A 54,263-nucleotide genomic window follows, 5' to 3' on the forward strand; every position below is an offset into this window, starting at 1 on the left:
ATCTACAACCACGTGATCCTGGTGCTCAAGGGCGTTTCCCTGACCGTGCCCGAAGGCGGCATCGTGGCGCTGCTGGGCGGCAACGGCGCGGGCAAGACGACCACCCTGCGCGCCGTGTCGAACCTGCTGGCCGGCGAGCGCGGCGCGGTGACCAAGGGCACGATCGAGCTGCGCGGCGAACGCATCGAAGCCCTGTCGCCGGCCGAGCTGGTGCGGCGCGGCCTGATCCAAGTGATGGAAGGCCGCCACTGCTTCGCCCACCTGTCGATCGAGGACAACCTGATGACCGGCGCCTACACGCGGGTGGACGGCAAGGCCGCGGTCGCGCAGACGCTCGAGAAGGTCTACGCCTACTTCCCGCGGCTGAAGACGCGGCGCGCCTCGCAGGCGGCCTACACCTCGGGCGGCGAGCAGCAGATGTGCGCCATCGGCCGCGCGCTGATGGCCAACCCGAACATGGTGCTGCTCGACGAGCCCTCGATGGGGCTGGCGCCGCAGATCGTCGAGGAGGTGTTCGGCATCGTGAAGGACCTCAACGAGAAGGAAGGCGTGACCTTCCTGCTCGCCGAGCAGAACACCAACATGGCGCTGCGCTATGCCGACTACGGCTACATCCTCGAGAACGGCCGCATCGTCATGGACGGCGAGGCGAAGAGCCTGCGCGAGAACGAGGACGTCAAGGAGTTCTACCTCGGCGTCGGCGGCGCGGACCGCAAGAGCTTCCGCGACGTGAAGAGCTACAAGCGCAGAAAGCGGTGGTTGGCATGACGGATTTCTACGATGCGCTCGAAGTGCGCGACCCGGCCGAGCGCGAGCGCGACCTGCTGGCGGCGCTGCCGAAGCAGATCCTGCAGGCGCAGTCCGCGACCGCGGCCTTCGCGAAGATCCTCGACGGCGTGAAGCCGGCCGAGGTGGCGAGCCGCGATGCGCTGGCGAAGCTGCCGGTGACGCGCAAGTCCGAGCTGCTCGCGCTGCAGAAGGAGCGCCGCGCGAGCGACCCCTTCGGCGGCTTCTCGGCGATCCGCTTCGGCTCGCGCATGCCGCGCGTGTTCGCGAGCCCCGGCACCCTCTACGAGCCCGAGGGCGAGGCAGCGGACTATTGGCGCACCGCGCGTGCGCTGTACGCGGCGGGCTTTCGCCGCGGCGAGCTGGTGCACAACTGCTTCAGCTACCACATGACGCCGGCCGGCTCGATCATGGAGAGCGGCGCCCGCGCGCTCGGCTGCACCGTGTTCGCGGGCGGCACCGGGCAGACCGAGCAGCAGGTGGAGGCGATCGCCGAACTGCGGCCGGCGGGCTACGTCGGCACGCCCAGCTTCCTGAAGATCCTGATCGAGAAGGCGGCCGAGAAGAACATCGCACTCGGCACCCTGGACAAGGCGCTGGTGTCGGGCGAGGCCTTTCCGCCCAGCCTGCGCGACTGGATCGCCGAGCGCGGTGTGACCGGCATCCAGTGCTACGCGACCGCCGACCTGGGCCTGGTCGCCTACGAGACCAGCGCCCGCGAGGGCCTGGTGCTCGACGAGGGCGTGATCGTCGAGATCGTGCGGCCCGGCACCGGGGACCCGGTGCCCGAAGGCGAAGTCGGCGAAGTCGTCGTCACCACCCTGAACCCCGACTATCCGCTGGTCCGTTTCGGCACCGGCGACCTGTCGGCGCTGCTGCCAGGGCACTGCCCGACCGGCCGCAGCAACGCGCGCATCCGCGGCTGGCTCGGCCGCGCCGACCAGACCACCAAGGTGCGCGGCATGTTCGTCCATCCCGGCCAGGTGGCCGAGATCGTGCGCCGCTTTCCCGAAGTGCAGCGCGCGCGTCTGGTGGTCGAGGGCGAGATGGCCAACGACCGCATGACGCTGAGGCTCGAGTGCCCGGCGCCGCCGGAAGGCCTGGCCGAACGCATCGCCGAGGCGATCCGCGACGTCACGAAGCTGCGCGGCACGGTCGAATGGGCAGCGCCCGGCAGCCTGCCGAACGACGGCAAGGTGATCGAAGATGCACGCAGCTACCGATAAGAGCGAAGATGTCGGCCGCGAACAGGAAGCTTCGACATGACACTCCTTGACCAATACCAGCAGAAGCGCATGCCGGCCGCGGAGGCGGTGCGCCAGGTGCACGACGGTGACCTGATCATCGTTCCCACGGGCGTCGGCGAGCCGCCCACGCTGCTCACCGCCCTGTCCGAGCAACGGCTGGACTTCCGCGACGTCAAGGTGGCGCAGATCCTGGCGATGCGCAAGTACGCCTACATCGACCGCGAGACCTCGCAGCACGTGCGCCACGTGGCCCTCTTCTTCGGCGGCGCGACCCGCGCCGGCGGGCAGGAAGGGTGGATCGACTTCATCCCGAACTATTTCTCGGAGATCCCGGCGCAGATCGAGCGCGGGCAGATCCCCGCCGACGTGGTGTTCAGCATGGCCTCGCCGATGGATGCCCACGGCTACTTCGCGCTCAGCCTCGGGGCCGACTACACGATGGCGGCCGTGGCCCGGGCCCGCGCGGTGGTGCTCGAGGTCAACCCCAACGTTCCGTTCGCCAACGGCAACTGCCATGTCCACATCTCGCAGGTCGCAGCCCTGGTGGAAAGCAGCGACCCGGTGCTCGAGGTCGGGCTGCCGAAGATCGGGCCGGTGCAGCAGGCCATCGGCAAGCATGTCGCCGACCTGATCGAGGACGGATCGACTTTGCAGATCGGCTACGGTGGCATCCCCGACGCGGTGGTCATGCAGCTCACCCACAAGCACGACCTCGGCATCCACACCGAGATGCTGGGCGACGGCATCCTGACCCTGATCGAGGCCGGCGTGGTCACCAACCGGCGCAAGAACTACCTGCCGGGCAAGACGGTGGCGACCTTCGCGCTGGGCTCGAGCAAGCTGTACCGCTTCATGGACCGCAACCCGTCGGTGGAGATCCATCCGGTCGACTTCACCAACGCCCCGGCGCTGGCGGGCCTCAACGACAACCTGGTCGCCATCAACGCCACGCTGCAGATCGACCTGCTCGGGCAATGCGGCTCGGAAAGCCTGGGCCACGCGCCCTTTTCCGGCACCGGCGGGCAGTCCGACTTCGTGCGTGCCGCCAACCGCTCGCGCGGCGGCAAGGCCTTCATCGTGCTGCCCTCGACCGCCAAGGGCGACACGCTGTCGCGCATCGTCCCGTCGCTCTCGCCCGGCACGCATGTGAGCACGAGCAAGAACGACATCAACTACGTGGTGACGGAATACGGCGTCGCCCAGCTGCGCGGCAAGTCGGTCAAGCAGCGGGCGCAGGAACTGATCGCCATCGCCCACCCGGACTTCCGCGCCGAGCTGGCCGACCAGGCGAGGCACGCGAAGCTGCTTTGACGCTGCGCGGCAATGCGCGGCGGCACGGTTCATGCGAGCGACAGGCGGCCAGCGTCATGGTGACGAGCGCCCTTCTTCTCCTGCGATGACCCACTCCTTCTTCCAGCCCCCCGTCGGCGACCGCTTCGCCCTGCGCAACCTGCGCGCGCCCCGCTGCCTGGTGCAGCCCGAACCGCCCGACCGCGCCGGCGACGCGCTTTGCGCCATCGACCTGCTGGTCGACCGCGGCCGCATCGCCGCCATCGAAGCCGCGAGCACGCTGCCGGCCGAACTCGGCCCCGACCTCGACGCGTCGATGGTGCTGCCGGGCATGGTCGACTGCCACACGCACCTCGACAAGGGCCACATCTGGCCGCGCCAGGCCAATCCGACCGGCGACGGCGCGGGCGCCTCGGCCGCGACGATGCGCGACCGCCAGGCGCACTGGAAGGCCGAGGACGTGCGCCGGCGCATGGAGTTCGGGCTCGCCACCGCCTACGCCAAGGGCGTGGTCGCGATCAGCACCCACCTCGACTCGCTGGCGCCGCAGGCCTCGATCTCGTTCCCGGTGCTGCGCGAGGTGCGCGAGCGCTGGGCCGGGCGGGTCGACCTGCAGGTGTCCTCGATCGCGCCGCTCGACGTCTTCCTGACCGACGAAGGCCGCCAATTGGCCGATATCGTGGCCGACAGCGGCGGCAAGCTGGGCTGCGTGACGCGCTCCGCGGCCCATCCGGGCGAGCCGATGCCGCCGGACCTCGACGAGGCCCTGGTACGCCTGTTCACCCTGGCCGCCGAGCGCGGGCTCGACCTCGACCTGCATGTGGACGAGTCGACCGACCCGCGCTCGCGCGCGCTGATCCGCGTCGCGCGCACTGCGCAGGCCCAGGATTTCAAGGGCCGCATCCTGTGCGGCCACGTCACCTCGCTGGCCCTGCAGACCGACGAATTCATCGAGGAGACGATCGCCGCCTGCCGCGAGGCCGGCATCGACATCGTGAGCCTGCCGACCGTCAACATGTACCTGCAGGACCGCAGCGCCGGGGCGCGCACGCCGCGCTGGCGCGGTGTGACCGTGCTGCACGAGATGAAGGCGCGCGGCCTGCGGGTGGCGGTGGCAGGCGACAACTGCCGCGACCCCTTCTATGCCTACGGCGACCACGACATGCTCGACACCTTCACCCAGGCCGTGAAGATCCTGCACCTGGACCATCCGCTGGGCGACTGGATCCGCGCCGCGACCGAAACGCCGGCGGCCCTCATGGGCATCGACCGCGGCGTGCTGAAGACCGGCGCGCCCGCCGACCTGCTGGTGCTCAAGGCCCGCAACTACTCGGAGATGCTCTCGCGCACCCAGTTCGACCGCACCGTGCTGCGCGCCGGCCGCGCGATCGACACCACCCTGCCCGACTACCGACTGCTCGACGACCTCATGGTCGGCTTGGATCGCCCCCACGCTCCGTCACTGCGTGTACTCGCTGCCCCCCGAGGGGGCCGCAGTCCGCCTTGGGGCGGCCCGGCGCCGGCCTGAGGCCCCGGCGCAAGTTCAGCGACGATCCCCGGAGATGTAGTGCTGCAACTGCTCGATGATGAAGGTCTGCTCGGAGATGATGCTCTTGACCAGGTCTCCGATCGAGATCAGGCCGACCAGCTTGCCGTTGTCGATGACCGGCAGGTGGCGGATGCGGCTCTGGGTCATCAGCGCCATGCAGTCCTCCGTGGTCTGTTCCGGCCGCACGTAGATCACGGCCGACGTCATGACATCGCGCAACGGCGTGTCCCTGGACGATCGGGCCAGCAGCACGACCTTGCGCGCGTAGTCGCGCTCGGTGACCATGCCGACGATCTTGTCGCCCTCCATCACGAGCAGCGCGCCGACATTCTTCTCGGCCATCAGCGCGACCGCCTCGTACACCGTTGCCGAGGGCGCGATCGAATGAACGGTCGCATCGCCCTTGGCCATGAGGATTTCCGCCACAGATTTCATGAGTTGCATTCTGCGCGGGCCGCGCGGCCGCCACAAGCGGCGCGCCAAACTCGACACCCCATGTAACTTATGGACACAAAACGGGCTGCGCGTCATCTTGTCGATAGCGCCGCCCCACACGACCCATGCCGAATCCGTGCGTTCGCTCACATTCCTTGGTCTGGATCAAGGGCTTGATGGGTGGTCAGGCTCCGGTCAGCCGATAAGATTACGGCCTTTTCTACTCGGAGACAGCATGAACAAACTGCTCGCAATCGCCGCGCTGGCCGCGTTCGCGGTGGGCGCACAGGCCCAGGATTTCCCGGGCGGCAAGCCCATCAGCATCGTGGTGCCGTTCGCCGCGGGCGGACCGACCGACCGCGTCGCGCGCGACCTCGCCGAAGCGCTGCGCAAACCGCTGGGCGGCGGCAGCATCGTGATCGACAACGTGCCCGGTGCCGGCAGCTCGATCGGCGCCGCCAAGGTGGCGCGCGCCAACCCGGACGGCTACACCCTGCTGCTGAACCACATCGGCATGTCGACCATCCCCACCCTGGTGCGCAACGTGCCCTTCAAGGTCGAGACCGGCTTCGAGTACCTCGGCATCGTCAACGACGTCCCGATGACGCTGATCGCCAAGCCGCAGATGGCGGCCAGCAACTACAAGGAACTCAGCGCCTGGATCGCCGCCAACAAGGGCAAGATCAACCTCGGCAACGCCGGCGTCGGATCGGCCTCGCACCTGTGCGGCCTGCTGTTCCAGACCGCGACCAAGACCGAGATGACGCCGGTGCCTTACAAGGGCACGGCGCCCGCCATCACCGACCTGATCGGCGGCCAGATCGATCTCTTGTGCGACCAGACCACCAACACCTCGCCGCAGATCGAGGCCAAGAAGGTCAAGGCCTACGCCGTGACCACGTCGAAGCGCCTGACGACGCCGCTGCTGAAGGACCTGCCGACGCTGCAGGAAGAGGGCCTGAAGGGCTTCGAGGTGACGATCTGGCACGGCCTCTACGCGCCCAAGGGCACGCCGCCGGCCATCACCAAGAAGCTCAACGACGCGCTCAAGGTGGCCTTGAAGGACCCCGAGTTCATCAAGAAGCAGGAAGGCCTGGGCGCCGTGGTGGCGACCGATGGCCGCATCGAGCCCGAGGGCCACAAGCAGTTCGTGGCGGCCGAGATCGCCAAGTGGAGCCCGATCATCAAGGCCGCCGGCGTCTACGCCGACTAGCCTTCGCTCGCCCCCAGGTTGCCCCGCACTTCGTGTCGGGGCGCCCACCCCCTGCCGGGGGCGCAGTCAGCGGCCCGGCAAAGCCGGTTCCGCGACTGCCCACGAACAGGCGCGCTACGCGCAGCCGAAGAAATACCACAGCGCCGACATCACCGGCCGGCGCAGCCAGGCCCGTTGGTGAAACACCGTGGAACCGGCTTTGCCGGGCCACTGGTGTTGCCCCCGGCAGGGGGTGGGCGCCCGGACACGAAGTGCCGGGCAACCTGGGGGCGAGCAACTATTTAGGCCGGATGGCGTCGGCGGTGCCCTGGATGAAAGCCTTGATCTTCTCGACGTCTTCCGGCGTCAGCTTGCCGCTGAAGTCCGGCATGCCGCGCTCCGTGGCCGGGCCCTTGAAGACGAACTTGTCGAGGTTCTCGATGAAGGCCGAGTTCATGTAGCCGAGGTTCGGGATGTTGCCGCCGCGGTCGACGCCGGGCACGCCGTGGCAGAACACGCAGTTGCTCACGTACAGGTAGGTCCCTGCCTCCACCTTGGCGGGGTCGTACTTGACGCCCTGCAGCAGCTTGTCCATGCGGTACTGCACGAACTCCGGCTTGGGCGCGTTGCCGCCGACCGCGAAGGTGTAGACCGTGCCGGGCCCCTGCCGCTCGGTGGCGCGCTGGGCCAGCCCGTAGACGCCGCCCCAGCCGACCGCCACCGACACGTACTGCTTGCCGTCGACCATGAAGGTGGCCGGTGCGGCGACCACGCCGGTGCCGGTCGGCGTCTCCCAGAGCTTCTCGCCGGATTTGGCGTTGTAGGCCACCAGCCGACCATCGGCCGTGCCCTGGAACACCAGGTTGCCGGCGGTGGTCAGGGTGCCGCCGTTCCACGGCGACACGTAGTCGACGGCCCAGGCCTCCTTCTGCGCGATCGGGTCCCAGGCGACCAGGCGGCCCATCGGCTTGCTGGTCGGCGGCTCGGCGTTGACCAACTTGGCGGTGTTCCAGCCCAGTGCCGCATGCGGCCGGCCCGGTGCGTTCTCGTTGAACTTCCAGTCCTTGTCGTCCATCAGGTTGAGCGGCACGTGCTGGGCCGGCAGGTAGGCCAGCCCGGTCTGCGGGTTGTAGGACATCGGATGCCAGTTGTGGGCGCCGAAGGGGCCCGGGATGCTGTCGTTGGGCTTGGAGCCATCGCGCGCCGAGGCGACCTCGATCGGGCGCCCGTTCTTGTCGTAGCCGGTGGCCCAGTTCACGTCGACGAAGTTCTTGGCCGAGATGAACTTGCCGTTGGTGCGGTCGATGACGAAGAAGAAGCCGTTCTTGGGCGCATGCAGGATCACCTTGCGCGGCTTGCCGCCGATCTTGATGTCGGCCAGGATCATCGGCTGGGTCGAGGTGTAGTCCCAGTTGTCGCCGGGCGTCTCCTGGTAGTGCCACTTGTACGCCCCGGTGTCGGGATCGAGCGCCACGATCGACGCCAGATAGAGGTTGTCGCCGCCCTTCGGGCTTCGCTGGCTTCGGGCCCATGGGGAGCCGTTGCCGGTGCCCACGTACATCAGGTTCAGCTCGGGGTCGAAGGTGAGCGAATCCCAGGCGGTGCCGCCGCCGCCCGACTCCCAGTACCTGTTGCTCGGGTCCCAGGTCTTGGCCGCCTTGGCCATCGAAGCGTCCTCGAAGGGCTTCGACGGGTCGCCCGGCACCACGAACCAGCGCCACTTCTGCTCGCCCGAGGCGGCGTCGTAGGCCGTGACGTAGCCGCGCACGCCGTACTCGGCGCCACCGTTGCCGATGACCACCTTGCCCTTGAAGACGCGCGGCGCGCCGGTGATGGTGTAGGCGCGGCTGTGGTCGATGATCGTGTCCTTCTCCCACACCACCTGGCCGGTGGCGGCGTCGAGCGCGATCAGCCGGCCGTCGTACGAGGCCACGTAGACCTTGCCCTGGTACAGCGCCRCGCCGCGGTTGACCACGTCGCAGCAGCCCTTGAAGCCCATCGCGCGGTCGACCTTGGGGTCGTAGGTCCAGATCTTCTTGCCGGTGCGCGCATCGACCGCATGCACCACGCTCCAGGAGGCCGTGACGTACATGATGCCGTCGACCACCAAGGGCGTGGCCTCGACGCCGCGCGTCGACTGCAGGTCGTAGGACCAGACCAGGCCCAGGTCCTTGACGTTGCCGGTGTTGACCTGGTCGAGCTTGCTGAAGCGGGTCTCGGCGTAGTCCAGGCCATAGCTGGGCCAGTCGGGCGTCCTGGCGGCGTTGGCCCGGATGAAGGCGCCGTCGACCTTCTGCGTGGCGGCCTTGATGTGCTCGGGCGAGCCCTTGGCGGATTGCGCCGCGGCGCTCGTGGCGCCCAGGCACAGCAACGCGCCGAGCGCCAGCGCGGCGTGAGTCTTGATCATCGTGTCGTCTCCTGTCGTTGTGAGACGAAGGATCGGCCCAGCCGGCACTTTGATCATCCTCGGGATTTCCCTAGACCCGGACTGTTCCATTGCGGAACAAATTCGAGCCTCATTTTTCCTTGCCCTGGAGGCGCCCGTGGCCCTTTCGACGCGTGCCGTGGCCGGCGGCCCACTACAGTTGTTCGCCACCACGCCCGCCGAGCGCGTGGCGCTGGCCCGCATCCAGTTCTTCGAGGAGGGCGTGCGCCCTTCCGGGCTGGTCGGCGAGGCCGTGATCCAGTCCTGGATGCGCTGCGCGCGCACCCATGCCGACACCCGCCGTGCCGTGTCCTTCGACGCCGTGACGCCGAGCCGCCTGCATGCCACGCTGGCGCGCAACCAGGACCTGCTCGAGGCCGCTCGCGGTGAACTGGCGGACATGGAGAGCTCGCTGGCCGGCACCGACTGTCGCGTGCTGCTGACCGACGCGCAGGGCGTGATCGTGCACGTCACGCACCACCCGGCCGCAGCCCAGCAGCCGATCCTGCACCGGACCGCGCGGCTGGGCGTCAACATCGCCGAGAGCGTGGTCGGCACCACCGCGCCCGGCATCGTGGCGCGCACCGGCCAGGCCTGCACGGTCGACGGCGCCGAGCATTACTTCGAATGCCTGCGCGCCATGCAGTGCGCAGCGGCGCCCATCCGCGACGTGCACGGGCAGCTGGCCGGCGTGCTCGACCTGTCGGTCGAATCGCGCCGCTTCGGCTTCGATGCGGCCTCGATGGTCGCGCTCTACGCCACCACGATCGAAAACCGGCTGCTGCTGGCGCAGTCGCGCGACCGTCTGGTGCTGCGCTTCCAGGCCAGCCCGACGCTGCTCGGCACGCCGATGGAAGCGCTGGCGGGCATCGCCGAGGATGGCACCGTGGCCTGGCTCAACAGCGCCGGCGCACGGCTGATCGGCGGCCTGCCCGAGGCCGGCCCCTGCGCCGTGGAAATGCTGTTCGGCCTCGACGTCGATGGGTTGCTGCGCCTGGGCCGGCGGGAAGCCGCGCAGCCCGTGCGGCTCGCGAGCGGGCTCGGCGTCTGGCTGCAGGCCCGCGCAAAAGCGCACGACGGCGTTGATTTTCGCCACGCCGTGAGCGTGCCCGCGACGGCGCCCGTCGCGGAGGCACGGGCGAGCGCTGCCGACGCCCCGCAGCAACCGGTCGAAGCATCGCCAGCCGCGGGGGAGGACGCCGGCGATGGCACGCTGCAAGGCCGCAGCCGCAGGCTGATCGAGGAAACGCTGGCGGCCCACCACGGCAACATCTCGCACGCGGCGCGCCAGCTGCGCGTGTCGCGCGGCACGCTCTACCGGCGGCTCAAACGCTGGCGCGAGGAGGACCGGGCGCCTCGGGAATGAAGCGGCTGCCTTCGAGGGCGGGGCAGCACCGTTACAACTTCGGCTGTCATCCGGCGCATGACCGGAGCGTTGTAGGTTGAGCCCGTCCTTATTTTCAGGGCTGGCCGATCGTCCCCATACCTCACTCTAACTTCGACGCTCCATGAAACGCACTCTGATCGCCCTCACTGCCGCCGCCTTCGCCCTTGCCGCCGGCGCCTCCTTCGCCGCCACGCCTGCCGATGGTGCAGCGCCCGCAGCGCCGGCCGCCACCAAGTCCAAGGCCAAGTCGACGAAGCACTCGACCCACAAGACTTCGCACAAGGTCGCCCACAAGAAGGCGCCCAAGACCGCGGCCTGAACAGCCCGATCTGAACAAGCCCCTTCGGGGGCTTTTTCATTGGCTGGCCGAGATCCGAGGTCCTAGGAAGCGGGGTCGATCGCCGCCGCCCGTTCGCGCCGTGCCTCCGAGGTCGGATGCAGCGGGCGCAGGTATTCGTGCAGGGCCAGCGCGGCGGCGCCGACCGCTGTCGCCCACGGGCCGTAGCGCGCCGCGCGCACCACCGGCGGCGCCAGGCCGGCGCTCTCGGCATAGCCCTGCACGGTCGCGATCGCGCCCGGCAGGAAGCCCGGGTGCGCCTCGCAGGACTTGCCGCCGACCACGATCGCGCGCGGCTCGAAGGTGACCCACAGGTTCTGCAACAGCACGCCGAGGAAGCGGGCCGCGCGCGCCGGACCTTCCGCGTCGCGGTCGAGCACGCGCGAGCCGAGGAACACCTCGGCGCAGCCCCGCCGCCCGCAGGAACAGCGCGGACCGTCGATCTGCAGCACGGTGTGTCCGATCTCGCCGGCCATGCCGCGTGCGCCGGTGAACAGGAGGTCGTTCAGCACCACGCCGGCGCCCACGCCGACATCGCAGCTGACGAAGATCAGCGGGTCCTCGCCCTCGCCGTCCGAGAACTCGAACTCGCCGAGCACACCGGCATCGGCGTCGTTCTGCAATTGCACCGCGATGCCCGCCAGGCCTTCGCGCGCCAGCGCCTCGGCAAGGATCGGCAGCAGGTCCAGGTTGCGCCAGCCCAGGTTGGGCGCAAAGCGCACCATGCCCGTGGCATCGTCGAGCGCCCCCGGCACGCCGACACCGATGCCCGAGAGGCGAAGTCCCGCGGCCTGCATCCGCGCATGCACGGCCGCCACCATGCGCGCCACCTGGGCACTGGCCACCACCGGCGCATGGTCGGCCAGCGGCTCCGAGTCGGAATGCAGCAGCTCGCCCCGCAGCGACACGCAGACCACGCGCACCACCTCGACCGCGATCTCGACGCCCACCAGCGCTCGCACCCCGACGTTGATCGACAACGGGGTCGATGGCCGCCCCAGGCCGTCGGCCACCRGGGCCTCGGCCTCCTCGAGCCAGCCGTCGTCGAGCAGCTCGCGCACCAGCAGGCTGACGGTCGACTTGGTCAGGCCGCTTTCGGCCGCCAGCCGCGCGCGCGACAGGCCGGGCCGGGCTCGCAGCAGCCGCAGCAGCACGCTGCGGTTGATGCGCTTGACCAGCTGCTGGTCGCCCGTGGTCTTCATCCGGCCCCGGTCCTCAGACCGCTCGCCGGGCCGCCCCAAGGGCGGACTGCGCCCCCTTGGAGGGCAGCGACGACACGCAGTGCGCAGCGTGGGGGCTCATGTGAGCTCGCCGGGCCGCCCCAAGGGCGGACTGCGCCCCCTCGGGGGGCAGCGACGACACGCAGTGCGCAGCGTGGGGGCTCCGCCCGCCGCCGGGCCGCCCCCAGGCGGGCGACACCCCCCCGGGGGGCAGCGACGACACGCAGTGCGCAGCGTGGGGGCTCCGCCCGCCGCCGGGCCGCCCCCAGGCGGGCGACACCCCCCGGGGGGGCAGCGACGACACGCAGTGCGGAGCGTGGGGGCTCCGCCCGCCGCCGGGCCGCCCCCAGGCGGGCGACACCCCCTCGGGGGGCAGCGACGACACGCAGTGCGGAGCGTGGGGGCTCATGTGCCCTTCGCGTGCTCGGCCTGCGCCTTGCCCTCGGGCCGCTTGCCGGCAATGATCATCCCGAGCACCTCGTCCTCGGTGACGTCGGCAGTGCGGTAGGTGCCGACCAGCCGGCCGTTCTTCATCACCGCCAGCCGGTCGCTGAGGCCGAACACGTCGGGCATGTCGTGGGTGATCAGGAAGATGCCGACGCCATCGGCCTTGAGCTGCTTGACCAGCGCGCCGACCATCGCGGTCTCTTCGGGGCCGAGGGCGGCGCAAGGCTCGTCCATGATCAGGATCCGGGCGTTGAAATACAGCGCGCGCGAGATCGCCACCACCTGCCGCTGGCCGCCCGACAGGCGCCGCACCGGCACCCGGATGTTGGTGAAGTTCTTGTTCAGGCGATGGAACACACGGCGCGCCTGGCCCTCCATGAAATGGTCGTCGAGCGTGCGCCACGGCGTGAGCTTCTCGCGGCCGAGGAACAGGTTGGCGACCGAGTCGAGGTTGTCGGCCAGCGCCAGCGTCTGGTAGATGGTCTCGATGCCCTGGGCCTGCGCCTCGGAGGGCGTGCGGATGCTCACCTTCTCGCCTGCGATCAGCGTCTCGCCCGAGTCGATCGGATAGGCACCTGCGAGCATCTTCATCAAGGTCGACTTGCCAGCGCCGTTGTGGCCCAGCAGCGCGACCACTTCGCCGGGGTAGAGGTTGACGCTGACGCCGTCGACCGCCTTCACGCCGCCGAAGGCCTTGTGGATCTCGCGCAGCTCGACCAGGGGTGGGTTGGCGCTCATTTCAGTTCTCCCCGAATTTCTTGCGGTAGAGGACGTCGAAGACGACCGCCACGATCAGCACCTGGCCGATGATCACCATCCGCTTGCCGATCGGGACGTCGAGCAGCAGCATGCCGCTGTCGAGCGACTGCATGATCAGCGCGCCCAGCACCGAGCCGAAGATCGAGCCGCTGCCGCCGGCCAGCGCGGTGCCGCCGATCACCGCGGCGGCGATCACGTAGAGCTCCATGCCGGTGCCGAGCGAGTTGGTACCGGCGTTGAGCCGCGCGATCGAGACGATCGCGGCGATCGTCACCAGCACCGCCAGCAGCGCGAACAGCATCAGCGTCACACGCTTGACCGGGATGCCGACCAGCGCCGCCGCATCGGGATTGCCGCCCATCGCGAACACATAGCGCCCGAAGCGGGTGCGATGAACGATGAAGGACAGCACCACCGCAACCACGGCCCAGATCAGCACCGGGATCGGGATGCCCTGGGCCTCGGTCTTCGACGAGATCTGGTAGTTGTTCATGGTGGCGGCGAAGGCGAACACCACCACCACCGGGAGCGCCGTGAGCAGCAGGTCCAGCCACAGCGGCTCGACCGGCATCTCGTGGCGCTGCCGCGCGCGCCGCTTCTGCAGCATCCGCGCAAACAGTACGATGGCCACCAGCGCCGCCAGCACCCAGGACGCCGCGGTGCCGATGCCGCCGTCGTAGCCGCCGCCGAGGCGCTGGAAGAACTCGTCGTTGACCGGCTGCGTCTTGCCGTCCGCCACCAGGAAGGCGGCGCCGCGGAAGGACATCAGACCGCCCAGCGTGACCACGAAGGACGGCACGCCCAGCACCGCCGTCAGCCCGCCCTGGTAGAGGGCCACCAGCAACGCCACCGCCAGCCCCGCGAGGCAGGCGGCGGGCCAGGACCAGCCCGCGCTGTACTGCAGATAGGCGATCAGCACGCCGACGAAACCCATCACCGAGCCGACCGACAGGTCGATGTGGCGGGCCACGATGATCAGCACCATCACGGTCGACACGATGCCCACCACCGCGGTCTGCTGGGCGATGTTGTAGAGGTTCTCGGGCGACAGGAAGACGCCGCCCGACAGCACGTGGAAGACGATCGCCATCACCACCAGCAGCACGCTCATGAGCGCCAGCCGGAGGTCGACGCCGCTGCGGCGCCACAGATTCGGCGACGAGTTCATGGGGATCGCCTCCTTTCAAGAACACCGTGGAACCGGCTTTGCCGGGCCACCGGTGTTGCCCCCGGCAGGGGGTGGGCGGCTACACGCAGTGAGCCAACCTGGGGGCGAGCAACAGTCCCACGGCTTTGCCGGGCCGCTGGTGTTGCCCCCGGAGAGGGGGTGGGCGGCCACACGAAGCGGGCCAACCTGGGGGAGAGCTTCATTTGCAGGCCGCAGGTGCCTTGTCGCCGCTGACGCCCTTGCAGAGCTCGTCTTTCTTGATCCAGCCCGCCTTCACCACCACGTCGAGGTTGTCGCGCGTGATCGGCACCGGCGTCAGGAAGCGCGAGGAGATCGCCACCTTCTTCTCGCCGCCGCTCCAGTCGGTCGCCTTCTCGGCCGGCTTTCCGCTGGCCAGCGCGACCGCGGCGGAAGCCGCCTCGCGGCCGAGCTCGCGCGAGTCCTTCCAGACCGAGACGGTCTGGGTGCCGAGCGCGATGCGGTTCAGCGCGGCGAAGTCGGCGTCCTGGCCCGACACCGGGATCCCGCGGATGCCCTTGGCCGTGAGCGCCGCCACCGCGCCGCCGGCGGTGCCGTCGTTCGAGGCCACCACCGCATCGACCTTGTTCCCGGCCTTGGTCAGGATCTGCTCCATGTTCTTCTGCGCCACCTCGGGCTTCCAGCCTTCGGTGAACTCGTCGCCGACGATCTTGATGTCGCCCTTCTTGACCGCGTCGGCAATCACCTCCTGCTGCCCGGCGCGCAGGAAGTTGGCGTTCGGGTCGGTCGGCGAGCCCTTGATCATCACGTAGTTGCCCTTGGGCTGGATCTTGTAGACCGCGCGCGCCTGCATGCGGCCGACCTCGGTGTTGTCGAAGGTGATGTAGAACACGCCGGGCGTCTCGATCAGCCGGTCGTAGGCCACCACCGGCACCTTCTGCTTCAGCGCCTTGTTGACCGCCGGCAGGATCGCGTCCTTGTCCATCGCGAGCACGATCAGCGCCTTGGCACCCTTGGACATCAGGCCCTCGATGTCGCCGAGCTGCTTCTCGGGCGAGCCGCCGGCGTCGGCGCTGATGTACTTGGCGCCGAGTTTCTCGAGCTGGGCCTTCATCGCGGCCTCGTCGGTCTTCCAGCGCTCCTCCTGGAAATTGGACCAGCTCACGCCGACCACGGTCTGGGCGGCGGCGCCGAGGGCGCTGAGGCCCAGGGCCAGAGTGGCCAGGGCAGGCAGGGTACGGGCGAGCTTCATGAGTGTGTCTCCAGCGTTCTTGGTTAGGTTGCCCTATTAGTTTGAGCAACAAACTAAGTATGTCGGCCGTCCTCGCGCGGCGGCATTGGGACATTCCCTGCGGGTAAATGCGCTGCCGCCCTGTTAGTCACAGCCGATACGATTTTTGGCTGAAAGCACGCTGTGCATAAGCTGGAGACAAGATGAGTCCTGAAATTTCAGCGCCGGAGCGCCTCGCGCTCTATCGCGCGATGGTGCGCATCCGCGCCTTCGAGAACGCCGCCGAGACGGCCAGCCAGGGCGGCGTCAGCGCCTATGGCCAGGAAGCGGCGGGAGCCGCCAAGGTGCGCGGGCCGCTGCACCTGTCGACCGGCCAGGAGGCGGTGCCGGCCGGTGTCTGCGCCCATCTGGTGGCCGCCGACTACCTGACCTCGACCCATCGCGGCCACGGCCACACGCTGGCCAAGGGCGCCGACCTGGGCCGCATGATGGCCGAGTTGTTCGGCAAGGCCAGCGGCTTCAACGGCGGCAAGGGCGGCTCGATGCACATCGCCGACTTCTCGGTCGGCATGCTGGGCGCCAACGGCGTGGTGGCGGCCGGCCTGCCGATCGCGGTCGGTGCCGCGCACGCCCAGAAGCTGCAGAAGAAGGACGCCATCACGGTCTGCTTCTTCGGCGACGGCGCGATCAACCGCGGGCCCTTCCTCGAATCGCTGAACTGGGCCCGCGTCTACCGCTTGCCGGTGCTGTTCGTCTGCGAGGACAACCGCTGGAGCGCCACCACCGCGAGCGGCCCGATGACCGCCGGCGAGGGCGCCTCGGCGCGCGCCGAGGCGCTGGACATCGCAGCCACCCAAGTCGACGGCAACGAAGTGTTCGCGGTCCATGCCGCGGCCCGCAGGCTGGTCGCCGAGGTGCGTGCCGGCAGCGGCCCGTGCCTGCTGCACGCCCTCACCTACCGCGTCAAGGGCCATGTCTCGGTCGACCCGGCCGCCTACCGCGACCCGGCCGAACTGGCCGCTGCGCTCGAGACCGACCCGATCGCGCGGGCCCGCGCGCGGATGATCGCCGGCGGCATCGATGCCGCCGCGCTGGCGGCGATCGAGAACCAGGCCCATGCCGAGGTCGAGGCCGCGCTGGCCGCCGCCGACGCCGCGCCCTGGCCCGAGGCCAGCGCCGCCTTCACCGACGTGCAGACCACCGGAGCCGGCCAATGGACATGACGCACGATTCGGCGGCTGCGGCCGTCCTTCGACTCAGCTACGCCGAAGCCGCCGCGCTGGCGGTGCAACGCGAGATGGAAGCCGACCCGCGCGTGGTGGTGCTCGGCGAAGACGTCGGCCGCGGCGGCATCTTCGGCCAGTACAGGGGCCTGCAGCAGCGCTTCGGCGCCGAGCGCGTGATCGACACGCCGATCTCCGAGGCCGCGATCATGGGCGCCGGCGTCGGCATGGCACTGGCGGGGCTGCGGCCGGTGGTCGAGATGCGGGTGGTCGACTTCGCACTCTGCGGCATGGACGAACTGGTCAACCAGGCGGCCAAGAACCGTTTCATGTTCGGCGGCCAGGGCCGCGTGCCGCTGGTGGCGCGCATGCCCGGCGGCATCTGGGACGCCTCGGCGGCGCAGCATTCGCAGTCGCTCGAAGCCTGGTTCGCGCACCTGCCGGGTGTCGTGGTGGTGTGTCCCTCGACCCCGCAGGACAACCATTCGCTGCTGCGCGCCGCGCTGCAATGCGGCGATCCGGTGGTCTACATCGAGCACAAGACGCTCTGGGGCGCGCGCGGGCCGGTCGACGAAAGCCTGGACCTGCCGCTCGGCAAGGCCGCCCGGCGGCGCCGCGGCGATGCGCTGACGCTGGTCAGCTGGGGCCGGCAGATGCAGGTCTGCGACGCCGCCTGCGAGACGCTGGCGGCCGAGGGCATCGAGGTCGACCTGCTCGACTTGCGCACGCTCTGGCCCTGGGACCGCGAGGCCGTCCTCGAATCCTGCGGCCGCACCGGGCGGCTGCTGGTGGTGCACGAGGCGGTGCAGGCCGCGGGCTTCGGCGCCGAGATCGCGGCCACAGCGGCCGAGGCGACGGGCTGCCGCGTCGCCCGGCGCGGCGCGCCGCGCATTCCGGTCGGCTACGCGCCGGTGCTCGAAGCCCAATCGCGCGTCGGCGCCGAGCGGATCGTCGACGCAGCCCGGACGCTGCGGGGATGATCCCGCACGCCGCCGACGCGGTGGAAGACATGGTCTTCCTCAAGCTGGTGCGGGTCGTCAACCTGACGGCGCGGCCCTTCCAGCAGCGCGTCGGCCGCGAGCACCAGCTCACGCTCAACGAATGGCGCGTGATGGCGCTGCTCGGCGGTTGCCCCGGCCTCACGGCGACGCAACTCGCCGACCTCACGGGGCTCGACAAGATGGCGGTGAGCCGCGCCCTCGCGGGCTTGCAACGCGCCAGGCGCCTGCACCGCCACGAAGATCCGACCGACCAGCGCAAGAGCCGGCTCCACCTGAGCAGTGCCGGCAAGGCCGTCTACGCGGCGGTCGTGGTGCAGGCGCGCCGGCGCGAGGCCGAACTGTTCGCGGGCGTCGCGGCCGAAGAGCTGCAGCAACTCAATGGCACGCTCGACAAATTGATCGCCTCGGTGGCCTGCCACGCGGACGCGCCGGCCTCAGGAACGAGTTCAGGCTGAGAAGCCGCCGTCGATCATGAGGCTGGCGCCGGTCACGAACGCGGCCTCGGGGCTCGCGAGGTAGGCGACCATGCCGGCGATCTCTTCGCCGCGGCCATGCCGCGGCAACGCCATCAGCGCGTGCATCGACTCGGCGTTCGGACCACCGGCCGGGTTCATCTCGGTGTCGACCGGGCCGGGCTGCACGTTGTTGACCGTGATGCCACGCGGCCCGAGATCGCGCGCGAGCCCGCGGGTCAGGCCGCTGAGCGCCGACTTGCTCATCGCGTAGGCGGCGAAGCCCGGCCATGGCATGCGCTCGGCGTTGGTGCTGCCGATGGTGATGACGCGGCCGCCCTCGCCCATGTGGCGCACGGCCGCCTGGGTGGCGACGAAGACCGCCCGCACGTTGACGTCGAGCGTGCGATCGAAGTCTTCCAGCGACATCTGGTCGATGCTGCCGCCGAGAAAGACGCCGGCGTTGTTGACCAGGATGTCGAGCCGGCCGAAGGTCTTCGCCGCCAGCGCGACCGCCGCACCGAGCGCGTCGGCATCCGCGCTGTCGGCCTGGATCGCCAGCGCGTGGCCGCCGGCGGCCTCGATCTCGGCGGCCAGCGCCCGGGCGGCGGCCTCGTTGCTGGCATAGGTGAAGGCGACCGCGGCGCCGTCGCGTGCGAGGCGCCGCACCACGGCCGCACCGATGCCGCGCGAGCCGCCAGTGACGAGGGCGACCTTGCCGGCCTGGGCGGGTTGAACAGGCTGAAGGGATGGGACAGAGGGGACTGTGGACATGGTGTGCTCCTGAAGCGGTGGGTATGCCCCCAGTGTCGAGATTTCATTGCGTTGCCGGTAGCTACCAATCTGATGCATCTGATTCAACCTTCAGTTGAAAATGGCGAGATGCAGCCTCTCAGCCACCTCGAATCCTTCGTCCGCAGCGCGGAAGCCGGGAGCTTTTCAGCCGCCGCCCGCCGACTCGGCCTGACGCCGGCGGCCGTGAGCAAGAACGTGGCGCGGCTGGAAACAGGCCTCGGCGTGCGGCTCTTTCAGCGCAGCACCCGCAAGCTCACGTTGACCGAAAGCGGCGAGCGCCTGTTCCGCCAGATCGGCGGCGCCCTCGGCACGCTGGCCGATGCCGTCGCCGGCATCGCGCAAAACGACGGCGCGCCCGCCGGCATCCTCAAGGTCAGCATGGGCCAGGCGTTCGGTCGCGCCTACATGCTGCCGCTGTTGTCCGAGTTCCTGGCGCGCTATCCCGCCGTGCTGCCCGACTGGCACTTCGACAACCGGCAGGTCGACCTGATCGGCGAAGGTTTCGATGCCGGCGTCGGTGGCGGCATCGAGCTGACGCAGGGTCTGGTGGCGCGCGAGCTGGCGCGCGTGCACATCGTGGCGACCGCCGCCCCGAGCTACCTGGCCGGCAAGCCGCTGCCACGCCGTCCGGCCGACTTGGCCGACCACGACGGCATCGTCCGCCGCTCCTCGCCGACTGGCCGCGTGCGGGCCTGGACGCTGCGCAACAGGGCCGGCGACGAAGGCGTGGCCGAGACGCGGCCACGGCTGATCTTCAGCGACCCCGAGGCGATGCGCGATGCCGCCGTGATGGGCCTGGGCGTGGCGCTGCTGCCGATGGCCTTTGCCCTGCCCGCGCTGCAGAGCGGCGCGCTGCTGCGCCTGCTGCCCGGCTGGTATGCGGACAACGGGCCGATCTCGCTCTACTACCCAAGCAAGAAGCTGCTGCCGGCCAAGACCCTGCTCTTCGTCGATTTCGTGGTCGAGCGGCTTCGCGAGCAGGACTTCGCACGGCGCATGCTGGGCGGTTGAGCCCGGCGGTCGCTTTCGGGTCGCCCGGGGTTTCCACCCGCGACGCCAAGACCGCTTAGCCGGTACAAACAGCCCATGACCTTCTCCCCTTCTCTTCCGCGCCGCGCCGTCCTGGCGCTGGCCACGACCGCCGCCCTCACCCTCCTGGCCGGCTCCGCCGCCGCCCAGGCCACCTGGCCGACCAAACCGGTGCGCATCGTGGTGCCCTTCGCGCCGGGCGGCACCACGGACATCCTCGCGCGCGCCATCGCGCCCGAACTGTCGAAGGCTTTCGGCCAGCAGTTCATCGTCGACAACCGGGCCGGCGCCGGGGGCAATGTCGGCGCCGAGATCGTGKCCAAGGCGCCGAACGACGGCTATACCCTGCTGATGGGCACGGTCGGCACGCACGGCATCAACCGGGCGCTCTATCCCAAGCTGCCCTACGACCCGATCAAGGACTTCGTGCCGATCACGCTGGTGGCGGCGGTGCCCAACGTGATGGAAATGAACGTCGACAAGGCGCGCGCGCTCAACATCAACAACGTCGCCGACTTCATCAAATACGCGAAGGCCAATCCCGGCAAGCTCAACATGGCCTCGAGCGGCAGCGGCACCTCGATCCACCTGGCGGGCGAGCTCTTCAAGAGCATGACCGGCAGCTACATGACCCACATCCCGTATCGCGGCTCGGGCCCGGCGCTGATGGACATGGTGGGCGGCAATGCCGACGTGATGTTCGACAACCTGCCGTCCTCGATGCAGCAGATCAAGGGCGGCAAGCTCAAGGCGCTGGCCGTGACCAGTTCGCAGCGTTCGCCGGCCCTGCCCGACGTGCCGACCGTCGAGGAAGCCGGCGGCCCCGCACTCAAGGGCTACGAGGCCAGCTCGTGGTTCGGCCTGCTGGCCCCGGCCGGCACCTCGCCGGAGATCGTCAACCGCATCCAGCAGGAAGTGGCCAAGGCCCTGGCCACGCCGGCCGTGAAGGAAAAGCTGGTCGCCCAGGGCGCCATTCCCAGCGGGAACTCACCCGCCGACTTCGCCAAGCTGATCGATTCCGAACACGCCAAGTGGGCCAAGGTCGTCAAGGCCTCCGGCGCGAAAGTGGACTGACCCCCAGGTTGCCCGGCACTTCGTGTCCGGGCGCCCACCCCCTTCCAGGGGGCGCAGTCAGCGGCCCGGCGAAGCCGCTGAACTGTTGCTCACCCCCAGGTTGGGCTCACTGCGTGTAGCCCGCCCACCCCCTGCCGGGGGCGCAGCCAGCGGCCCGGCGAAGCCGGTTCCGCGGCTGCCCACGAACAGGCGCGCTACGCGCAGCCATAGAACCAACACAGCGCCGGATTCTGGCCGGCGCAGCCAGGCCCGTTGGTGAAACACCGCGGAACTGGCTTTGCCAGGCCGCTGGTGTTGCCCCCGGTAGGGGGTGGGCGGGCTACACGCAGTGAGCCCAACCTGGGGGCGAGCTCAAGTATTCCAGACGACGTCCTTGCCGTCGGCCAGCGAGTCCTTGAGCATGTGCAGCAAGGGCACGGCACGCTGGTGCAGACCGATGTGCTGTTTTTCGGCTTCGTTGTCGTGCCCCTCGACCGCGTAGTCGTCGGCATTGTGGACGTTGCGGTTCTCGCGCGCCACGGCCGCCTCGAGCGCCGAAATGGCGGCCGGAATCTGTTCTCCCGTGATGACGCCCTGGTGCGCCGGCGCCTTGCCGATGATGTCGAGCAACTGGCGCGCGTGGATTTCAAGCATCACGAAAGGGGGGGTGGCTCGCGATTGGAATCGATACAGCATGGTGCCTCTCTCACTTGTAGATGTAGTCGCGAACGAAAGGGTACTCCGATTGCGCGCCGCGCAGCGGCCGCGCATCGACCTGGCCGTCCGGCCGGGTCGACAGCATCTGGTGCAGCGAAATCCAGCCTTGCTCGAAGCACATCGCCGAGCCGGCGAGGTAGAGCCGGTAGGCGCGCAGGATGCGCTCGGCGTTCTCGCCCTGGCGGCCGCCGCCCCTCTGGAGCACTTCGCGCGCCTCGCCGAGCCGCGCCTCGAGGGCGTCGGACCAGGCCCACAGCGTGCGCGCATAGTGCGGCCGCAGGTTCTCGGTGTCGACCATCTCCAGCCCCGCAGCCGCGGTCTCGCGCAGCACGTGGGTCACGTGCAGCAATTCGCCGCCCGGGAAGATGTACTTCTCGATGAAGTCGCCCATGCCCGCGCCGAGCTGCCGGTAGTCGAGCTGGCCCGAGGTGATGCCGTGGTTCATCACCAGGCCGCCGGGCGCCAGCAGCGAATGGATCTTGCGGAAGTAGGTCCCCATGTTGGCACTGCCGACGTGCTCGAACATGCCGATCGACGAGATCTTGTCGAAGGGCTTGGCGCTGTCGAGTTGGCGGTAGTCGCGCAGCTCGACCCGCACCCGGCCCTGCAGCCCCTTCTCCTCGATCAGGCGCTGCACGTGGGCATGCTGGTTCTTCGACAGCGTGATGCCGGTCGCATCCACGCCGTAGTGTTCGGCCGCCCACATCAGCAGCGCGCCCCAGCCCGAGCCGATGTCCAGGTAGCGCTCGCCCGGTTTCAGCATCAGCTTGCGGCAGATGTGGTCGAGCTTGGCCTCCTGGGCCTGCGACAGCGTCATGTCGGCGCTGCGGAAATAGGCACACGAATAGACCCGCCGCGGATCGAGCCACAAGGCATAGAAATCGTCGGAGACGTCGTAGTGGAACTCGATCTGGGCCGCATCCTTGCCCAGCGAATGCGAGCCGCGTGATTTGGCGCGGCGCTGCAGGCGGCTCCACCAGCCGGTGTTGGTCTCGGCCGGATTGCCGGGCAGCAGGCCGACCGCTGCATCGATCAGGTCGCGCATAGCGCCTTCGATCTGGATGCGGCCCTCGACGTAGGACTCGCCGATCGAGCCGATCTGGCGCCCCGCCAGCTTGGTCAGCTCGGACCAGTCCTTGAAGGCCAGGGTGACGCGGGCCCCGGCCTTGGCCACCTGCCGGCCATCGGGGAGTTGCAGCGCGATGGGAACGGACAGCGAGGAAAGCTGGGACTCGATCTTCGGTATCAGGCTTTGCATACAGGACATTCTTGCCAGCGAAAAGAGGCTCGTCAACCGGGTGGGCCGGGAACCTCGGGCTTTCCATGGTTGACACGAGATCGTTTATGTCTAAACTATTTATCCATGAATAGCTTCACTCCGAATCTTCGCCGCGTGCTGTGCATCGGCGGCGGCCCCGCCGGGCTCTACTTCGCACTGCTGATGAAGGCCCGCAAGCCTTCGCTGCAGGTCACGGTGATCGAGCGAAACCGCCCGTTCGACACCTTCGGCTGGGGGGTGGTGCTGAGCGACCAGACGCTGGCCAACCTCGCCGCCGCCGACGCCCCCACCGCGGCGCTGATCGGCCGCGAGTTCCATCACTGGGACGACATCCAGGTCTTCTTCAAGGGCCGGCAGGTGCGTTCGGGCGGCCACGGCTTCTGCGGCATCGGGCGCAAGCGGCTGCTCAACATCCTGCAGGAGCGCTGCCTCGAGCTCGGCGTCGAGCTGGTGTTCGAGACCGACGCCACCGACGACCAGGCGCTGGCGGCTCAATACAAGGCCGACCTCGTGATCGCCAGCGACGGCCTCAACAGCCGCATCCGCCAGCGCTACGCCGAGGTCTACCAGCCCGACATCGACCTGCGCCAGTGCCGCTTCGTCTGGCTCGGCACCCACCAGACCTTCGACGCCTTCACCTTCGCCTTCGAACAGACCGAGCACGGCTGGTTCCAGGCCCACGCCTATCAGTTCGACGACAAGACCTCGACCTTCATCGTCGAAACGCCCGAGGCCGTATGGCAGGCCCACGGACTCGACAAGATGGAGCAGCCCGAAGCCATCGCCTTCTGCGAGAAGCTGTTCGCCAAGTACCTGGGCGGCCATACGCTGATCAGCAACGCCACGCACCTGCGCGGCTCGGCCAACTGGATCCGCTTCCCGCGCGTGGTCTGCAAGCACTGGACGCACCGCGTCGAGGTCGACGGCAAGACGGTGCCGGTGGTGCTGATGGGCGACGCCGCCCACACGGCGCACTTCTCGATCGGCTCGGGCACCAAGCTGGCGCTCGAGGACGCGATCGACCTGGCGAACGAATTCGAAAGCGGCGGCGACATCGGCCCTGTGCTCGAGGCCTACGAGGCCCGCCGCAGCGTCGAGGTGCTGAAGATCCAGAACGCGGCGCGCAACTCCACCGAGTGGTTCGAGAACGTGCCGCGCTACACCGGCATGGAAATCGAGCAGTTCGCCTACTCGCTGCTCACGCGCTCGCAGCGCATCAGCCACGAGAACCTGCGCCTGCGCGACACGCAATGGCTGGACGGCTACGAGCAGTGGCTGTCGGGCCAGGGAGGGGGTGGGCGCATGCTGGCCGAAGGCAGCGCCGCCAGGCGACTGCCGATGCTGTTGCCGCTCAAGGTCCGCGGGCTCGAGCTCAAGAACCGCATCCTGGTGTCGTCGATGGCGACCTACAGCGCGGTCGACGGCGTGCCGCAGGATTTCCTGCTGGTGCACCTGGGCGCGCGCGCGCTCGGCGGCGCCGCGATGGTGATGGTCGAGATGACCAGCCCGACGCCCGAGGGCCGAATCTCGCCGGCCTGCACCGGGCTCTACAACGACGCCCAGCAGGCGGCCTTCCAGCGCATCGCCGATTTCGTCCACGCGCAGTCGAGCGCCAAGATCGGCATGCAGCTCGGCCACAGCGGCCCCAAGGGGTCGACCCGCATCGGCTGGGAAGGCTCCGACGAGCCGCTCGAGGACGGCAACTGGCCGCTGCTGGCGCCGAGCGCGCTGGCCTATGGCGAGCAGAACCAGCTGCCCGCGGCGATGACCCGCGCGCAGATGGACCTGATGCGCGACCAGTTCGTCGCCTCCACCCGCCGCGCCGTCGAGATCGGCTTCGACTGGCTCGAGCTGCACTGCGCCCACGGCTACCTGCTGTCGGCCTTCCTGAGCCCGCTGACCAACCTGCGCACCGACGACTACGGCGGCAGCATCGAGAACCGCCTGCGCTACCCGCTGGAGGTGTTCCGCGCCATGCGCGCCGCCTGGCCGGCCGAGCGCCCGATGAGCGTGCGGATCTCGGCCCACGACTGGGCGCCGGGCGGCAACACCGACGCCGACGCGGTCGTGATGGCACGCGCCTTCAAGGAGGCCGGCTGCGACTTCATCGACGTCTCCTCGGGCCAGACCACGCGCGCCGCCAGGCCGGTGTACGGCCGCATGTACCAGACGCCCTTCGCCGACCGGATCCGCAACGAGGTCGGCATCTCGACCATCGCGGTGGGCGCCATCACCGACGCCGACCAGGCCAACAGCATCATCGCGGCCGGCCGTGCCGACCTCTGCGCGATCGCCCGGCCGCACCTGGCCGATCCGGCCTGGACGCTGCACGAGGCCGCCAAGCTGCAGAGCCGCGACGTCGACTGGCCCAAGCAGTACCTGAGCGGCCGCGACCAGATGTACCGCGAAATCGCCAAGCAGCAGCTGCTGGCGGCGGCGCTGGCAGCGGCACCGCGCGCCGAGGAAGAACACTGACATGAAATGCCCCCACGCTCATCACTTCGTGTATCGCTGCCCCCCGAGGGGGCGCTCAGTGCCCTTCGGGCGGCCGGGCGGGCACTGACATGGACCTCGAAGCCCGCGCCCACAGCGAACACCCGGACGAGCTCCGGCTCTGGCTGCGCCTGCTGACCTGCACCCAGCTGATCGAGAAGCAGGTGCGCAACGAGCTGCGCGAGCAATTCGCCACCACGCTGCCGCGCTTCGACCTGATGTCGCAGCTCGAGCGCGCGCCCGAAGGTCTCAAGATGAACGAGCTGTCGCGCCGCATGATGGTCACGGGCGGCAACGTCACCGGCATCACCGACCAGCTGGTCACCGAAGGACTGGTCGAGCGCGTCGACGTCGCCGGCGACCGCCGCGCCTGGCGCGTGCGACTCACGGCACGCGGCCGCAAGCTGTTCAACGAGATGGCGCAACAGCACGAAGCCTGGATCTGCGACGCCTTCGCGTCGTTGACCCCGAAGGAAATCAACCAGCTCCACAAGCTGCTCGGCAAGGTCAAGCAGCATTCGCATCAACAAATGGCGGAGGCCCTATGAAGCACTACATCGGCGCGGCGAGTCCCATGCGCGCACAGTTCGAACCCAAGGCCGGCTACCAGGCCGAGCATTTCTCGTGGGCCTTCGAGGCCGGCGTCGGCACCGTGACGCTGAACCGTCCCGAGCGCAAGAACCCGCTGACCTTCGACTCCTACGCCGAGTTGCGCGACCTGTTCCGGGCGCTGAACTTCGCCACCGACGTCAAGGCGATCGTGGTCACCGGCGCGGGCGGTAACTTCTGCTCCGGCGGCGACGTGCACGAGATCATCGGCCCGCTGACGCAGATGAAGATGCCCGAACTGCTCGAATTCACGCGCATGACCGGCGACCTCGTCAAGGCCATCCGCCATTGCCCGCAGCCGATCGTCGGCGCCATCGACGGCGTCTGTGCCGGTGCCGGCGCCATGATCGCGCTGGCCTGCGACCTGCGCTACGGCTCGCCCGCCACCCGCACCGCCTTCCTGTTCACGCGGGTCGGACTGGCCGGCGCCGACATGGGCGCCTGCGCGCTGCTGCCGCGCATGATCGGCCAGGGCCGCGCTTCCGAACTGTTGTTCACCGGCCGCGCCATGACCGCCCAGGAGGGCCATGCGTGGGGCTTCTTCAACGCGCTGCACGAGAGCGACACCCTGCTCGGCGCCGCGACGGCGGTCGCCCGCGACCTGGCCGAAGGCCCGAATTTCGCCCACGGCATGACCAAGACCATGCTGTCGCAGGAGTGGTCGATGACCATCGACCAGGCGATCGAGTCCGAGGCCCAGGCCCAGGCGATCTGCATGCAGACCGGCGACTTCAGACGCGCCTACGAGGCCTTCGCCGCCAAGCGCAAGCCCGCCTTCCAGGGAGACTGACCGCATGGCCGCCTCCGCTGTAGATCCCTCGACGGCGCATCTCGCGCTGCCCTTCTTCGACGAGGCGCACCGCGCCCTCGCGCGCGCGCTGCTGCCCTGGGCCGCGGCGCAATCGGTGGACGAGCGCGACGACCGCGCCGCCTGCCGCGACTGGGTGCGGCGCCTCGGCGACGGCGGCTGGCTGCGCTACTGCGTGCCGGCCAGTTCCGGCGGCGCGCTCGAACGCCTCGACTCGCGCGCCCTGGTGCTGTTGCGCGAAACGCTGGCCTTCCACTCGCCGCTGGCCGATTTCGCCTTTGCGATGCAGGGACTGGGGAGCGGCGCCATCACGCTCGCCGGCACGGGCGCGCAGCACGCCGACTACCTCGCCCCGGTGGGCCGCGGCGACAAGATCGCGGCCTTCGCGCTGAGCGAGCCCGAGGCCGGCTCCGACGTCGGCGCGATGGCGATGCGCGCCGAGCCCACCGCCGACGGCTGGCGCCTCACCGGCGAAAAGACCTGGATCAGCAACGGCGGCATCGCCGATTTCTATTGCGTCTTCGCCAAGACCGATCCGGGCGCCGGCTCGCGGGGCATCACGGCGTTCATCGTCGATGCGAAGACGCCGGGGCTCGACACCTCCGCGCACATCGAGGTCATGGCGCCGCATCCGCTGGCCACCCTGCGCTTCGACGGCTGCACGGTGCCGCGCACGGCCCAGCTCGGCGAGCTCAACGGCGGCTTCAAGCTGGCGATGCGCACGCTCGACATCTTCCGCGCCTCGGTGGCCGGCGCCGCGCTCGGCATGGCCCGCCGCGCCCTGTCCGAAGCCGTCCAGCATGCGCAGAAACGCAAGATGTTCGGCCAGACCCTGGCCGACTTCCAGCTCACGCAGGCCAAGCTCGGCGAGATGGCGGCGCTGATCGACAGCGCGGCGCTGCTGACCTATCGCGCGGCCTGGATGCGCGACGACAGCGAAGCCCGCGGCGCGCCCGCGGCCGGCGACCTGACAGCCGCCGCCGCGATGGCGAAGATGTGCGCCACCGAGAACGCCAGTCGCGTGATCGACATGGCGCTGCAGATGCACGGGGGCCTCGGCGTCAAGGTCGGCACCAAGGTCGAGAGCCTCTACCGCGACATCCGCTCGCTGCGCATCTACGAGGGCGCGACCGAGGTCCAGCAGTTGATCATCGGCAAGGCCGTTCTGCGTTCGACGCCGGGCCGCCCCAAGGCGGACGACGCCCCCTCGGGGGGCAGCGACGACGCGCAGCGCGGCGCCCGAGGGCAGAAGGCGAACAAATGACGTACAGCGCGCAAACCGACCGTTTCGTGCATGACCGCCTGCCGCCGGCGGATCAATTGCCGATCTTCCGCTACGACCTGCCCGAGCTGCAGTTGCCCGACCGTCTGAACCTGGTCGAGGAACTGCTCGACAAGGCGGCCGCCAAGGGCTTCGCCGACCGGCCGATGCTGCGCTCGCCGGGCCGCACGCTCAGCTATGCCGAGGCGGCGGTCGAGGTCAACCGCATCGCGCAGGTGCTGACCGAGGACCTGCACCTGGTGCCGGGCAACCGGGTGCTGCTGCGCGGCGGCAATTCGATCGCCATGGCGCTGGCCTGGCTGGCCGTGGTCAAGGCCGGCCTGATCGCGGTCGCCACCATGCCGCTGCTGCGGGCCAAGGAGCTCGGCGAGATCATCGACAAGGCCCAACCCACGGTCGCGCTGTGCGAAGGCAAGCTGCTCGAAGAACTGGAGGCTGCACAGCAGGCCCATCCGGTGCTGCGCACCATCGTCGCCTTCAACCGGCTCGATGCGCCCGATTCTCTGACCACCCGCGCGGCCGCGAAGAGCGGTGTCTTCCAGGCCTGTCCGACCGCGGCCGACGACGTCGCGCTGCTGGCTTTCACCTCGGGCACCACCGGCAAGCCCAAGGCGCCGGTCACCACGCACCGCGACGTGCTGGCGATGTGCCAGACCTGGCCGCGCCACGTGCTCAAGGCGCGCAGCGACGACATCGTGATCGGCTCGCCGCCGCTGGCCTTCACCTTCGGGCTGGGCGGGCTGCTGGTGTTCCCGATGTGGGCCGGTGCCTCGGTGTATTTCCACGACAAGCCCTACACGCCCGAGACGATGGTGCAGGTCATCCGGGAGGTCGGCGCCACCCTCTGCTACACGGCGCCCACCTTCTATCGCCAGATGGCGGCCTTCGCCAAGGCGGCCGGCGTGCCGAGCCTGCGCATCAGCGTGAGCGCCGGCGAGGCACTGCCCGACGCCACGCGCCAGCTCTGGAAGCAGGCCACCGGCCTCGAGATGCTCGACGGCATCGGCGGCACCGAGGTCTTCCATATCTACATCTCGGCCGCCGGCGACGAGGTGCGTCGCGGCGCTGTGGGCAAGGCAGTGCCGGGCTTCACCGCGAAGATCGTCGACGACCAAGGCAAGGAGGTGCCGCGCGGCACGGTCGGCAAGCTGGCGATCCTCGGGCCGGTCGGCTGCCGCTACCTCGACGACCCGAGGCAGGCCGACTACGTGCGCAACGGTTGGAACTACCCCGGCGATGCCTTCGTGGAGGACGAGGAYGGCTACTTCTTCTACCAGTCGCGCGCCGACGACATGATCGTCACGGCCGGCTACAACGTCGGCGGCCCGGAGGTGGAAGATGCGCTGCTCAAGCACCCGGCGGTGGCCGAGTGCGGCGTCATCGGCAAGCCCGACGACGAGCGCGGCATGATCGTCAAGGCCTTCTGCGTGCTCAAGGCCGGGCACACCGGCGATGCCGCCATGACCAAGGCGCTGCAGGACCACGTGAAAGCGGCCATCGCCCCCTACAAATACCCGCGCGAGATCGCGTTCGTGGCCCAGCTGCCGCGCACCGAGACCGGAAAACTCCAGAGATTCAAATTGAGGCAAATGACATGATCAAGCACCTGCAACCCCCAGGCTGGCTGCCGCCCAAGGGCTATGCGAACGGCATCGCGGCCCGCGGCACCCAGGTATTCGTCGGCGGCCAGATCGGCTGGAATTCGCAGCAGCAATTCGAATCGGACGACTTCATCGAACAGGCGGGGCTGGCCCTGCGCAACATCGTCGAGGTGCTGCGCGAAGCCGGCGCCGGTCCGGAGCACATGGTGCGCATGACCTGGTACATCACCGACCGCGACGAGTACAACCGCCGTCTTGGCGAGCTGGGCCCGGTGTATCGCGAGGCCATGGGACGCAACTTTCCGGCGATGACCTGCGTCCAGGTGGCGGCACTGGTCGAGGCCCGCGCCAAGATCGAGATCGAGGTCACGGCGGTCGTGCCCGACTGAATTCGAGGCCGGCCCTGGCAATTCCGGGACCGGCCAGGGAGCGAGAAGAATCCGGAATCAAGGAATTCCGGGCACAAAAAAGCCCACTTGGAAGTGGGCTTTTTGCTTCGTCGGCAACCTGAAAAGGCTGTCGGGAATTTGGTTGCGCGAGCAAGATTTGAACTTGCGACCTTTGGGTTATGAGCCCAACGAGCTACCAGGCTGCTCCATCGCGCGGCAAGATCGAATTATATACTATTCTGCTGCGTTTTGCTCGTCTGCAGCAACTTCCGTCACATCGGGACGGTCGACCAGTTCGACCAGCGCCATGGGCGCGTTGTCGCCCACGCGGAAACCCATTTTCAGGATGCGCGTGTAGCCGCCCGGACGTGCCTGGTAGCGGGGCCCAAGTTCGCCGAACAGCTTGACGACGCTGTCGCGGTCGCGCAGGCGGTCGAATGCGAGGCGCTTGTTGGCAACCGTCGGCTTCTTGGCCAGCGTGATCATCGGTTCGATGACGCGGCGCAGTTCCTTGGCCTTGGGGACCGTGGTCTTGATGGCCTCGTGCTCGATGAGCGAGTTCATCATGTTCTGCAGCATCGCGAGGCGGTGCGAGCTGGTGCGGTTGAGTTTGCGGAGTCCGTGTCCGTGACGCATGGTGTGTTTTCCTTTACCTTTTAAATTCGTCCAGCCGTATCAGGTACTGAACGTTCACCCAAAACAGAAGTGCAAGGCCGCCGAAGGTGGCCTTGTTTCCTGTTAACGTTTATCGAGGCCGGCCGGCGGCCAGCTTTCGAGCTTCATGCCCAAGGTCAGGCCGCGCGAGGCGAGCACTTCCTTGATTTCGTTGAGCGACTTGCGACCCAGGTTCGGGGTCTTGAGCAGCTCGTTCTCGGTGCGCTGGATCAGGTCGCCGATGTAGTAGATGTTCTCGGCCTTCAGGCAGTTGGMCGAACGCACCGTGAGTTCGAGTTCGTCGACCGGACGCAGCAGGATGGGGTCGAACTGCTGGGCGCTGCGCGGTGCCGGGGCGTCGAACGCAGCGAGTTCGCCGCCTTCGAGCTGGGCGAACACAGCCAGTTGTTCGACCAGGATCTTGGCCGAGGCGCGGACCGCGTCTTCGGCGGTGATCGCACCGTTGGTCTCGATCTCGACCAGCAGCTTGTCGAGGTCGGTGCGCTGTTCGACACGGGCGCTCTCGACCGTGTAGCTCACGCGCTTGACCGGCGAGAACGAAGCGTCGAGCACGATCCGGCCGATCGACTTGGTCGGCTCGTCGGCGTAGCGGCGCATCGTGCCGGGCACGTAGCCGCGGCCCTTCTCGACCTTGATCTGCATGTCGAGCTTGCCGCCTTGCGACAGGTGGGCGATCACGTGGTCCGGGTTGATGATCTCGACGTCGTGCGGCGTCTGGATGTCCGACGCGGTGACCGGGCCTTCGCCGTCCTTGCGCAGGCTCAGCGTGACTTCATCGCGGTTGTGGAGCTTGAACACCACGCCCTTGAGGTTCAACAGGATGTTGACGACGTCTTCCTGCACGCCATCGATCGACGAGTACTCGTGCAGCACGCCGGCGATCGTGACTTCGGTGGCCGAATAGCCGACCATCGACGACAGCAGGACGCGGCGCAGTGCATTGCCGAGCGTGTGGCCGTAGCCGCGCTCGAACGGTTCGAGCGTGACCTTCGCCTTGTTGGGCGCGAGTTGCTCGACCTGGATGGTCTTGGGTTTCAGCAGGGTTGTTTGCATGCAGGACTTCCTCTCAATACCCCCGGCTCGTTACACCGGTAAGGCTGGTGAAGCGCCCGGCGGGAATGCATCCCGGCGGGAACAAAAAATCAAAAGCACGGGCCGCGTCAGCGGCACGTTATCGCCTTACCTTGAATACAGTTCGACGATCAGCGATTCGTTGATGTCGGCGCCGAATTCGTCGCGGTCGGGGACCTTCTTGAAGGTGCCTTCAGCCTTGTCGGCGTTGACTTCGACCCACGCCGGCATGCCCACCTGGGCGGCCAGTTGCAGCGCTTCGGCCACGCGGGTCTGCTTCTTCGACTTGTCGCGCACGGCAATCACGTCGCCGGTCTTGACCAGGTACGACGGGATGTTGACCGACTGGCCGTTCACCGTGATCGCCTTGTGCGACACCAGCTGGCGTGCTTCGGCGCGCGTCGAGCCGAAGCCCATGCGATAGACCACGTTGTCCAGGCGCGCTTCGAGGATGAACAGCAGGTTGGCGCCGGTATTGCCGCGGCGGCGATCGGCTTCCTCGAAGTAGCGGCGAAACTGCTTCTCGAGCACGCCGTACATGCGCTTGACCTTCTGCTTTTCACGCAGCTGCAGGCCGAAGTCGGAGGTGCGCTGACCCGAGGTGCGACCGTGCTGGCCGGGCTTGGAGTCGAACTTCGACTTGTCCTGGATCGAGCGGCGGGCGCTCTTCAGGAACAGGTCGGTGCCTTCGCGGCGGGAGAGTTTGGCCTTGGGGCCGAGGTAGCGTGCCACTTGATCTTCCTTCTATGTCATCTGCCGCAGGGATGCTGCGGGAGCCATCAGCGGCGTGCCGATGGCGGTGGGCTTGTTGAAAAACAAAAAATGCGCAGCCGCTGTGAAGCGGGCTGCGCCGAGCGTTGTCGCCTTAGATGCGACGGCGCTTTTGCGGACGGCAGCCGTTGTGCGGCACCGGGGTCACGTCGGCAATGGAATTGATCCGGATGCCGAGCGCAGCCAGGGCGCGCACCGACGATTCGCGACCGGGGCCGGGGCCCTTGATCTCGACATCGAGGTTCTTGATGCCTTGCTCGACCGCGGCGCGGCCGGCGACTTCGGAAGCGACCTGCGCAGCGAACGGCGTCGACTTGCGCGAGCCCTTGAAGCCCTGACCACCCGACGACGCCCACGACAGAGCGTTGCCCTGGCGGTCGGTGATCGTGATGATCGTGTTGTTGAACGAGGCGTGCACGTGGGCGATGCCGTCGGCAACGTTCTTGCGAACCTTCTTGCGAACGCGCTGTGCCGCGTTATTGGCAGGAGCTTTAGCCATGGGGGTCTATCCTTATTTCTTCAGGGACTGCGCGGCCTTGCGCGGACCCTTGCGGGTGCGGGCATTGGTACGCGTACGCTGGCCGCGCATCGGCAGGCCGCGACGGTGGCGGAAGCCGCGGTAGCAGCCGATGTCCATCAAGCGCTTGATGTTCATCGTCGTTTCGCGACGCAGGTCACCTTCGATGGTGAAGAGAGCGATCTGGTCGCGGATCTTCTCGAGATCGGCGTCGGTCAGATCCTTGATCTTCTTCGCATAGTCGATGCCGCTCGCTTCGCAGATCTTGCGTGCGCGAGTGCGACCGATGCCGAAAATGGCGGTCAGGCCGATTTCAGCGTGCTTGTGCGGCGGAATGTTGATGCCAGCAATACGTGCCATGTGCGTCCTCTAAATCTCTAACAATCAACCCTGGCGCTGCTTGTGGCGCGGGTCGGTACAGATCACACGCACCACACCCTTGCGGCGGATGATCTTGCAATTACGGCAAATGGTTTTGACCGAAGCCGAAACTCTCATTTCATTCTCCTAAAACTCTTGTTCAACTCGGCGAACCATTCGCCTGAAAATTCGTTGCGTTCAAAGACTCGTGGCTACGACGTCTTGAAGTTGGCTTTCTTCAGCAGCGACTCGTACTGCTGCGACATCATGTAGTTCTGCACCTGGGCCATGAAGTCCATCGTCACGACCACGATGATCAGCAAGGACGTGCCACCGAAATAGAAGGGCACGTTGTACTTGAGGATCAGGAACTCCGGCAGCAGGCAGACGAAGGTGATGTACACCGCGCCGGCCAAGGTCAGGCGAACCAGGATCTTGTCGATGTAGCGCGCGGTCTGGTCACCCGGGCGAATGCCGGGAATGAACGCACCGCTCTTCTTCAGGTTGTCGGCCGTTTCGCGGCTGTTGAAAACCAGGGCCGTGTAGAAGAAGCAGAAGAACACGATCGCGGCGGCGTACAGCAGCACGTAGATCGGCTGCCCCGGCTGCAGGGCGCTCGCGATGTCCTTGATCCAGCGCATGCTTTCGCCGGTGCTGAACCAGCCCACCACCGTGGTCGGCAGCAGGATGATCGACGAGGCGAAGATCGGCGGGATCACGCCGGCCATGTTCAGCTTCAGGGGCAGGTGCGACGACTGACCGCCGTAGACCTTGTTGCCGACCTGTCGCCGCGCATAGTTCACGAGGATCTTGCGCTGGCCGCGTTCCACGAACACCACGAAGTAGGTCACCAGCACGACCACCGCGATGATGAACAGCGCGATGATCGGGTTCATCGCCCCTGTCGACACCAGCGATGCCAGGCCGCCGATGGCGTTCGGCAGGCCGGCCGCGATGCCCGCGAAGATCAGGATCGAGATCCCGTTGCCGAGACCGCGCTCGGTGATCTGCTCGCCGAGCCACATCAGGAACATCGAGCCGGCCGTGAGGCTGACCATGGCCGTGATGCGGAAGCCGAAGCCGGGCGAGATGACCAGGCCGGCCGAGGATTCGAGCGCGACCGCGATGCTGAAGGACTGGAACAGGGCCAGTGCCAGGGCACCGTAGCGGGTGTACTGCGTGATCTTGCGACGACCGGCCTCGCCTTCCTTCTTCAGTTGCTCGAAGGTCGGCACCACGTAGGTCATCAGTTGCATGATGATCGACGCGGAGATGTACGGCATGATGCCCAACGCGAACACGGTGAAGCGCGACAGCGCCCCGCCCGAGAACATGTTGAACAGGCTCAAGATACCGCCCTGCTGACCTTGGAACAGCTGCGCCAGTTGGTCCGGGTTGATGCCCGGCACCGGAATGTGGGCTCCGATGCGATAGACCACGAGCGCGAGCAGCAAAAAGACCAGCCGGCGACGCAGGTCGCCGAACTTGCCTGTTTTTGCGAGCGTTGCCGCGTTGGTTGCCACGAAGAGCTTCTTTCAGTCCGGGTGGTTAGGCGACGCTGCCGCCGGCGGCTTCGATCGCTGCCTTGGCGCCTGCGGTCGCACCGATGCCCGTCAGCTTGACGGCCTTGGTCAGCTCGCCGGTCTTGATGACCTTGACGACCTTGGCGATCTGGCCCACGAGGCCGGCTTGCTTCAGCGCCAGCAGGTCCACTTCGGCCAGGCCGAGCTGCTCGAGGGCGCCCAGCGTGACTTCGGCGTTGTACTTGAGCGATTGCGACTTGAAGCCACGCTTCGGCAGGCGGCGCTGCAGCGGCATCTGACCGCCTTCGAAGCCCACCTTGTGGAAACCGCCCGCACGCGACTTCTGACCCTTGTGACCGCGACCCGCGGTCTTGCCGAGGCCGGAGCCGATGCCGCGACCGACACGGCGCTTTGCATGCTTGGCGCCGTCGGCCGGCTTGATGCCATTGAGTTCCATATGCGTCTCTCTCGGTGGCTCTGCTTAGAGCACTTTGACCAGATAACTGATCTTGTTGATCATGCCGCGCACTGCGGGCGTGTCCTGCAGCTCGCTCACGCTGTTGAGCTTGCGCAGGCCCAGGCCGCGCACGGTGGCGCGATGCGATTCCTTGGTGCCGATCGGGCTCTTGACCAATTGCACCTTGACGGTTTGTTGTTGCGTCGTCATGTTGCTGCTCCGGTTCAGGCGAAGAGTTCTTCGACGGTCAGGCCGCGCTTGGCAGCGACTTCTGACGCGGTCGTCGAATTCTTCAGGCCGTCCAGGGTGGCGCGGACCATGTTGTAGGGGTTCGACGAACCGTGGCTCTTGGCCACGATGTCGGTGATGCCCATCACTTCGAACACGGCGCGCATCGGGCCGCCGGCGATGATGCCGGTACCCTTGGGAGCCGGGATCATGACCACCGAAGCGGCGCCGTGATGGCCCGTCACGCGGTGATGCAGCGTGCCGTTCTTGATCGAGATCTTCGCCAGGTTGCGGCGGGCTTCTTCCATCGCCTTCTGCACGGCGGCGGGCACTTCCTTCGACTTGCCCTTGCCCATGCCGACGCGGCCGTCGCCGTCACCGACCACGGTGAGTGCTGCGAAACCGAGGATACGACCACCCTTCACCACCTTGGTGACGCGGTTGATCGCGATCATCTTCTCGCGCAGACCGTCCTCGGGGCCTTCGTTCTGCGTTCTTGCCTGAATCTTTGCCATTTTGAATCTCGTGTCCGGTTAGAACTGCAGGCCGGCTTCGCGGGCCGCTTCGGCCAGCGCCTTGACGCGGCCGTGGTAGGCGAAACCTGCGCGGTCGAAGGCGACCTTCTCGACGCCGGCAGCCTTCGCCTTTTCAGCGATGCGCTTGCCGATGGCGGTGGCCGCGGCAGCGGTGGCACCCTTGCCCGAAGCGCCCAGTGCGGTGCGCATTTCGGCTTCGGCCGTCGATGCGCTGGCAATCACCTTGGAGCCGTCGTCGGAGATGACGGTGGCGTAGATGTGCAGGTTGGTGCGGTTCACCGTCAGGCGCGCCACGCCTTGCGTCGCAATGCGGATGCGGGTCTGGCGCGAGCGGCGAAGGCGCTGTGCTTTTTTGGTCAACATCATTTTGCTGCCCCTTATTTCTTCTTGGTCTCTTTGATCGTGATCTTCTCGTCCGAATAACGGATGCCCTTGCCCTTGTAGGGCTCTGGCGGACGAATAGCACGGATCTCAGCGGCGACCTGGCCGACGCGTTGGCGATCGGCACCCTTGATGATGATTTCGGTCGGGGTCGGCGTTGCCACCGTGATGCCTTGCGGCATGTCCTTGTTGACCGGGTGCGAGTAGCCGACCTGGAGGTTCAGCTTGGAACCCTGCGCGGCAGCCTTGAAGCCGACGCCGACCAGGTTGAGCTTCTTCTCGAAGCCCTTGGTCACACCGACCACCATGTTGTTCACCAGCTGGCGCAGCGTGCCGCTCATCGCATTCGCTTCACGCGAATCGTTGGCGGGCTCGAAGCTCAGCTTGCCGTCGTTGCTGACGACCTTCACCAGGGCGTTGCGGGGCAGGTTGAGCGAACCGCCCGTGCCCTTGACGCTGATCTGGTCTTCCTTGATCGACACATCCACGCCTGCGGGGATGGCGACCGGCATTTTTCCTACTCGGGACATTTCAGTGACTCCTCGATGTCTCGGTTAGGCGACGTAGCACAGCACTTCGCCACCGACACCGGTAGCGCGCGCCTTGCGGTCGGTCATCACGCCCTTGGGGGTCGTGACGATGGCGACGCCGAGGCCGTTCTGGACTTGCGGGATGGCTTGGGCGGCCTTGTAGACGCGCAGGCCGGGGCGGCTCACACGCTCGATGCGCTCGATGACCGGGCGGCCAGCGTAGTACTTCAGCGTGATGACGAGTTCGGACTTGCCGTCCTCGGTCTTGACTTGGAAACCGTCGATGTAGCCCTCGTCCTTCAGGACCTGCGAGATCGCGATCTTCACCTTGGAAGACGGGACCGACACAGTGGGCTTCGCCACCATCTGCGCGTTACGGATACGCGTCAGCAGGTCGGCAATGGGATCACTCATGCTCATGTTGTTTGCTCCTGCCTGGCTTACCAGCTGGCCTTGGTGACACCGGGGATGTCGCCATTGAAAGCCAGTTCGCGGATCTTGGCGCGGCCCAGACCGAATTGACGGAAGGTGCCACGCGGACGACCGGTGATTGCGCAACGGTTGCGCTGGCGCGTCGGGTTCGCGTTGCGCGGGAGCTTCTGCAGGCCCAGGCGGGCAGCAGCGCGCTCTTCGTCGCTCTTCTTGAAGTCGTTGGCGATCGCCTTCAGTTCGGCGTGCTTCGCGGCGTACTTGGCGACTAGGTTGTCGCGCTTGAGTTCGCGTTGGATCAAAGATGCTTTAGCCACAGGTCGCCTCAGTTCTTGAACGGGAAACGGAAGCCAGCGAGAAGCGCCTTGGCTTCTTCGTCGGTCTTGGCCGTCGTCGTGATGCTGATATTGAGACCGCGCAGGGCATCGACCTTGTCGTATTCGATCTCGGGGAAAATGATCTGCTCTTTCACGCCGATGTTGTAGTTGCCGCGGCCATCGAAGGCACGGCCCGAAATACCGCGGAAGTCACGCACGCGCGGCAGGGCCACGGTCACGAAACGATCGAGGAATTCGTACATCTGGACGCCACGCAGCGTGACCATGCAGCCGATCGGCTGGTTCTCGCGGATCTTGAAACCGGCGATGGCCTTCTTCGACTTGGTGACCACGGGCTTCTGGCCGGCGATCTTGGTCAGGTCGGCGACGGCGTTGTCGAGGACCTTCTTGTCGGCGACTGCCTCACCCACGCCCATGTTGAGCGTGATCTTGGTCAGGCGCGGAACCTGCATCGGCGAGGTGTAGCCGAACTTTTCGGTCAGGTCTTTCGCGATCTTTTCGCGATAGTGTTGTTGGAGACGTGCCATGTGAGTACTCCTTAGGCCAGCTTGATTTCTTCGCCGCTGGACTTGAAGACGCGCACGCGCTTGCCGTCCGTGACCTTGATGCCCACGCGATCGGCCTTGCCGGTCGCGGCATTGAAGATCGCCACGTTGGATTGATGAATCGGCATGGCCTTCTCGACGATGCCACCGGTCGTGCCCTTGAGGGGGTTCGGCTTGGTGTGCTTCTTGACGAGGTTGATGCCGTCGATGACCAGATGGGAGTCATCCTTGCGCAGCGACACCGTGCCGCGCTTGCCCTTGTCGCGCCCGGCCAACACAATGACCTGGTCGCCTTTGCGAATCTTGTTCATGGCGTTGTTGTCCTTACAGAACTTCGGGTGCCAGCGACACGATCTTCATGAACTTCTCGGTGCGCAGTTCGCGCGTGACCGGTCCGAAGATGCGGGTGCCGATGGGCTCCAGCTTGGCATTGAGCAACACGGCGGCGTTGCCATCGAATTTGACGAGCGAGCCGTCGGCGCGACGGATGCCCTTGGCGGTGCGAACCACCACTGCACTGTAGATCTCGCCCTTCTTGACGCGACCGCGAGGAGCAGCTTCCTTGATGCTGACCTTGATGACGTCGCCCACGCTGGCATAACGCCGCTTGGAACCGCCGAGCACCTTGATACACAGGACGGACTTCGCGCCTGTGTTGTCGGCCACATCGAGCCGAGATTCAGTTTGGATCATGTCGTGATATTCCCAACTTGTACCGTTTGCTGGTTCGGACGATTCCGATTGAGCAGCACTGCGGTCAGTCTTGGGCCCGTCGTCCACGCACCGAAACCACTCCGGCGCGCTTCCTTTGGGCTGAAACTGCAAACTTTGCAGAAACGCTCGCCTTTAAAAGCGAAGCCCGCGATTGTTGCATAGTCCAGACGGCCCGTCAACACCCCCCGTTGGAACCGGGGCCGCGGCCCGTAGACTTGCGGCGTGCCAGCCCGACGCCCCGTGCCTTTATCGCGCCGCCGCCTGCTGGTGGCGGGGATGGCTGCCGCCGTGGCAGCCTGCCGCAGCGGGGTGGCCGAGCGGCAGACCGTGCCGGAAGGCCAGCCGCTGCGCCTGCTGGCCGAGGCTCGCTGGCCGCACCGGCTGAACTACGAAGGCAGCATCGTTAGCGGCCTGTCCGGGATCGATTACGACCCTTTGACAGGTGAGTACTTGCTTCTGAGCGATGACCGATCCGACCTGGCCCCGGCCCGTTTCTACAGCGCCAGTTGGGCCTCCCCAAGCCGCGAAGCCCCACGCGCGACGGGCGTCACGCTATTGCGCCAATCCGACGGCGCGCCCTGGCCGGCCCGCCGCGCGGCGAGCCCGGGCATCCCGGTGGTCGACCCGGAGGCCATCCGCTGGCGCCCCGACACCGGCACGGTGCTCTGGACCAGCGAGGGCGACGTCGTGCGAGGCTTCGGCCCTGCCCTCTACGAGTCGCGGCGTGACGGCACGTTGGTGCGCGAGATCGCGCTGCCGCCGATGTTCGCCGCCGACCGCGGCGGCCAGCGCGGCCCCCGGGACAACCTCGGCCTGGAAGGCCTGGCCTTGACGCCGGACGGCCGCGACGCCTGGGTCGCCATGGAGAACGCGATGATCCAGGACGGCCCGGTGCCGAGCTTGCGCGCCCCGGGCGGCCCCTGCCGATTCACCCGGATCGACCTGGCGAGCGGCCAGGCCCGGCGCCAGATCGCCTACCAGCCCGACGCGATCCCGCTGCGGCCGCTGCTGCCCGGCACCTACGCCGACAACGGCGTCAGCGAGGTGCTGATGATCGACGCCCACCGCATGCTGGTGCTCGAGCGCGCCTATGCGACGGGCATCGGGAATTCGCTGCGGCTCTACGAGATCGACACCCGCGAAGCCAGCGACACCCTGGCTCTCGATGCGCTGTCGCCGGACAATCACCGCCCGGCGCCGAAAAGGCGGGTGGCGGACTTCGCCACGCTCGGCCTCTCGCGCCTCGACAATACCGAGGGGCTCTGCTGGGGCCCCGATCTGCCCGACGGCCGACGCATGCTGGTTGCACTGAGCGACGACAATTTCAATCCGCAGCAGGTCACCCAGTTCGCCGCCTTCGAATTCACGGACAAATCATGAACATCGCAGTCACCTTCCTGCCCCGCCAGGAGCCGGCCCCCCTGCCGCCGATCGCCTTCATCGGCGGCGGCAACATGGCCAGCGCAGTCATCGCCGGTCTCATCCGGCAGGACACGCCGGCCGCCACTTTCGAAGTGGTCGAGCCCTTCGCCGAGGCCCGTGAGCGCCTGGCGCGCGACTTCGGCATCGTCGCCCAGGCCGAGGCCGGCCCGGCCCTGGCACGCTGCGAAGTCATCGTCTGGGCGGTCAAGCCGCAGCACTTCGCCGAGGCCACGAAACCGGTGCGCGGGCTGGCACCCGACGCCCTGCATGTCAGCGTCGCCGCCGGCATCCCGTCCGACAGCATCGCCCGCTGGCTCGGCACCGAACGGGTGGTGCGCGCCATGCCCAACACGCCGGCACTGGTCGGCCGGGGCATGACCGGACTGTTCGCGCGCAGCGCCGTCGATGCCGCGGGCCGCAAGCGGGTCGAACAGGTGCTGGGCCCCACCGGCGAACTGCTCTGGGTCGATGCCGAGGCGGCGCTCGACGCGGTCACCGCGATTTCCGGCTCCGGGCCCGCCTACGTGTTCTATTTCATCGAGGCCTTGACCGAGGCCGGCATCGAGCTCGGCCTGACACCGGAACAGGCCCACCAGCTTGCGGTCGGCACCTTCTCGGGCGCGACGGCGCTGGCTGCCGGCGCCAGCGAACCGCCGGCGGTGCTGCGCGATCGCGTGACCTCCAAGGGCGGCACCACCTATGCGGCGATCACGGCGATGGAAAACGCCGACCTGGCCGGCAAGTTCAAGGCCGCGGTCCACGCGGCCCATCGCCGCGCCGGCGAACTGGCCGCCGAATTCGGAGCATAGGCTCACCCCCAGGTTGCCCGGCACTTCGTGTCCGGGCGCCCACCCCCTACCGGGGGCGCAGTCAGCGGCCCGGCGAAGCCGGTTCCGCGACTGCCCACCAACAGGCGTGCGCTTCGCGCCGCCAAGAAGCAAGAGCACCGTCAGTTTCACGGCCGGCGCAGCCAGGCCCGTTGGTGAAACACCGCGGATCTGGCTTTGCCAGGCCGCTGGTGTTGCCCCCGGCAGGGGGTGGGCAGCTACACGAAGTGAGCCAACCTGGGGGCGAGCTCAAACCCCGCGGCGACGCCGGCGAAGACCGTGAAGCCGAGCCAGTGGTTGAGGCGGAAGGCCTTGAAGCAGCCCTCGCGCGTGCGGTCCCGGATCAGGCGCCAGTGCCAGAGCGCCTGGCCCGCCGCCGCGGCGATCGCCAGGTAGAAGACCGGGCCGAGGCCCCTGCCGGCGCCGACCGCGGTCCACACCACGAGGAACATCGCGTAGCAGGCCATCACGATCGCGACGTCCAGACGCCCGAAGGTGATCGCCGAGGTCTTCATCCCGATGCGCAGGTCGTCGTCGCGGTCGACCATGGCGTATTCGGTGTCGTAGGCCAGCACCCAGAACAGGTTGCCCGCGAGCAGCCACCAGGCCAGCGCCGGCACCTCGGCGCGCACCGCCGCGAAAGCCATCGGGATGCCGAAGCTGAAGGCGATGCCAAGAACCGCCTGCGGGATCGAGACGAAGCGCTTGGCGTAGGGATAGACCAGCGTCACGGCCAGCGCCACGAAGGACCACAGCACCGTCACGAGGTTGGTGCTAAGCACCAGCGCGAAGGCGGCCAGCGCGAGCACCGCACCCACCGCCAGCGCCTCCTTCACCGAGATCGCGCCGCTGGTGACCGGCCGCTGCGCGGTGCGCTTGACATGGCGGTCGAACTCGCGATCGGCGACATCGTTGATGCAGCAGCCCGCGCTGCGCATCAGGATGGTGCCGAGCACGAAGACGACCAGCAGGTGCCAGCCCGGCCAGCCGCCGGCGGCGAACCAGAGCGCGCCCAGGGTCGGCCAGAGCAGCAGCAGCCAGCCCGCCGGGCGGTTCCAGCGGATCAGGTCGAGCCACAGCGCGATCCGTGAACGCCCGGGCATCATCGACACGGGGTGGGCCACTGCCAGCGAGTCACTCTTCGAGCAGGGAGCGCAGCATCCAGGCCGTTTGATCGTGCACGGTGCAGCGGGCGGTCAGCATGTCGGCGGTCGGATCGTCGCCGGCTTCCTCGGCCACCGGGATGAACGCGCGCGCGATGCGCGACACGGTCTCGTGGCCCTTGACCAGGATTCGCACCATCTCCATCGCCCTGGGCGGCGTCTGCGGCACGTCGGGCACGGTGGCGATCTTGCTGAACTCGGCGTAGGAGCCCGGCGCGTAGTGGCCCAGGGCGCGGATGCGCTCGGCGATGACGTCGGTCGCGCCCCACAGCTCGGTGTACTGGCCCATGAACATCGCGTGCAGCGAATTGAAGTGCGGGCCGGTCACGTTCCAGTGGAAATTGTGGGTGGTCAGGTAGAGCGTGTAGGTATCGGCCAGCACACGGCTCAGGCCCTCGGCGATGGCGGCGCGGTCCTGCCGATCGATGCCGATGTTGATGATCGGCGCGCTGCGGCTGCCCGATTCCTCGGCGACCTTGACGCCCCCCTTCTTCGGCACCTTGCCGGCGGAGGGTGCTGGCGCGGGCGTGGCGGGCGACTTCGGCTTCTTGATGACTTTGGCCATGGCGACAGGTTCTTTCTACAGGAGGGTTGACGGCAGCAAACAGGGGCCAGCGGAGAGGGCCGCTTCGCAACAGCCGCACTCTATCGCAGGACGTCAGGACAGACGCCTGACGCCTGGCAGTTCGCAAGCATAGATCGCGTTGCGCAGGGCTGCGATCGCCTCGTAGCGCGTGAAGCTGCGGCGCCAGGCCAGCACCACGCGGCGTGTCGGCGGCTCGCCGCCATGGATGTCACGCACCGGCAGGTAGCGCACGATCTGCTCGACCTCCTTGCGCCCCTTGGTGCGCGGCTTGAGCGCCTCGGCCGGCACCGACAGCCGCGGCACCAGCGTCACGCCCATGCCCGAAGCCACCATGTGCTTGATGGTCTCGAGCGAGGAGCCCTCGAAGCTCTTGCGAATACCTTCGGCATTGCTCGAGAAGCGCGCGAACTCGGGGCACACCTCGAGCACGTGGTCGCGGAAGCAGTGGCCGGTGCCGAGCAGCAGCATGGTTTCCTTCTTGAGCTCGTCGGAGCTCACCGACTCGCGATCGGCCAGCGGATGGTGCGCCGGCAGCGCGGCCATGAAGGGCTCGTCGTAGAGCGAGGCGACCGCCAGGCCGGTGTCGGGAAAGGGCTCGGCCATGATCGCGCAATCGATCTCGCCGGCGCGCAGCATCTCGAGCAGCTTGACGGTGAAGTTCTCCTGCAGCACCAGCGGCATCTGCGGCGTGCGGGCGATGTTCTGGCGCACCAGGTCGGGCAGCAGGTAGGGGCCGATGGTGTAGATGACGCCGAGGTTCAACGGCCCGGACAGCGGGTCCTTGCCGCGCTTGGCGATCTCCTTGATGCTGGCCGCCTGGTCGAGCACGCTCTGCGCCTGCTGCACGATCTGCTCGCCCAGCGGCGTCACCGTGACTTCGCCGGCGCTGCGCTCGAAGAGCTTGACCTCGAGCTCGTCCTCGAGCTTCTTGATCGCCACCGACAGCGTGGGCTGCGAGACGTAGCAGGCCTCGGCGGCCTTGCCGAAGTGGCGCTCGCGGGCGACAGCGACGATGTATTTGAGTTCCGTTAACGTCATAGTTTTCGTCAATTATTGCTCGCCCCCAGGTTGCCCCGCACTTCGTGTCGGGGCGCCCACCCCCTGCCGGGGGCAACACCGGCGGCCCGGCGGAGCCGGTTCCGCGGTGTTTCACCAACCGGCCTGGCTGCGCCGCCTTGGGGTCAGGCCTTGAGGTATTCGGCCTTGCTCCCGAGCCAGCGGTCCACATGTCTGGCGGCGAGTTCGGGATGCCGATCGAGCATCTGCGGCGCCAGCGCGCGGGCCCAGTCGAGCAGCATGACGTCGGTGCTGAGATCGGCGAAGCGCAGCAGCGGCGCGCCCGACTGGCGGGCGCCGAGGAATTCGCCGGGGCCGCGGATCTCGAGGTCGCGGCGCGCGATCTCGAAGCCGTCGCTGGTCTCGGCCATGGCCTTGAGCCGCGCCCGCGCGGTCTCGCCGACCCGGCCGCCTTCGTTCGGCGCGTACAGCAGCACGCAGGCCGAGGCCGCGGCGCCGCGGCCGACGCGGCCGCGCAGCTGGTGCAACTGCGAGAGCCCGAAGCGCTCGGCATGCTCGATCACCATCAGCGAGGCGTTGGGCACGTCGACCCCGACCTCGATGACCGTGGTGCTGACCAGCACCTGCAGCTTGTTGGCCGTGAAGCTTTCCATCACCGCCTGCTTCTCGGCGGTCGGCATGCGCGAATGCAGCAGGCCGACGCCGACCTGGTCGCCCAGCGCATCGGCCAGTTCGTCGCGGGTCTCCGTGGCGTTGCGCAGGTCGACCGCCTCGCTCTCCTCGATCAGCGGACAGACCCAGTAGACCTGCCGGCCCTGCTGCAGCTGGGCCTGGATCCGGTCGATGACCTCGTCGCGGCGGTGCTCGGCCACCAGCTTGGTGACGATCGGCGTGCGGCCCGGCGGCAGCTCGTCGAGCGTGGAGACGTCGAGGTCGGCGTAGTAGCTCATGGCCAGGGTGCGCGGGATCGGGGTTGCGCTCATCATCAGCAGGTGCGGTTCGAGCTCGCCGACGGCCTTGCCGCGCAGGGCCAGGCGCTGGGCCACACCGAAGCGATGCTGCTCGTCGATGATCGCCAGCGCGAGCTTCCTGAAGCGCACTTTCTCGGAGATCACCGCGTGGGTGCCGATCACCAGCGCCGCCTCGCCGCTCTCGACCGCGGCCGACATCGCGTCGCGCTCCTTCTTCTTCTGGCTGCCCGTGAGCCAGGCCACGCGCAGGCCCCGCTCGGCCAGCAGCGGATCGAGCCAGCCGACCAGCTTGCCGAAATGCTGGGCCGCCAGGATCTCGGTCGGCGCCATCAGCGCGCACTGGTGGCCGGCGTCGATGCAGCGCGCCGCCGCCAGCGCCGCCACCACGGTCTTGCCGGAGCCGACGTCGCCTTGCAGCAGCCGGTGCATCGGCAGCGCGCGCGCCAGGTCGCGCGTGATCTCCTCGCCGACGCGCTGCTGCGCGCCGGTCAGGGCGAAGGGCAGCGCGGCCAGCAGCTCGCGATGCAGCGAAGCGCCGTAGACCGCGGCGTCCAGCACCGGCGCCCGCTGCGCCGCCCGCGCGCGCCGCGCCTGCAGCTGCGACAGCTGCTGCGCCAGCAGTTCGTCGGCCTTCAGCCGCTGCCAGGCCGGATGGCTGTGATCCTCGAGCGTGGCCATCGAGACATCGGGCGCAGGATAGTGCAGGAAGCTCAGCGCCCGGCGCAACCCCCAGGCACCGTGCGGCGTGGCGCCCGCCGGCAGGGTCTCGTCGAGCACCGCCCGCGCCAGGCCGCTGCGCACCTCGCGCCGCAGCACCGGCTGGGCCAGCCCGGCGATGGTCGAATAGACCGGCGTCAGCGCCTCCGGCAGCTGGGTGCCGGCGGCCTTCACGGCCGGATGCATCATCTGCCGCCCGATGAAGCCGCCGCGCACCTCGCCGCGCACCCGCACCCGGGCGCCGACGGCCAGCTGCTTCTGCTGCGAGGGGTAGAAATTGAAGAAGCGCAGCTGGCAGGTGTCGCTGCCGTCGTCCACCGTCACGATCAGCTGGCGCCGCGGCCGGAACACCACCTCGCACTCGGTCACCACGGCTTCGATCTGCGCCATCTCGCCGTCCCGCACGTCGGCCAGCCGCACGATGCGGGTCTCGTCCTCGTAGCGCATCGGCAGGTAGAGCGCGAAATCGATGTCGCGCACCAGGCCGAGCTTGCGCAACGCCCGCTGGACCACGCTGAGCCCGGTGCCGGGCGCAGGCGCGGCAACGGGCTTTTCGGCGGACAGGGGCTTGGACTCGGCGGGCATGGGACAATTCTGCCCGGCTCCTCGCCTCCCTCTTTCCCATGCCTCCTTGGCACGGGCCCGTCCGGCCCTCAAGCACCATGCGCGCCTTCACGCTTTCCGATTTCGATTTCGACCTGCCGCCCGACCTGGTGGCCCAGCATCCCGCCGCCGAACGCAGCGCCTCGCGCCTGCTCGACGGCACCGGCCCCGCACCGGTCGACCGCATCTTCAACCAGCTGCCTTCGCTGCTGCGGCCCGGCGACCTGCTGGTGTTCAACGACACGCGCGTGGTCAAGGCGCGGCTTTTCGGCGAGAAGCCCACCGGCGGCAAGCTCGAGCTGCTGGTCGAGCGCGTGCTGCAGGGCCCCGAGGTGGTGGCGCACATGAAGGTCAGCAAGAAGCCGCCGATCGGCACCACGCTGGCGATGACCGGGGGCTTCACGGCCACGCTGCTGGGCCGCTGGCCCGAGGAGGACGGCGCGCTGTTCCGCTTCCGCTTCGACAGCCCGGCGGGCGAAGACCCGTACGCGCTGATGGCGCGCTGCGGCCACGTGCCGCTGCCGCCCTACATCGCGCACACCGATTCGGCCGACGACGAGCGCCGCTACCAGACCGTGTTCGCGCGCGTGCCCGGCGCGGTGGCGGCGCCGACCGCAGCGCTGCATTTCGACGACGTGCTGCTGTCCGAACTCGAGGCCCGCGGCGTGCGGCGCGCCAGCGTCACGCTGCACGTGGGCGCCGGCACCTTCCAGCCCGTGAAGACCGAGAACATCGCCGCGCACACCATGCATGCCGAGCGCTACGAGGTGCCCGAGGCGACCCAGCGCGCCATCGCCGAGTGCAAGGCGCGCGGCGGCCGCGTGATCGCGGTCGGCACGACCACCGTGCGCACGCTCGAGAGCTGGGCCAAGAGCGGCGAGGCCAGCGGCGACACCCGCATCTTCATCACGCCGGGCTTCGCGTTTGCTCACGTCGACCTGCTGGTCACCAACTTCCACCTGCCCAAGAGCACGCTGATGATGCTGGTCAGCGCCTTCGCGGGCTACGAACACGCGATGGCGCTCTACGCCCACGCGATCCGCGAGCGCTACCGCTTCTTCAGCTACGGCGACGCCATGCTGCTTGCACGAACCCCTGTCACATCATGCTGAACTTCGATCTCCTCGCCACCGACCCGCAAAGCCATGCGCGCCGCGGCACGCTCACGCTGAACCACGGCGTGGTGCAGACCCCGATCTTCATGCCCGTGGGCACCTACGGCACGGTCAAGGGCGTGATGCCGCGCAGCCTGCACGAGATGGGCGCCCAGATCATCCTGGGCAACACCTTCCACCTGTGGATGCGGCCCGGCCTCGACGTCATGGCGGCCTTCGGCGGCCTGCACCCCTTCGAGAAGTGGGACAAGCCGATCCTCACCGACTCGGGTGGCTTCCAGGTCTGGTCGCTCGGCGCGATGCGCAAGATCAGCGAGGAAGGCGTGAAATTCGCATCGCCGGTCAACGGCGACAAGCTCTTCCTCACGCCCGAGGTCTCGATGCAGATCCAGACCCTCCTCAACAGCGACATCGTGATGCAGTTCGACGAGTGCACGCCCTACGACGTCGACGGTCACGTGACGACCGAGGCCGAAGCCCGCCAGTCAATGGCGCTCAGCCTGCGCTGGGCGAAGCGTTGCCAGGCGGAGTTCTCGAGGCTCGAGAACCCGAATGCGCTGTTCGGCATCGTCCAGGGCGGCATGTTCGAGAACCTGCGCGAGGAATCGCTCGCGCAGCTGGTCGAGATGGACTTTCCGGGCTACGCGATCGGCGGCGTCAGCGTCGGCGAGCCCAAGGACGAGATGCTGCGCATCATGGGCCACACGCCGCACCGGCTGCCGGCCCACAAGCCGCGCTACCTGATGGGCGTCGGCACGCCCGAGGACCTGGTCGAAGGCGTGGCGCAGGGCGTCGACATGTTCGACTGCGTGATGCCGACCCGCAACGCGCGCAACGGCACCTTGTTCTCACGCTACGGCGACCTCAAGATGCGCAACGCCCGCCACAAGAGCGACCCGCAGCCGATCGATGCCAGCTGCAGCTGCCACGCCTGTGCCGGCGCCTCGGGCGTGCCGTGGGAAGCGGGCGGGCGCGACGGCTTCAGCCGCGCCTACCTGCATCACCTCGACCGCTGCGGCGAGATGCTCGGCCCGATGCTGACCACCATCCACAACCTGCACTACTACCTGAACCTGATGCGCGAGATCCGCGACGCGCTCGACGCCGGAAGCTTTGCCGAATTCCGCGCCCGCTTCAAGGCTGATCGGGCGCGCGGCATCTAGGCCGAGCGCAGCGACCAGGACCCCGAGAGGGTCTCGCCCGGGGCCAGCACCGCACCGCCGATCTCGGTCGGCCCGTGCCGATCCGAGAGATTGATCGCGTCGGTGCACTGGCTCACCGGTTCGGCGCAGAAATGGCCGCCGCCGCGCGGGCAGTACAAGACGAAGAAGTCCAGTGGCGAATCGGCCGCCAGCACCAGCGTGCGCCCGGCATCGGGCCACTCGATGCGGGCCTCGCGCTGCCAGCCCGTAAAGTTGTTGTCGAGGTCGAGTTCCGACAACGCAACGCCCTCGCGCAGCCGCGCCACCTCGGCAGTCGGCTCGAGCGCCACCGGCATCACCTCGGCATCGGCGCGCCACATGGCGGCGGTGGCGGTCCGAAGCCGCGTCCCGGGACGGTGCGGAAAGTACGGGTGGTGGCCGATGCCGGCGGGCATCGGCGCCGTGTCGCGGTTGGTCAGCGCCAGCGTGCAGCGAAGCCCCGACCGATCGAGCTCGAAACGCTGCGTCGCCTCGAAGGCCCAGGGCCATTGACCGTCGGCCTCGAAGGCCAGCGCGAGGCGGGCCTGCGCCGGCCCGGACTCGGCCACCTGCCAGGGCCGGAGCCATCCGAGACCGTGCAGCGCATGCTTGCCGGACGGCCGCGCCGGGTGCGTGGCGGCGATCGCGATGTCGCGGCCGGCAAACCGCGCGCGGCTGTCACGGATGCGGTTGCACCACGGCAGCAGCGGAAAGCTGCCCATCGCGAAGGGATCGCCCCGCGCCAGGTCCTCGGCGGAGGCCGGCCGCAGCCAATCGAGCCGCTCGCCGCCGCGCTGCTCGTGCAGGACCGCGATGGCGCCGCCGACCCGCGGGGCCAGCAGCAGGCGCATCGGGCCGGCTGCGAGTTCGACCAGTCCTTCCGGGCCGGCTGGGTGGGTGAGGTCTGCGCTCATTCGATTGGCATCCCGTCAGGTGTTGCAAACGCGCGCATTCTCGTTCACACGGGTGGCGAGCGACACGGCGGACGGTCAGAATTTGCGCATGAACTCATCGACCTCCCCTGCCCCCTCCGCCATCTACCCATCGCTGGCCGGACGCACCGTCTTCATCTCCGGCGGCGCCTCCGGCATCGGCGAGAGCCTGGTGCGCGCCTTCCATGCGCAGGGCGCACGGGTCGGCTTCTGCGACCTCGACGCCGCGGCCGGCACGGCGCTGGCGCAGCAGCTGGGCGGCGGCAACGCGCCGCTGTTCCAGGCCTGCGATGTCACCGACGTGGCCGCGCTGGCCGCCACGATCGCCGCGGTGCGCGCGCGCTTCGGGCCGATCCAGGTGCTGCTCAACAACGCCGCCAACGACCGCCGGCACCAGATGGCCGACGTCACGAGCGAGGACTTCGACCGTCTCGTGGCGGTCAACTTCAAGCACCAGTTCTTCGCTGCCCAGGCGGTGGCCGACGACATGCGCGCGCTCGGCGGCGGCTCGATCATCAACTTCGGCTCGATCAGCTGGATGATCAAGGGCGCCGGCTATCCGGTCTACCAGGCCTGCAAGTCGGCCGCGCGCGGGCTCACGCGCTCGCTGGCGCGCGACCTCGGCAAGGCCAACATCCGGGTCAACGCGATCGTGCCGGGCTGGGTCATGACCGAGCGCCAGCTGCGGCTCTGGGTCAAGCCCGAATCGGCCGCCGAGATCGACGCGGCCCAGTGCCTGCCGGGCCGCGTGATGGCCGAGGACATCGCCAGCATGGCCTTGTTCCTCGCCGCCGACGATTCGAAGATGTGCACCGCCCAGGACTACGTGGTGGACGCCGGCTGGACCTGAAGCGGCCCCGGCAACGGCGCGCGGGGCGCAGCACCTGGATCCGCCGCCGTGCCGCAGGCATGGCAGAACTTGGCGAAGGCGCTCTTGCGCGCATCGCAGGCACGGCAATGGTCGAACAGGCCGATGCCGCAGTGCGGACAGAAGTCGATCTCGGTGTTCTTGAGGTCCACCGGGCGCTCGCAGCCCGGGCAGACGCTCTTGGACAGCCGTGCCAATGCCGTGTCGTAGCTCAGCTCGTTGCGGCGCACCGTCTCGGGCTGCGCCTCGGCCAGTTTCTGCCGCGCCAGGTAGCGGTTGAGCGCCAGGATGGCGTAGCGCCCGACCAGCACCGTCAGCACGATGCCCACGACATAGCGAACGTAGCCGCCGTAGCTCGGCAGGTAGGGCACGAGTTCGACGAAGAAGGCGAACAGCGCGAAGTAGATGAAGCCCCAGACGAAGGGCCACCAGGTGCTCTTGCGCTTCTTCGCGAACAGCCAGCCGGCGATCACCAGCAGCGGCAGTGTGAGCGCCAGCCGGTACAGGAACACCCGCAACTCGACCTTGCGGTTCTCGGCATCGAGCCGCTTGCGCGCCGCCTCCTCGAGCACCAGCAGCTGCTGTTGCGCCCGCTGGCGCGACTGCCGGGCGTCGAGCGCGATCTGCCGCTGCGCCACCACGTTGCGCTCGGCCTCGTCCTCCTTCGCCTTCAGGGCATCGAGGGCCCGGGTGCGGGCGATCAACTCGGTGTCCTGATCGGGCTGGGCGGTGGCGCGGCGGGTGGCGAGCCAGTTGCCGAAGGTCTCGCGCGCCGCCCGGCTGGCCTGCTGCGCGGTGACCAGCTTGAGATCGGCCTGCTCGCGCTCGCGCGCGGCCTGCTGCTCGCTGCGCTCGGCATCGCGCACCGTGTGGCGCAACGGGTCGGCCGCCGCCCGGTCGATGAAATCGTCGAGCTCGATCCGGTGCTCGACCCGCGGCAGGTCGCCGACGATCGTGCTACCGAGCCCGACCAGGAAGCCAGCGAACACAATCGCCACCCCCCAGAGGCCGCGGCGAAACCACTTTTCGGACAGGCGCAGTGCCTTGCTCATTGCATTCTTCCTCTCGGGACGTTGTGTTGCTTGCCGGCGGCCGATTCTGGACGACCGCGGGGCCGGCTTCGGGATTCATCGGGAACACGAACACGCCGGCCACGATCACGGTCGCGGCCACCAGGCCCGTCTGCAGCACCACCTTCATCACATGCTGCGGATGGGACACGCGCTCCCGGTACTCGCGCTCGTAGGGGCCGAAATTGGTGGGCTCGCGCTTCACCACGAATTCCCGGCCTGCGGCAGCACGCGGCCCATGGCCGGGGGCATCGACGCGCTGACGATGGCCTCGCCCTGCAGGGAGGCTGCGGCCGGCGCGACGATACGGGTGCACGCGGCACAGGCCGCGACCAGAAACGTGAGCAGGTACTGCTTCATGGGATCCTCTCGTCCAGGAAGTGAAAGTGCGCGGATCATGGTCCGCCCCTTCGCCGCCCGAAGCGCATTCGTGTCGTGGTCGCGGTACCCTGCGCCGCCGGTATCGCTACTTGATACCAAGCGGCGTCCGGCGGCCCGCCAGCAGGTCCGCGCGCGTGAAGGGCCGCTCGATCCCGGCCAGCCGCACGGCGATCACTTCGAGCAGGCCCTGGGTCGGCGCCGGCGTGCCGGGCCGAAGGAAGAACATCGGGGTGGCCAGGCTCAGCAGCACCAGCGTCCAGCTGACGCGCGGATGCGGCAGCCGGTGCTGCCACCAGAGGAAAGTGGCGCTGACCACCATGCCGAGGGCATAGCCGGCGACCACCTCCGACAGCGAATGGGCATCGAGCGCCAGCCGGGTGAGGCCGATGAAGGCGGCGAGCAGCCATCCGAAGACCGCCGCCGCGACCCGCACGGGATGCTCCCAGCGCGAGACGGCCAGCCAGCAGGCCACCGGCCAGACGCTGGCAGCGATCGCCGTATGGCCGCTGAAGCCGGTGAAGTCGAGCCTGGCGCTGCCGATGCCCCAGCCGAGGAAGGCGATCTTGGAGCTGGCGATCAGGCTGCCGCCGAAACCGAACAGCAGGATCCACAGCAGCGCCAGCGGTCGGGTGTGACTGCGGATGCCGAGCCAGACCGCGATCCAGAGCGCAGCGGGCAGCAGGAAGCCGCTGTCGCCCAGCCAGGTGAGCACGTGCAGGATCTCGCGGGGGCTGGGCATCGGCCGGACGGACCTCAGGTGCCGAGGAGCACGCTCACGCGCCGCTGCAGGGTCTCGGGTTGCACTTCGGCGCGGGGCATCGCACAGCCGACGCGGAGCCCCACGCGGCTGAAGAAGCCGCGCCGGAACGGCCGCACCATGGCGACGTTCTGGCCGTCGCGCGCCTCGATCCGGCTGAAGTACGACCCCCACAGGTTGGTCAGCGCCATCGGAACCACCGGCGGCTCGATGCCGCCGGCGCGGGCGGCATCGAGGATCTTCATCACGCCGCCCTTGAAGGGCTGCAGGCTGCCGTCGCGGGTGATCGCGCCCTCGGGAAAGATGGCGAGCAGATCGCCGTCGCGCAGCACCTGGGCGGCGTCGGCGAAGGCCTGTTCGTAGGCGGCCGGGTCCTCTTTCTGCGGCGCGATCGGGATCGCCTTGGCCAGCCGGAACAGCCCGCCGAGCACCGGCACGCGGAAGATCCGATGGTCCATGATGAAGCGGATCGGGCGCGGGCTGGCGGCCATCAGCAGCACCGCGTCGATGAAGCTCACATGGTTGCAGACCAGCACCGCCGGCCCGTCGGCCGGAATGTGCTCCTGGCCCCGGATGTCGAAGCGGTAGACGAAGTGCGACAGCACCCAGGCCACGAAGCGCAGCAGGTATTCGGGCACCAGCATGAAGATGTAGAAAGCGACCAACGCGTTGGCGATGCCGGTGAACAGGAAGATCTGGGGAATCGTGAAGTCCCCCTTCAGCAACGCCCCGGCGATGACCGAGCTGGCGATCATGAAGAGCGCATTCAGAATGTTGTTGGCCGCGATGATACGGGCCCGGTGGGTGGGCTGGCTGCGCATCTGGATCAGCGCGTACATCGGCACGCTGTAGAGCCCGGCAAACAGCGACAGCAGGCCCAGGTCGGCCATCACGCGCCAGTGCGCCGGCTGGGCCGTGAACGCGCCCAGCCCCAGCTGCGCCCCGGCCGGCAGCCCGCGCGAGGCGAAGTACAGGTCGATCGCGAAGACGCTCATGCCGATCGCGCCCAGCGGCACCAGGCCGATCTCGACCTGGCGCCGGCTCAGCGTCTCGCACAGCAGCGAGCCGGCGCCGATGCCGACCGAGAACACCACCAGCAGCAGCGAAGCCACCTGCTCGTCGCCATGCAGCACCTCCTTCGCGAAGCTCGGGAACTGGGCCAGGAAGACGGCGCCGAAGAACCACATCCACGAGATGCCCAGCAGCGAGCGAAACACCACCACGTTGCCATGCGCGAGCTTCAGGTTGCGCCAGGTCTCGCTGACCGGGTTCCAGTTGATCGCCAGGCCCGGGTCGGTGGCCGGGGCCGGCGGGATCGCCTGCGCCACCGCGCGTCCGGCCAGGGCCAGCAGCAGGCAGGCGACGGCCACGGTGGCATGGCCGACCTGCGGCAAG

At 68.3% G+C, this 54,263-nt stretch carries 58 protein-coding genes and 1 tRNA gene (1 of these 59 running past the window's edge); 23 read left to right on the forward strand and 36 right to left on the reverse strand.

From position 1 onward, the window contains the following. The 4 genes from AC1D2E_RS12900 to AC1D2E_RS12915 all read left to right on the forward strand — a co-directional run. A partial coding sequence (locus AC1D2E_RS12900) for an ABC transporter ATP-binding protein (RefSeq protein WP_478197771.1) occupies positions 1 to 768 on the forward strand: 768 nt, incomplete at its 5' end. Then, complete coding sequence (locus tag AC1D2E_RS12905) at positions 765 to 2,012, forward strand: phenylacetate--CoA ligase family protein (RefSeq protein ID WP_478197772.1); 1,248 nt, start codon at positions 765 to 767, stop codon at positions 2,010 to 2,012. The genes AC1D2E_RS12900 and AC1D2E_RS12905, both read left to right, overlap by 4 nt. A 36-nt stretch (positions 2,013 to 2,048) precedes the next feature. Continuing rightward, positions 2,049 to 3,344: an acetyl-CoA hydrolase/transferase family protein gene (locus tag AC1D2E_RS12910; protein WP_478197773.1), complete on the forward strand. Its 1,296-nt coding sequence runs from the start codon at positions 2,049 to 2,051 to the stop codon at positions 3,342 to 3,344. A gap of 85 nt (positions 3,345 to 3,429) precedes the next feature. Beyond that, a complete protein-coding gene (locus tag AC1D2E_RS12915) occupies positions 3,430 to 4,851 on the forward strand; it encodes a cytosine deaminase (RefSeq protein ID WP_478197774.1) in 1,422 nt (473 codons plus the stop codon). A 15-nt stretch (positions 4,852 to 4,866) separates the two neighbouring features. Here the strand turns inward: AC1D2E_RS12915 and AC1D2E_RS12920 are convergent, their stop codons facing one another. Next, positions 4,867 to 5,307 (reverse strand): CBS domain-containing protein, encoded by a 441-nt coding sequence (locus tag AC1D2E_RS12920; protein WP_478197775.1) that lies wholly within the window; start codon positions 5,305 to 5,307, stop codon positions 4,867 to 4,869. A gap of 235 nt (positions 5,308 to 5,542) precedes the next feature. Between AC1D2E_RS12920 and AC1D2E_RS12925 the strand changes: the two genes are divergently transcribed. Continuing rightward, positions 5,543 to 6,520 carry a tripartite tricarboxylate transporter substrate-binding protein gene (locus AC1D2E_RS12925; RefSeq protein ID WP_478197776.1) on the forward strand — a complete coding sequence of 326 codons (978 nt, stop codon included), beginning with the start codon at positions 5,543 to 5,545 and terminating at the stop codon, positions 6,518 to 6,520. Between the two features lie 277 nt (positions 6,521 to 6,797). On the opposite strand, the gene AC1D2E_RS12930 is transcribed toward AC1D2E_RS12925, so the two are convergent. Continuing rightward, positions 6,798 to 8,906, reverse strand: a complete 2,109-nt coding sequence (locus AC1D2E_RS12930) for a PQQ-dependent dehydrogenase, methanol/ethanol family (protein WP_478197777.1) — start codon at positions 8,904 to 8,906, stop codon at positions 6,798 to 6,800. A 136-nt stretch (positions 8,907 to 9,042) separates the two neighbouring features. Here AC1D2E_RS12930 and AC1D2E_RS12935 point away from each other — a divergent pair, with 136 nt between their 5' ends. Both AC1D2E_RS12935 and AC1D2E_RS12940 read left to right on the forward strand, forming a co-directional pair. Further along, positions 9,043 to 10,290 carry a helix-turn-helix domain-containing protein gene (locus AC1D2E_RS12935; RefSeq protein WP_478197778.1) on the forward strand — a complete coding sequence of 416 codons (1,248 nt, stop codon included), beginning with the start codon at positions 9,043 to 9,045 and terminating at the stop codon, positions 10,288 to 10,290. 142 nt (positions 10,291 to 10,432) lie between these two features. Then, entirely contained in the window at positions 10,433 to 10,630 is a 198-nt protein-coding gene (locus tag AC1D2E_RS12940; protein WP_478170893.1) for a hypothetical protein, read from the forward strand. Between the two features lie 62 nt (positions 10,631 to 10,692). On the opposite strand, the gene AC1D2E_RS12945 is transcribed toward AC1D2E_RS12940, so the two are convergent. The 4 genes from AC1D2E_RS12945 to xylF form a co-directional block, all read right to left on the reverse strand. Then, positions 10,693 to 11,850, reverse strand: coding sequence for an ROK family transcriptional regulator (locus AC1D2E_RS12945; RefSeq protein WP_478197779.1), 1,158 nt, complete (start codon positions 11,848 to 11,850; stop codon positions 10,693 to 10,695). Positions 11,851 to 12,273: 423 nt separating this feature from the next. After that, positions 12,274 to 13,053, reverse strand: coding sequence for an ATP-binding cassette domain-containing protein (locus AC1D2E_RS12950; protein ID WP_478197780.1), 780 nt, complete (start codon positions 13,051 to 13,053; stop codon positions 12,274 to 12,276). Between the two features lies 1 nt (position 13,054). Then, positions 13,055 to 14,242 (reverse strand): sugar ABC transporter permease, encoded by a 1,188-nt coding sequence (locus tag AC1D2E_RS12955; RefSeq protein WP_478170890.1) that lies wholly within the window; start codon positions 14,240 to 14,242, stop codon positions 13,055 to 13,057. Between the two features lie 199 nt (positions 14,243 to 14,441). Further along, complete coding sequence (xylF, locus tag AC1D2E_RS12960; RefSeq protein WP_478170889.1) at positions 14,442 to 15,473, reverse strand: D-xylose ABC transporter substrate-binding protein; 1,032 nt, start codon at positions 15,471 to 15,473, stop codon at positions 14,442 to 14,444. Positions 15,474 to 15,655: 182 nt separating this feature from the next. On the opposite strand from xylF, the gene AC1D2E_RS12965 reads away from it, so the two are divergent. The 3 genes from AC1D2E_RS12965 to AC1D2E_RS12975 are packed head-to-tail and all read left to right on the forward strand — an operon-like array spanning position 15,656 to position 18,131. Next, complete coding sequence (locus AC1D2E_RS12965; RefSeq protein ID WP_478197781.1) at positions 15,656 to 16,675, forward strand: thiamine pyrophosphate-dependent dehydrogenase E1 component subunit alpha; 1,020 nt, start codon at positions 15,656 to 15,658, stop codon at positions 16,673 to 16,675. Beyond that, a complete protein-coding gene (locus AC1D2E_RS12970) occupies positions 16,666 to 17,655 on the forward strand; it encodes an alpha-ketoacid dehydrogenase subunit beta (protein WP_478197782.1) in 990 nt (329 codons plus the stop codon). The genes AC1D2E_RS12965 and AC1D2E_RS12970 overlap by 10 nt, the downstream gene beginning before the upstream one ends. After that, complete coding sequence (locus tag AC1D2E_RS12975) at positions 17,652 to 18,131, forward strand: MarR family winged helix-turn-helix transcriptional regulator (protein ID WP_478197783.1); 480 nt, start codon at positions 17,652 to 17,654, stop codon at positions 18,129 to 18,131. Before AC1D2E_RS12970 ends, AC1D2E_RS12975 begins: the two co-directional genes overlap by 4 nt. Here AC1D2E_RS12975 and AC1D2E_RS12980 read toward each other — a convergent pair. Beyond that, a complete protein-coding gene (locus AC1D2E_RS12980; RefSeq protein ID WP_478197784.1) occupies positions 18,123 to 18,902 on the reverse strand; it encodes an SDR family oxidoreductase in 780 nt (259 codons plus the stop codon). The genes AC1D2E_RS12975 and AC1D2E_RS12980 overlap by 9 nt on opposite strands. Positions 18,903 to 19,010: 108 nt before the next feature. Between AC1D2E_RS12980 and AC1D2E_RS12985 the strand changes: the two genes are divergently transcribed. Next, the gene (locus AC1D2E_RS12985) at positions 19,011 to 19,934 is read left to right on the forward strand and encodes a LysR family transcriptional regulator (RefSeq protein WP_478197785.1); all 924 of its coding nucleotides are present in this window, start codon (positions 19,011 to 19,013) and stop codon (positions 19,932 to 19,934) included. A 75-nt stretch (positions 19,935 to 20,009) separates the two neighbouring features. Beyond that, the gene (locus tag AC1D2E_RS12990; RefSeq protein ID WP_478197786.1) at positions 20,010 to 21,026 is read left to right on the forward strand and encodes a Bug family tripartite tricarboxylate transporter substrate binding protein; all 1,017 of its coding nucleotides are present in this window, start codon (positions 20,010 to 20,012) and stop codon (positions 21,024 to 21,026) included. Between the two features lie 351 nt (positions 21,027 to 21,377). Here the strand turns inward: AC1D2E_RS12990 and AC1D2E_RS12995 are convergent, their stop codons facing one another. Together AC1D2E_RS12995 and AC1D2E_RS13000 are read right to left on the reverse strand one after the other, a co-directional pair. After that, on the reverse strand, positions 21,378 to 21,701 hold the full coding sequence (locus AC1D2E_RS12995; protein WP_478197787.1) for a DUF1840 domain-containing protein: 324 nt from the start codon (positions 21,699 to 21,701) through the stop codon (positions 21,378 to 21,380). Positions 21,702 to 21,711: 10 nt separating this feature from the next. Then, the gene (locus tag AC1D2E_RS13000) at positions 21,712 to 22,980 is read right to left on the reverse strand and encodes a class I SAM-dependent methyltransferase (RefSeq protein ID WP_478197788.1); all 1,269 of its coding nucleotides are present in this window, start codon (positions 22,978 to 22,980) and stop codon (positions 21,712 to 21,714) included. A gap of 105 nt (positions 22,981 to 23,085) precedes the next feature. Here AC1D2E_RS13000 and AC1D2E_RS13005 point away from each other — a divergent pair, with 105 nt between their 5' ends. From AC1D2E_RS13005 to AC1D2E_RS13030, 6 genes are all read left to right on the forward strand, one after another. Beyond that, the gene (locus AC1D2E_RS13005; protein ID WP_478197789.1) at positions 23,086 to 25,476 is read left to right on the forward strand and encodes a bifunctional salicylyl-CoA 5-hydroxylase/oxidoreductase; all 2,391 of its coding nucleotides are present in this window, start codon (positions 23,086 to 23,088) and stop codon (positions 25,474 to 25,476) included. Positions 25,477 to 25,565: 89 nt separating this feature from the next. Continuing rightward, positions 25,566 to 26,042, forward strand: coding sequence for a MarR family winged helix-turn-helix transcriptional regulator (locus AC1D2E_RS13010; protein WP_478197790.1), 477 nt, complete (start codon positions 25,566 to 25,568; stop codon positions 26,040 to 26,042). Continuing rightward, positions 26,039 to 26,893, forward strand: coding sequence for an enoyl-CoA hydratase family protein (locus tag AC1D2E_RS13015; protein WP_478197791.1), 855 nt, complete (start codon positions 26,039 to 26,041; stop codon positions 26,891 to 26,893). The genes AC1D2E_RS13010 and AC1D2E_RS13015 overlap by 4 nt, the downstream gene beginning before the upstream one ends. Before the next feature lie 4 nt (positions 26,894 to 26,897). Further along, positions 26,898 to 28,175 (forward strand): acyl-CoA dehydrogenase family protein, encoded by a 1,278-nt coding sequence (locus tag AC1D2E_RS13020; RefSeq protein ID WP_478197792.1) that lies wholly within the window; start codon positions 26,898 to 26,900, stop codon positions 28,173 to 28,175. Beyond that, positions 28,172 to 29,791, forward strand: a complete 1,620-nt coding sequence (locus AC1D2E_RS13025) for an AMP-binding protein (RefSeq protein WP_478197793.1) — start codon at positions 28,172 to 28,174, stop codon at positions 29,789 to 29,791. Before AC1D2E_RS13020 ends, AC1D2E_RS13025 begins: the two co-directional genes overlap by 4 nt. Then, positions 29,788 to 30,183 (forward strand): RidA family protein, encoded by a 396-nt coding sequence (locus AC1D2E_RS13030; protein ID WP_478197794.1) that lies wholly within the window; start codon positions 29,788 to 29,790, stop codon positions 30,181 to 30,183. Before AC1D2E_RS13025 ends, AC1D2E_RS13030 begins: the two co-directional genes overlap by 4 nt. Positions 30,184 to 30,322: 139 nt before the next feature. Here AC1D2E_RS13030 and AC1D2E_RS13035 read toward each other — a convergent pair. The 18 genes from AC1D2E_RS13035 to rplN form a co-directional block, all read right to left on the reverse strand. After that, positions 30,323 to 30,399 (reverse strand) — tRNA-Met (locus AC1D2E_RS13035). Positions 30,400 to 30,417: 18 nt separating this feature from the next. Further along, a complete protein-coding gene (gene rplQ / locus AC1D2E_RS13040; RefSeq protein ID WP_478197795.1) occupies positions 30,418 to 30,819 on the reverse strand; it encodes a 50S ribosomal protein L17 in 402 nt (133 codons plus the stop codon). Between the two features lie 102 nt (positions 30,820 to 30,921). Next, entirely contained in the window at positions 30,922 to 31,911 is a 990-nt protein-coding gene (locus tag AC1D2E_RS13045) for a DNA-directed RNA polymerase subunit alpha (protein ID WP_478197796.1), read from the reverse strand. 126 nt (positions 31,912 to 32,037) lie between these two features. Next, positions 32,038 to 32,661: a 30S ribosomal protein S4 gene (gene rpsD, locus AC1D2E_RS13050; RefSeq protein ID WP_478170875.1), complete on the reverse strand. Its 624-nt coding sequence runs from the start codon at positions 32,659 to 32,661 to the stop codon at positions 32,038 to 32,040. A 133-nt stretch (positions 32,662 to 32,794) separates the two neighbouring features. Then, the gene (gene rpsK, locus AC1D2E_RS13055) at positions 32,795 to 33,199 is read right to left on the reverse strand and encodes a 30S ribosomal protein S11 (RefSeq protein WP_009124825.1); all 405 of its coding nucleotides are present in this window, start codon (positions 33,197 to 33,199) and stop codon (positions 32,795 to 32,797) included. A gap of 12 nt (positions 33,200 to 33,211) precedes the next feature. After that, entirely contained in the window at positions 33,212 to 33,577 is a 366-nt protein-coding gene (gene rpsM / locus AC1D2E_RS13060; RefSeq protein ID WP_286371094.1) for a 30S ribosomal protein S13, read from the reverse strand. Positions 33,578 to 33,601: 24 nt separating this feature from the next. After that, entirely contained in the window at positions 33,602 to 33,715 is a 114-nt protein-coding gene (gene rpmJ / locus AC1D2E_RS13065) for a 50S ribosomal protein L36 (RefSeq protein WP_038201958.1), read from the reverse strand. Positions 33,716 to 33,789: 74 nt separating this feature from the next. Beyond that, entirely contained in the window at positions 33,790 to 35,100 is a 1,311-nt protein-coding gene (gene secY / locus AC1D2E_RS13070; RefSeq protein WP_478113432.1) for a preprotein translocase subunit SecY, read from the reverse strand. A gap of 25 nt (positions 35,101 to 35,125) precedes the next feature. After that, positions 35,126 to 35,557: a 50S ribosomal protein L15 gene (rplO, locus tag AC1D2E_RS13075; RefSeq protein WP_478197797.1), complete on the reverse strand. Its 432-nt coding sequence runs from the start codon at positions 35,555 to 35,557 to the stop codon at positions 35,126 to 35,128. Between the two features lie 24 nt (positions 35,558 to 35,581). Next, entirely contained in the window at positions 35,582 to 35,767 is a 186-nt protein-coding gene (gene rpmD / locus AC1D2E_RS13080; RefSeq protein WP_286606142.1) for a 50S ribosomal protein L30, read from the reverse strand. Positions 35,768 to 35,781: 14 nt separating this feature from the next. Beyond that, positions 35,782 to 36,300, reverse strand: a complete 519-nt coding sequence (gene rpsE / locus AC1D2E_RS13085) for a 30S ribosomal protein S5 (RefSeq protein ID WP_028250822.1) — start codon at positions 36,298 to 36,300, stop codon at positions 35,782 to 35,784. An 18-nt stretch (positions 36,301 to 36,318) separates the two neighbouring features. Further along, a complete protein-coding gene (gene rplR, locus AC1D2E_RS13090) occupies positions 36,319 to 36,684 on the reverse strand; it encodes a 50S ribosomal protein L18 (RefSeq protein WP_286522277.1) in 366 nt (121 codons plus the stop codon). Positions 36,685 to 36,698: 14 nt separating this feature from the next. Then, entirely contained in the window at positions 36,699 to 37,232 is a 534-nt protein-coding gene (gene rplF / locus AC1D2E_RS13095) for a 50S ribosomal protein L6 (RefSeq protein WP_478197798.1), read from the reverse strand. A gap of 24 nt (positions 37,233 to 37,256) precedes the next feature. Further along, positions 37,257 to 37,652, reverse strand: a complete 396-nt coding sequence (rpsH, locus tag AC1D2E_RS13100) for a 30S ribosomal protein S8 (RefSeq protein WP_478119242.1) — start codon at positions 37,650 to 37,652, stop codon at positions 37,257 to 37,259. A gap of 20 nt (positions 37,653 to 37,672) precedes the next feature. Beyond that, positions 37,673 to 37,978 (reverse strand): 30S ribosomal protein S14, encoded by a 306-nt coding sequence (gene rpsN, locus AC1D2E_RS13105; RefSeq protein ID WP_478170872.1) that lies wholly within the window; start codon positions 37,976 to 37,978, stop codon positions 37,673 to 37,675. An 8-nt stretch (positions 37,979 to 37,986) separates the two neighbouring features. After that, entirely contained in the window at positions 37,987 to 38,526 is a 540-nt protein-coding gene (rplE, locus tag AC1D2E_RS13110; RefSeq protein WP_286371087.1) for a 50S ribosomal protein L5, read from the reverse strand. An 11-nt stretch (positions 38,527 to 38,537) separates the two neighbouring features. Further along, positions 38,538 to 38,855, reverse strand: a complete 318-nt coding sequence (gene rplX / locus AC1D2E_RS13115) for a 50S ribosomal protein L24 (RefSeq protein WP_478119241.1) — start codon at positions 38,853 to 38,855, stop codon at positions 38,538 to 38,540. Positions 38,856 to 38,868: 13 nt separating this feature from the next. Continuing rightward, positions 38,869 to 39,237: a 50S ribosomal protein L14 gene (rplN, locus tag AC1D2E_RS13120; protein WP_068674584.1), complete on the reverse strand. Its 369-nt coding sequence runs from the start codon at positions 39,235 to 39,237 to the stop codon at positions 38,869 to 38,871. Between the two features lie 297 nt (positions 39,238 to 39,534). Between rplN and AC1D2E_RS13125 the strand changes: the two genes are divergently transcribed. Further along, positions 39,535 to 40,638 (forward strand): esterase-like activity of phytase family protein, encoded by a 1,104-nt coding sequence (locus tag AC1D2E_RS13125; protein WP_478197812.1) that lies wholly within the window; start codon positions 39,535 to 39,537, stop codon positions 40,636 to 40,638. Then, the gene (gene proC, locus AC1D2E_RS13130) at positions 40,635 to 41,489 is read left to right on the forward strand and encodes a pyrroline-5-carboxylate reductase (protein WP_478197799.1); all 855 of its coding nucleotides are present in this window, start codon (positions 40,635 to 40,637) and stop codon (positions 41,487 to 41,489) included. The genes AC1D2E_RS13125 and proC overlap by 4 nt, the downstream gene beginning before the upstream one ends. Before the next feature lie 236 nt (positions 41,490 to 41,725). Here proC and ubiA read toward each other — a convergent pair whose 3' ends face one another. The 4 genes from ubiA to recG all read right to left on the reverse strand — a co-directional run bounded on the left by ubiA (position 41,726) and on the right by recG (position 46,546). Further along, the gene (gene ubiA / locus AC1D2E_RS13135; RefSeq protein WP_478197813.1) at positions 41,726 to 42,613 is read right to left on the reverse strand and encodes a 4-hydroxybenzoate octaprenyltransferase; all 888 of its coding nucleotides are present in this window, start codon (positions 42,611 to 42,613) and stop codon (positions 41,726 to 41,728) included. Between the two features lie 28 nt (positions 42,614 to 42,641). Further along, positions 42,642 to 43,235, reverse strand: coding sequence for a Dps family protein (locus AC1D2E_RS13140; protein WP_478170869.1), 594 nt, complete (start codon positions 43,233 to 43,235; stop codon positions 42,642 to 42,644). A gap of 93 nt (positions 43,236 to 43,328) precedes the next feature. Next, positions 43,329 to 44,294, reverse strand: coding sequence for a LysR substrate-binding domain-containing protein (locus AC1D2E_RS13145; protein WP_478170868.1), 966 nt, complete (start codon positions 44,292 to 44,294; stop codon positions 43,329 to 43,331). 143 nt (positions 44,295 to 44,437) lie between these two features. Further along, on the reverse strand, positions 44,438 to 46,546 hold the full coding sequence (gene recG, locus AC1D2E_RS13150) for an ATP-dependent DNA helicase RecG (protein ID WP_478197800.1): 2,109 nt from the start codon (positions 46,544 to 46,546) through the stop codon (positions 44,438 to 44,440). Positions 46,547 to 46,623: 77 nt separating this feature from the next. On the opposite strand from recG, the gene queA reads away from it, so the two are divergent. Both queA and tgt read left to right on the forward strand, forming a co-directional pair. Further along, positions 46,624 to 47,676 carry a tRNA preQ1(34) S-adenosylmethionine ribosyltransferase-isomerase QueA gene (gene queA, locus AC1D2E_RS13155; RefSeq protein WP_478197801.1) on the forward strand — a complete coding sequence of 351 codons (1,053 nt, stop codon included), beginning with the start codon at positions 46,624 to 46,626 and terminating at the stop codon, positions 47,674 to 47,676. Continuing rightward, positions 47,670 to 48,842, forward strand: a complete 1,173-nt coding sequence (tgt, locus tag AC1D2E_RS13160) for a tRNA guanosine(34) transglycosylase Tgt (protein WP_478197802.1) — start codon at positions 47,670 to 47,672, stop codon at positions 48,840 to 48,842. The genes queA and tgt overlap by 7 nt, the downstream gene beginning before the upstream one ends. Here the strand turns inward: tgt and AC1D2E_RS13165 are convergent. After that, positions 48,839 to 49,774: an aldose 1-epimerase gene (locus AC1D2E_RS13165; protein ID WP_478197803.1), complete on the reverse strand. Its 936-nt coding sequence runs from the start codon at positions 49,772 to 49,774 to the stop codon at positions 48,839 to 48,841. The two genes, tgt and AC1D2E_RS13165, sit on opposite strands and share 4 nt — an antisense overlap. 88 nt (positions 49,775 to 49,862) lie before the next feature. Here AC1D2E_RS13165 and AC1D2E_RS13170 point away from each other — a divergent pair, with 88 nt between their 5' ends. Further along, a complete protein-coding gene (locus AC1D2E_RS13170) occupies positions 49,863 to 50,642 on the forward strand; it encodes an SDR family NAD(P)-dependent oxidoreductase (protein ID WP_478197804.1) in 780 nt (259 codons plus the stop codon). Here the strand turns inward: AC1D2E_RS13170 and AC1D2E_RS13175 are convergent. From AC1D2E_RS13175 to AC1D2E_RS13190, 4 genes are all read right to left on the reverse strand, one after another. Next, positions 50,615 to 51,712: a serine endopeptidase gene (locus tag AC1D2E_RS13175; protein ID WP_478170862.1), complete on the reverse strand. Its 1,098-nt coding sequence runs from the start codon at positions 51,710 to 51,712 to the stop codon at positions 50,615 to 50,617. The genes AC1D2E_RS13170 and AC1D2E_RS13175 overlap by 28 nt on opposite strands. A 219-nt stretch (positions 51,713 to 51,931) precedes the next feature. Next, on the reverse strand, positions 51,932 to 52,090 hold the full coding sequence (locus AC1D2E_RS13180; protein ID WP_478197805.1) for a hypothetical protein: 159 nt from the start codon (positions 52,088 to 52,090) through the stop codon (positions 51,932 to 51,934). A gap of 106 nt (positions 52,091 to 52,196) precedes the next feature. After that, on the reverse strand, positions 52,197 to 52,850 hold the full coding sequence (locus tag AC1D2E_RS13185) for a phosphatase PAP2 family protein (protein ID WP_478197806.1): 654 nt from the start codon (positions 52,848 to 52,850) through the stop codon (positions 52,197 to 52,199). 14 nt (positions 52,851 to 52,864) lie between these two features. After that, positions 52,865 to 54,263: the 3' portion of an MFS transporter gene (locus tag AC1D2E_RS13190; RefSeq protein WP_478197807.1), read on the reverse strand. The gene runs 557 nt beyond the window's last position; the window shows 1,399 of its 1,956 coding nt (coding positions 558-1,956); its start codon lies off the right edge, out of view; its stop codon occupies positions 52,865 to 52,867.

The organism is Variovorax sp. P1_H2, from assembly GCF_056405295.1.

Coding starts and splice junctions, on each gene's coding strand:
- AC1D2E_RS13030 (WP_478197794.1), top strand. CDS start 29,788: ATGATCAAGCACCTGCAACCCCCAGGCTGGCTGCCGCCCAAGGGCTAT.
- AC1D2E_RS12985 (WP_478197785.1), top strand. CDS start 19,011: ATGCAGCCTCTCAGCCACCTCGAATCCTTCGTCCGCAGCGCGGAAGCC.
- rpsK (WP_009124825.1), bottom strand. CDS start 33,199: ATGGCTAAAGCTCCTGCCAATAACGCGGCACAGCGCGTTCGCAAGAAG.
- AC1D2E_RS12940 (WP_478170893.1), top strand. CDS start 10,433: ATGAAACGCACTCTGATCGCCCTCACTGCCGCCGCCTTCGCCCTTGCC.
- AC1D2E_RS13005 (WP_478197789.1), top strand. CDS start 23,086: ATGAATAGCTTCACTCCGAATCTTCGCCGCGTGCTGTGCATCGGCGGC.
- rplO (WP_478197797.1), bottom strand. CDS start 35,557: ATGGAACTCAATGGCATCAAGCCGGCCGACGGCGCCAAGCATGCAAAG.
- AC1D2E_RS13140 (WP_478170869.1), bottom strand. CDS start 43,235: ATGGCCAAAGTCATCAAGAAGCCGAAGTCGCCCGCCACGCCCGCGCCA.
- rplQ (WP_478197795.1), bottom strand. CDS start 30,819: ATGCGTCACGGACACGGACTCCGCAAACTCAACCGCACCAGCTCGCAC.
- xylF (WP_478170889.1), bottom strand. CDS start 15,473: ATGAAGCTCGCCCGTACCCTGCCTGCCCTGGCCACTCTGGCCCTGGGC.
- AC1D2E_RS12965 (WP_478197781.1), top strand. CDS start 15,656: ATGAGTCCTGAAATTTCAGCGCCGGAGCGCCTCGCGCTCTATCGCGCG.
- rplR (WP_286522277.1), bottom strand. CDS start 36,684: ATGTTGACCAAAAAAGCACAGCGCCTTCGCCGCTCGCGCCAGACCCGC.
- AC1D2E_RS13175 (WP_478170862.1), bottom strand. CDS start 51,712: ATGAGCAAGGCACTGCGCCTGTCCGAAAAGTGGTTTCGCCGCGGCCTC.
- AC1D2E_RS12925 (WP_478197776.1), top strand. CDS start 5,543: ATGAACAAACTGCTCGCAATCGCCGCGCTGGCCGCGTTCGCGGTGGGC.
- AC1D2E_RS12915 (WP_478197774.1), top strand. CDS start 3,430: ATGACCCACTCCTTCTTCCAGCCCCCCGTCGGCGACCGCTTCGCCCTG.
- AC1D2E_RS12980 (WP_478197784.1), bottom strand. CDS start 18,902: ATGTCCACAGTCCCCTCTGTCCCATCCCTTCAGCCTGTTCAACCCGCC.
- AC1D2E_RS13145 (WP_478170868.1), bottom strand. CDS start 44,294: ATGACGTTAACGGAACTCAAATACATCGTCGCTGTCGCCCGCGAGCGC.
- AC1D2E_RS12955 (WP_478170890.1), bottom strand. CDS start 14,242: ATGAACTCGTCGCCGAATCTGTGGCGCCGCAGCGGCGTCGACCTCCGG.
- AC1D2E_RS13020 (WP_478197792.1), top strand. CDS start 26,898: ATGGCCGCCTCCGCTGTAGATCCCTCGACGGCGCATCTCGCGCTGCCC.
- queA (WP_478197801.1), top strand. CDS start 46,624: ATGCGCGCCTTCACGCTTTCCGATTTCGATTTCGACCTGCCGCCCGAC.
- ubiA (WP_478197813.1), bottom strand. CDS start 42,613: ATGATGCCCGGGCGTTCACGGATCGCGCTGTGGCTCGACCTGATCCGC.
- rplN (WP_068674584.1), bottom strand. CDS start 39,237: ATGATCCAAACTGAATCTCGGCTCGATGTGGCCGACAACACAGGCGCG.
- rpsM (WP_286371094.1), bottom strand. CDS start 33,577: ATGGCACGTATTGCTGGCATCAACATTCCGCCGCACAAGCACGCTGAA.
- recG (WP_478197800.1), bottom strand. CDS start 46,546: ATGCCCGCCGAGTCCAAGCCCCTGTCCGCCGAAAAGCCCGTTGCCGCG.
- AC1D2E_RS13165 (WP_478197803.1), bottom strand. CDS start 49,774: ATGAGCGCAGACCTCACCCACCCAGCCGGCCCGGAAGGACTGGTCGAA.
- AC1D2E_RS13010 (WP_478197790.1), top strand. CDS start 25,566: ATGGACCTCGAAGCCCGCGCCCACAGCGAACACCCGGACGAGCTCCGG.
- AC1D2E_RS12950 (WP_478197780.1), bottom strand. CDS start 13,053: ATGAGCGCCAACCCACCCCTGGTCGAGCTGCGCGAGATCCACAAGGCC.
- AC1D2E_RS13125 (WP_478197812.1), top strand. CDS start 39,535: ATGGCTGCCGCCGTGGCAGCCTGCCGCAGCGGGGTGGCCGAGCGGCAG.
- AC1D2E_RS12910 (WP_478197773.1), top strand. CDS start 2,049: ATGACACTCCTTGACCAATACCAGCAGAAGCGCATGCCGGCCGCGGAG.
- proC (WP_478197799.1), top strand. CDS start 40,635: ATGAACATCGCAGTCACCTTCCTGCCCCGCCAGGAGCCGGCCCCCCTG.
- rplE (WP_286371087.1), bottom strand. CDS start 38,526: ATGGCACGTCTCCAACAACACTATCGCGAAAAGATCGCGAAAGACCTG.
- AC1D2E_RS12905 (WP_478197772.1), top strand. CDS start 765: ATGACGGATTTCTACGATGCGCTCGAAGTGCGCGACCCGGCCGAGCGC.
- AC1D2E_RS13000 (WP_478197788.1), bottom strand. CDS start 22,980: ATGCAAAGCCTGATACCGAAGATCGAGTCCCAGCTTTCCTCGCTGTCC.
- AC1D2E_RS12975 (WP_478197783.1), top strand. CDS start 17,652: ATGATCCCGCACGCCGCCGACGCGGTGGAAGACATGGTCTTCCTCAAG.
- AC1D2E_RS12970 (WP_478197782.1), top strand. CDS start 16,666: ATGGACATGACGCACGATTCGGCGGCTGCGGCCGTCCTTCGACTCAGC.
- rpsE (WP_028250822.1), bottom strand. CDS start 36,300: ATGGCAAAGATTCAGGCAAGAACGCAGAACGAAGGCCCCGAGGACGGT.
- rpmD (WP_286606142.1), bottom strand. CDS start 35,767: ATGACGACGCAACAACAAACCGTCAAGGTGCAATTGGTCAAGAGCCCG.
- rpsH (WP_478119242.1), bottom strand. CDS start 37,652: ATGAGCATGAGTGATCCCATTGCCGACCTGCTGACGCGTATCCGTAAC.
- AC1D2E_RS13015 (WP_478197791.1), top strand. CDS start 26,039: ATGAAGCACTACATCGGCGCGGCGAGTCCCATGCGCGCACAGTTCGAA.
- rplF (WP_478197798.1), bottom strand. CDS start 37,232: ATGTCCCGAGTAGGAAAAATGCCGGTCGCCATCCCCGCAGGCGTGGAT.
- rpmJ (WP_038201958.1), bottom strand. CDS start 33,715: ATGAGAGTTTCGGCTTCGGTCAAAACCATTTGCCGTAATTGCAAGATC.
- AC1D2E_RS12920 (WP_478197775.1), bottom strand. CDS start 5,307: ATGAAATCTGTGGCGGAAATCCTCATGGCCAAGGGCGATGCGACCGTT.
- AC1D2E_RS13170 (WP_478197804.1), top strand. CDS start 49,863: ATGAACTCATCGACCTCCCCTGCCCCCTCCGCCATCTACCCATCGCTG.
- tgt (WP_478197802.1), top strand. CDS start 47,670: ATGCTGAACTTCGATCTCCTCGCCACCGACCCGCAAAGCCATGCGCGC.
- AC1D2E_RS13185 (WP_478197806.1), bottom strand. CDS start 52,850: ATGCCCAGCCCCCGCGAGATCCTGCACGTGCTCACCTGGCTGGGCGAC.
- rplX (WP_478119241.1), bottom strand. CDS start 38,855: ATGAACAAGATTCGCAAAGGCGACCAGGTCATTGTGTTGGCCGGGCGC.
- AC1D2E_RS13180 (WP_478197805.1), bottom strand. CDS start 52,090: ATGAAGCAGTACCTGCTCACGTTTCTGGTCGCGGCCTGTGCCGCGTGC.
- AC1D2E_RS12995 (WP_478197787.1), bottom strand. CDS start 21,701: ATGCTGTATCGATTCCAATCGCGAGCCACCCCCCCTTTCGTGATGCTT.